We start from the raw sequence: 56,466 nt of genomic DNA on the forward strand, positions 1-56,466 counted from the left end.
TCGGCAGGTGGTTGATGCCCGCACGGATCAGCGCATCGGGCGGCTGCATATTCACCACCTCGGCCGAGCCGGGATAGCCCAAGCAGCCCACGTTGCGGATGAACAGAATGCAGGTCTCGTCAATCTCCAGCGACGGGTCATTGATCCGGTCGTGGTAATCCTCGGGGCCTTCGAACACGATGGCCCGCGCCTCGTAAATCCCTTCGCGCCCGGGTTCGGACAGGAACCGCTTTTGGAAGTCCTCCGAGATCACGGACGTCTTCATCAAGGCGCTGTCGAACAGGTTCCCGGACAAGACCTTGAAGCCCGCGTTGGGGCGCATCGGCGCGTCATAGGTCTTGATCACATCGGTATCGACGCTCTCGACCCCGGCCAAATTCGCGCCCATGGTGTTGCCCGTGGCGGTCATCGCTTGGGTGTGCAGGCGCCCGGCCTTCATCAGCTCGCCCATGACCGCCGGCACGCCGCCCGCGCGGAAAAAGCTCTCGCCCAGGTACTCGCCCGCCGGCTGCATGTTCACCATCAGCGGCACGTCATAGCCAACGGTTTCCCAATCCTTGACGTTCAGATCCACCCCCGCGTGCCGGGCAATCGCCTGCAAATGCGGCGGGGCATTGGTGCTGCCGCCAATCGCGGCGTTCACCACAATCGCGTTCTCAAAAGCCTCGCGCGTCAGGATATCCGACGGCTTGAGGTCATCATACACCATCTGCACGATGTGCTTGCCGGTCTCATAGGCCATGGCCATGCGCTCGCGGAAGGGCGCGGGGATCGCCGCGTTGCCGGTCAGCGACATCCCCAAGGCCTCGGCCATGGCGTTCATCGTCGAGGCCGTCCCCATCGAGTTGCAATGCCCCAAGGACGGCGCCGAGGAACACACCCGGCCCATGAACTCTTCGTAGTCGATCTTGCCCTCGGACAGCAGACGGCGGCTCTCCCAGATGATGGTACCGCTGCCCGCGCGCTTGCCCTTCCACCAGCCGTCCAGCATCGGGCCGCCGTTCAGCGCAATCGCCGGGATGTCCACCGTGGCCGCGCCCATGAGCATCGCAGGCGTGGTCTTGTCACAGCCGGTGGTCAGCACAACCCCGTCGATGGGATAGCCGTGCAGCACCTCGACCAGACCCAGATAGGCAAGGTTGCGATCCAGCGCCGCCGTGGGCCGTTTGCCTGTCTCTTGGATCGGATGCACCGGGAATTCCATGGGAATACCGCCCGCCGCGCGGATGCCCGCCTTGATCCGGTCCATCAGGAACACGTGGATCTTGTTGCAAGGGGCCAGATCGCTGCCGGTCTGGGCGATGCCGATCACCGGCTTGCCCCCTTGCAGCTCTTCGCGGGTGTATTCCTGGTTCTGGTAGCGCTCGACATACAGCGCGGTCATGCCCGGATTATTGGGATTGTCGAACCACTCTTGGCTGCGAAACCGCTTGTGCGCGCGGGTGTCTGACATAGTTTATCTCCTCCATGCGCGCGTTTTCCCGATTCCCGGCCCGCGCGTCGCTTGCTCCATACTCACAAAATGGTATACCAAATGCAAGAGCATCCGATCGAGGAGGATCGGTGCCACCCCGGAGGAGCCATGTTCAAACCCCTTATCGCCGCCCTCGCGGTGGGCCTTGCCGCGCCCGCCAGCGCCGAGGTCGACCTGACCGCCGTCACCGCCTGCATCGACAGCGCCCGCACGGACGGCACCAACCCCAACCTCTGCGTGGACACGGCGCATCAGGACTGTCTGGTGGACAGCGCCGAAGCCCCCGCCGCCGCCACGCTGTGCTTTACCAAGGCGCGCGAGGCATGGTCCCAAGGCATCGCCGCGCGCATGGAGACGATCCGTGCCAATGCGCCGGAAAAACTCGCCGCCCTCGCCGGGATCGAAGTCAAATACGACCTGATCTCCAGCCTGACGCAATGCGACCGCCTCGAAGAACTCGGCCAGCTCCAAGAGGCCGAGGCCGAAACCATCCTGCTCCAGAAAACCCGCTGCACGGCCACCGCCTCGGGGCTGGCCTACACCCGGCTGCTCTGGCGCCTGCCCAACCCCGACACACAGGACAAGTGACATGATCGAAGATCCCGCCAAGCTGACGCTGATCAAGAACGCCCCCCGCCCGACGCAGGCACAGATCGACGCCTTTGCAGGCATCCCCACCGGCTTTGTCTGTGACGCCATGGACGGCATGGGCGCGCTGGCCACGGCAATCTCTCCGCTGACCCCTGCGCAGCACGCCACCGTCCACGGCCCCGCCTTGGTGGCTGACAACGGCCCCGCTGAAATCCTCGCAACGCTGGCCGCCGTCCACATGATCCAACCCGGAGACGTGGTCGTCGCCGCCGTCCAGGGGCACCAAGGCTGCTCGGCCTCGGGCGATCAGCTCATGGGGATGATGGTCAACGCCGGGGCCGCAGGCTTTGTCACCGATGGCCCCATGCGCGACGTCGAAGGCATTGAACTGACCGGCATGAACTGCTGGTGCACAGGCCTCAACCCTGCTTCGCCCTACGCCCACGGCCCCGGCACGGTGGGCGGCGCTGCGGCGGTCGGCGGGCGCATCATCGCCACGGGGGACATGATCATCGCCGACCGCAACGGCGTGGTGGTCGTGCCTTACGCGCGCATCGACGAGGTGATCGCCAAGCTCGAAGACGTCAAAAAGGCCGAGATCGACCTCGAAACCAAGGTCAAATCCGGCTTCAAGACCCCGCTCGACCTCGACGCCATGCTGGCAGACGGCACCGCCAAAGCCATTGGCTAAACCCAAAAGGCCCCCGCGCCAATCCAGACGCCGGGGGCCTATTTCTCTACCGCCTTCTTCTCTTTAAAAATATCCCGGGGGAGCCGCTCTGCGGCGGGGGCAGAGCCCCCTAACCCCCGACCGGCTCACGACCCCTTGCGCACCTCATCCTCCAGATCGACGCCATTCAACCGCCCCACGTGATCCGACAACCACGGCACGTAGTCCTCACCATGTCCAATCGCCTCCACATGGGTGAAATACTGCCGCGTCGCCGCCCCGATCAGCGACAAAGCCCCCGCCTCCGCCGCCATGGCATTGGCATAGCGCACATCCTTGGACGCATTGGTAATCGTGAACTTATGCGCGTCCTTGTTCCGCCCGACGGTATACTCCATGAACGTATCAAAGAACCCGTTGCCAAGACGGCTCGACCCGATGACCTTTTGCACGGTCTGGGGCGAAATCCCCACTTTCGCGCCCAAAACCGTCGCCTCGGCATAAAGCGCCGCATAGGACATGGCGATCATATTCATCAGTAGCTTCATCTTGTGCCCGGCGCCCACGCCGCCCACGTGGTTGATATTGCCCGCCCAGCACGCGATCACCGGCAAGACCTTGGCAAAGACCGCGTCCTCGGCCCCAACCATCGCATCCAAAGTGCCTTCCTCGGCCTCCTTCGGGGTCCGCCCCAAGGGCGCATCCACCATATGCGCGCACTTCTCTCCCAAAGCCTGCGCCAGCCGCGCGGTCGAGGTCGGATCGGCGGTCGAAGTATCCACCACGATCAGCCCTTCGCGCGCCCCGGCCAGGATCCCGTCCTCGCCGCCCATCACCGCCTCGATCAGAGGCGAGTTCGACAGGCACAGATGGATGATATCGCACTGCTCGGCCATCTCGCGCGGGGTCTGCACCTCGGTCGCCCCACGCGCCACCAAATCCTCCACCGGCGCGCGATTTCGGTTGCCCTTGATGACCAAGGGATACCCCCCCTCAAGGATATTCTTCGCCATGCCGTGGCCCATCAGACCCACGCCGATAAAGCCGATCACCGGTGTGTCACTCATTGTCTCTCCTCCCCTCATGTGCCGGTCCTCCCCGGCGATAAGCCCTTACAGACTGGTGGAAATCCCCCCGTCCACGAACAGCGTATGCCCGTTGACAAAGCTCGCCGCGTCCGACGACAGGAACACGCAAGCGCCCACCAACTCTTCGACCTTGCCCCAGCGCCCCGCAGGCGTGCGCTTTTCCAGCCAAGCGCTGAACTCTGGATCCTCGACCAAAGCCTTGTTCAACGGCGTGTCGAAATACCCCGGCGCAATGGCGTTGCAGTTGAGACCATGCTTGGCCCAATCGGTGGCCATCCCCTTGGTCAGGTTGCCCACAGCGCCCTTGGACGCGGTATAAGGCGCAATCCCCGGACGCGCCAAAGCGGTCTGCACCGAGGCGATATTGACGATCTTGCCCGCCCCGCGCGCGATCATGTGGCGCGCAACGGCCTGGCCCACGTAGAACACCGAGTTCACATTGGTGCGCATCAGACGGTCAAAGGCGTCTGCGGGGAAATCCTCCAAAGGCGTGCGATGCTGCATCCCCGCGTTGTTCACCAGAATGTCGATGGCCCCATGGCTGGACTCAAAACCGTCGATGGCAGCCCGCACCCCGTCTGCGTCCGTCACGTCAAACACGAGTTCCTCGACCTCAAAGCCCTCAGCGCGCAGACCTGCCGCCGCCTCGGCCAATCGCTCCGCGTTGCGGGCATTCAAAACAACCCGCGCCCCAGCCTGCGCCAAGCCGCGCGCCAAGGCATAGCCGATTCCCATGGACGAGCCGGTCACGAGCGCCCGGCGCCCGGTCAAATCAAACAATGTCATCTATCCTCCCTGCCCCACTTCGCCCCCGCGCGGACCAAAACTCTTTCAAGAGTTTTGCAAATTCCTTGCGAAGGAATTTGGCACCGCGCGGGGCAAGCGGGGCGTTGACATTCTGCGGTCAAAGCCGTTTCATCGCAAATGGTATACCATTTCGGGCGCGATGCAAGCGCACCCGGCGGGAGGAACACACTCATGTCACGCGATCCGGCAGGCGGCCCATGCTGACCTTTGCCGCTGCCGTTCTGTTTTTGCTGATCACCCCCGGCCCCGGCGTTCTGTCGACGGCCGGTCTGGGCGCGGCCTACGGCTTTCGCCCCAGCCTGGCTTACGTCGCCGGCCTGTTCATCGGCACCAACCTCGTGGCTCTCGCGGTGATCTCGGGCGTGGCGGCGATTGTGCTGTCGGTGCCGGTCATCCGCACCGTTTTGATGGCCGCCTCCACCGCCTACCTGCTGTATCTCGCCGTCCGCATCGCCTTTGCCGGGGCGCGTATCGCCTTTGTCGAGGCCAAGGCCCCGCCCGCGCTCCTTGCCGGGATTGCGCTCCAGGCGATCAACCCCAAGGCCTACGCCGTCAACACAACCCTCTTCGCAGGCTTCCCCTTTTCGGGCAGCATCCTCGTCGAGACCCTCGCCAAATTGCTGATCGTCAACGCCTTTTGGGTCCCGATCCACCTTGGATGGCTCTGGGCCGGGGCCAGCCTGCACCGCCTGAACCTCTCTGCCACCGCGCAAAGACGTATCAACTTTCTCATGGCTGCTTCCATGCTTCTGGTCGTGGCCCTAGCCCTTTACTCAGGACTGACATCCCATGCCGCATGACGCCGCCATTGCCGAATTGCACAGCCTTTTGGGCGACCGCCTCGTGACCTCTGACGCCGAGCGCACCCTGCACGGCCAGAACGAGACCTACTACCCCAACACGCCCCCCGACGCCGTCGCCTACCCCGAGACGACGCAAGAGGTCAGCGAGATCGTCAAGATCTGCGCACGGCACAACTGCCCAATCACGCCCTATGGCGCGGCCTCGTCGCTCGAAGGCCAGCATCTGGCGCTGCATGGCGGGATCAGCCTCGACATGGCGCGGATGAACACCGTCCTGCGCGTCAGCCCCGAGGACCTCAACTGCACCGTGCAGCCCGGCATCACCCGCATCCGCCTGAACGAAGAGCTGCGCTCCACCGGGTTGTTCTTTCCCGTCGATCCCGGCGCGGATGCCTCTATTGGCGGAATGGCGGCGACGCGGGCGTCGGGCACAACGGCGGTGCGCTACGGCACAATGCGAGAGAATATCCTTGCGCTCGAGGCGGTTATGGCCGACGGTACGATCATCCGCACCGGCACGCAGGCGCGCAAATCCTCGACCGGCTATGACCTGACGCACCTGCTGATCGGCTCCGAAGGCACTTTGGGCATCATCACGGAACTCACGCTGAAACTGCAAGGCCAGCCAGAAACGGTCAGCGCCGCCACCTGCCGCTTTGACACCGTCGAAGACGCGGTGAACTGCGTGATCCTGACCATCCAGAGCGGCCTGCCCATGGCGCGGATCGAACTGCTCGACCACATGATGGTACGCGGCTTCAACGCCTACGCCAAGGCCGGGCTGCCCGAGGTGCCGCACCTGTTCCTCGAATTCCACGGCTCGCCCGCCAGCGTCGCCGAGCAGGTCGAAAGCTTTGCGGCCATCGCCGAGGAATTCGGTGCCACCGGCTGGCAAACCGCCACCAAGGCCGAAGACCGCACCGCCCTGTGGAAGATGCGCCACAGCGCCCATTACGCCAGCGCGGCGCTGGGCAGCGGCGGGCATATCTGGCCGACGGATGTCTGCGTGCCGATCTCGCAACTGGCCGAAGCGGTCACCCAAGCGCAAGAGGACGCGGTGCGGCTGGGGCTGACCTCGACCATCGTGGGGCATGTGGGGGATGGCAACTTTCACGCCGGGCTGTCGGTGGACCCGGAGAATGCCGACGAAATGGCCCGCGCGCATGAGTTCACCCACGCGCTGGGCGAGACGGCTCTGCGCCTTGGCGGGACGGTCAGCGGTGAGCATGGCATTGGCATCGGCAAGCAGAGCTTCATGGCGCAGGAACATGGGCCCGCCGTCGCCTTTATGCGCGCGATCAAACAGGCGCTGGACCCGCAGGGCATCCTCAACCCCGGCAAAATGCTGCCCTCCGCAGACCTCGCAGCCGCCGCCGAATAACACGACATTAACAGGGCGCGGGGACCAAATTCCTTAAACAAGGAATTTGCAAAAACCTTGCAAGGTTTTTGACCAACGCCCGCCGACAGGACAGGACACACTATGCGACCGCTGAGCAACCCCACCCCAAACGCCACACTTGTTGGCCGTGTCGACCGCCCCGGCGTCGGCCCCTGCCTCGTGACCTTGCGCGGCGACGACATCTTCGACATCACCTCGGCTCAGGCCCCCACATTGCGTGATCTGCTGGAACTCGACGCCCCCGCCGCCTATGTGCGCGCCGCCACCGGGACCAAAATCGGCACGCTTAGCGATCTGGGCCAGTCACTCACCCTGCTGCCGCCCCCCGATCTGCAAGCCATCAAGGCCTCGGGCGTCACCTTTGCCGAATCCATGGTCGAGCGCGTCATCGAAGAGCAAGCCGCAGGCGATGCCGACCGCGCCGACGCCATCCGGCAAAAGGTCACCTCGGTCATTGGCGACAGCCTCTCCGGCATCGAACCGGGCAGCGCCAAGGCCATGGAGGTCAAGCGCGTCCTGCAAGCCGAAGGGCTGTGGTCCGCCTACCTCGAGGTCGGCATTGGCCCCGACGCCGAGGTGTTCACCAAGTGTCAGCCCATGGCCTCGGTCGGCTATGGCGCCGACGTGGGTCTGCATCCGATCAGCACTTGGAACAACCCCGAGCCGGAAATCGTCCTCGCCATCAACTCGCGCGGCGAGATCCTCGGGGCGACGCTTGGCAACGATGTCAACCTGCGCGACGTCGAGGGGCGCTCGGCCCTCTTGCTGGGCAAGGCCAAGGACAACAACGCCTCTTGCGCCATCGGCCCCTTCCTGCGGCTCTTTGACGACAGCTACAGCATGGCCGACGTGGAAACCGCCGAGCTGACGCTGACCGTCGAGGGCCTCGACGGGTTCACCCTCAACGGCCATTCTTCGATGACCAAGATCAGCCGCCGCCCCGCCGATATCGTCGCGCAAACCATTGGCGCGCATCACCAATATCCTGATGGGTTCTTCTTGTTCCTCGGCACGCTCTTTGCCCCGATCCAGGACCGCGACGCGCCGGGCCAGGGCTTTACCCACAAGATCGGCGACGTGGTCACCATCGCCGAGCCCAAGCTCGGCGCGCTGGTCAACACCGTCAAACTCTCCACCGACTGCGCGCCTTGGACCTTTGGCACCGCCGCCCTGATGCGCAACCTCGCTGGGCGGGGGCTGCTATGAAGTTTCTCAGCATGGGCGAGATCATGGTGGAAATGGCCCCGGCGGACGCGGGCCTCTTTCGCATGGGCTTTGCCGGGGACACCTTCAACACCGCGTGGTACGCCCGCCGCCTGCTGCCCGCCGCGTGGGACGTGGCCTATGGCACGGTGATCGGCACCGACGCCGTGTCCGATGACATGGCCACCTTCATCGAAGCCCAAGGCGTCACCCCCGCCCTGCGCCGCGACCCGTCCCGCACCGTCGGCCTCTACATGATCCAGACCCAGAACGGCGAGCGCAGCTTTTCCTACTGGCGCGGGCAGTCGGCGGCGAAAACTCTCGCCGATGAGCCCGCGTGGCTGGACGATCTGCTGGCAGACCGCGACATCATCCACTTCTCCGGGATCACGCTGGCGATCCTAGCGCCCCACGCCCGCCAAACCCTTTGCGATGCCCTGAAACGCGCCCGCCAGAACGGCGCGCATGTCAGCTTTGACACCAACCTGCGTCCCCGCCTGTGGGAAGACGCGCAAACCATGGCCGCTGGCCTGACCCTCGGCGCCAGCACCGCCGACACCGTCCTGCCCAGCTTTGACGAGGAACAACTGGCCTTTGGCGACAGCCACCCCGACGACACCATCCGCCGCTACGCGGACCTCGGGGCCACCACCGTTGCCGTCAAGAACGGCGCGAACATCTGCCACCTGTGGTCCAGCGCCGAAGGCGACGCCCGCTACGATCCCCCCGCGGTTGCGCAGGTGATCGACAGCACCGCCGCGGGCGACAGCTTTGCCGCCGGGTTCCTTTGCGCCCGCGCCCAAGAGGCCAGCGTGCTGGACGCCGCCAAACAGGCCGCCACCCTCGCCGGCGCGGTCATCCAACACAAAGGCGCGCTCGCGCCGCAAATCTTCGAGGGAGGAACCCAATGAAAGTCCTGATCATCGGCGGAGGCGGCCTGATCGGCCAAAAGCTCGCCAAATCGCTTGCGGGGCGCGGCACACTGCGCGGACAACCCATTTCTGAACTGGTGCTCGCCGACGTGATCGACGCGACAACCGTCGACGCGCCCTTTGCCGTGACCACCAAGACTTGCGACATCTCCGACCCCGCCTCGGTGGCCACGATCATCGACGAGAGCACAGACGTGATCTACCTGCTCGCCGCGGTCGTCTCGGCCCACGCCGAAGAGGACTTCGACTTCGGCTACAAGATCAACGTCGACGGCACCCGCAACGTGCTGGAACGCTGCCGCACGCTGGGCACCAAGCCCGTGGTGGTCTTTACCTCGTCAATCGCGGTCTTCGGCGGCGAAGTCCCCCAGCCCTTCACCGACGACAGCGCGCTCAACCCGCAAATCTCCTACGGCGTGCAAAAGGCCATCGGGGAAATGCTGCTGAACGACTACACGCGCAAAGGCTTTGTCCAGGGGCGCGGCTTCCGCCTGCCGACCATCTCTGTCCGCCCCGGCAAACCCAACCGCGCCGCCTCGGGCTTTATGTCGTCGATCTTCCGCGAACCGCTCCAAGGCCTGCCCGCCAACTGCCCGGTGGACCGCGACTTCCCCCACTTCTACCTAAGCCCTAGGAAATGCGTGGAAAACCTCATCAAAGGCGCAGAACTGGACCAAGCCGACCTTGGCCCGCGTCCCTCGATGACCATGCCGGGCCGCGTCTGGACCATCGGCCAGATGATCGACGCCATGACCGCCGTCGCCGGGCCTGAACCGGCCAAGCTCATCACCTGGAACCCCCAGCCGGAAATCGAACACATCCTCGACGGCTGGCGCATGGACATTCGCCCGGAAAAGGCGGCAAAACTCGGCCTGACCGCCGATGACAGCTTCGAAGATAACATCCGCATCTTCCTCGAAGACGACATCGACGCCTAAACCCCAATCCCCCGGGCTTTCTTCTCTTTGAAAATATCCCGGGGGGAACGCGCAGCGTGGGGGGCAGCGCCCCCCTTTCCCGACCCCAAAAGGCCCAACATGACCGATTTCGCCATCTACCCCAGCCTCAAAGGCAAAACCGTCTTCATCACCGGCGGCGCGTCGGGCATCGGCGCCGAGATCACCCGCGCCTTCGCCGCCCAGGGCGCGCGCACCGGTTTTGTCGACTTCGACGAAACCGCAGCACAGACCCTGCTTGATACCACCGAGGGCGACATCGCCTTTGCCCCCTGCGACCTGCGCGACATCGACGCGCTGCGCGCCGCCTTTGACTGCCTCGAATCCAAACTCGGCCCCGCCACGGTGCTGGTCAACAACGCCGCCCGCGACGACCGCCACGACTGGCGCGACGTAACCCCCGAGTATTGGGACGAGCGCATGAACACCAACCTGCGGCACATGTTCTTTGCCACCCAAAAGGTCGCCCCCGGCATGATCGACGCGGGCGGCGGGTCGATCATCAACATGGGGTCCAACAGCTGGATGGAGGCGGTCGGCAACATGCCCGCCTACACCACCGCCAAGGCCGCCGTGCACGGCATGACCCGCACCCTCGCCCGCGATCTCGGCAAAGACCGCATCCGCGTCAACACCGTGGTCCCCGGCTGGGTGATGACCGAACGCCAAAAACAGCTCTGGGCCACCCCCGAAGCGCTCGCCGACCATGTCAAAGGCCAGTGCCTGCCCGACCTGATCGAGCCGGTCTACCTCGCACGGATGGTGCTTTTCCTTGCCTCCGACGACAGCGCCATGTGCACCGCGAACAACTACATGGTCACCGCAGGCTCGATCTAAACCCAGCCCCACAAACAAAAAAGCGCCGCCCCGGTTCCCCCGCGGGCGGCGCTTTCACTTTCAAAACCGGCTCAGTTCACCGGCGTGACCAGATCCTTGCCGGACAGGAAATTCGCGATGTTCTCCAGCTGCAACTCGGCCATGGCGCGGCGCGTCTCCACCGAGCCAGAGCCTTGGTGCGGCTGCAACACCACGTTGTCCAGCGCGGTAAAACGCGGGTCGATGTTCGGCTCGTTCAGGAACACGTCCAGACCCGCACCGGCGATCCGCCCCTGCTCCAAGGCATCCAGCAAAGCGCCTTCGTCCACCGTCGTCCCGCGTGAGATGTTGATGATCACACCGCGCGGCCCCAGCGCGTCGATGGCGGCTTTGGACACGTGGCCCACGGTCTCGGCCCCGCCGACCAGCGCAATGATCAGCACGTCCACGGCCGCCGCCATGGCCACCACGTCAGAATGATACGTCCAGCCCGGCGTCTCTTTTTCCGAACGCGAGGTATAGTGGATGTCCATCTTGAACGCCGCGCAACGGTCGGCAATCTCGCGCCCGATGCGGCCCAGACCGACGATGCCCACGGACGCGCCCGTCACCTTGCGGTTCAGCGGGATCTCGCCCTGCTTGGCCCAATCGCCGCTGCGCACATGCGCCTCGCCGCGCATCATGGTGCGGAACTGCGCGATCAGCATCCCGATGGCGATATCGGCCACATCGTCGTTCAGCACGTTGGGCGTGTTGGTCACCTTGACGCCGCGCGCCGAGGCCGCAGCCACGTCGATGGCATCATAGCCGACACCGTAGTTCGCCACCACGCCGAGGCTCGGGAACAGGTCCATTGCCTCGCCGCCAAAGGGCTTGTGTCCCTTGTAGGCGATCGCCTTGATGCCCGCGCGGGTGGCCTCATCAAGGCTCGCCATGTCGTCGGGTCCATCCACATAGGCGCTGGGATAGGCGGTCTCCAGACGCGCGCGCTCATCTTCCTTAAAGCTCGCGCCGCAGATCAAAAGTTCGGTCATGTCAGTCCCTTTCACAGCAGGCCGCGAATGCGCCGCAGCGCTTCCACGATGTTTTCGGTGGAGTTGGCGTAGGAGAACCGCAGGTAGCCTTCGCCGTATTTGCCAAAGGACGTCCCCGCGACGGTCGCCACCCCGGCTTCGTCCAGAAAGCGGTTCTGCGCCTCCATCGCGCTTAGGCCCGTGCCCGAGATATTCGGGAAGGCATAGAACGCCCCGGCGCAATCGGTGCAGGTGACACCGGGCAGATCGTTGAGCCCTTCGACGATCACCTGACGGCGCTTGTCGAACTCGGCCAGCATGGCGGTCACCGCGTCCTGCGGGCCGTCCAAAGCGGCAATCCCGGCATATTGCGTCGCCGCATTCACACACGAATGGTCGTTGATGCACAGGCGCGTGACGTGATCGACACAAGAGTCCGGCCAGACCGCATAGCCAAGGCGCCAGCCGGTCATGGCATAGGTCTTGGACCAGCCATCCAGCACGATCAGACGGTCGCGGATTTCCGGGTATTGCAGCAGGCTGACATGCTCGCGCCCACCGTACAGCATGTTGGAGTAGATCTCGTCCGACATCAGGGCGACGTTCGGATGCGCCTCTAGGCCTTTGACAAGCTTGTCGATTTCCTCGCGCGGGGTGACGCCTCCGGTGGGGTTCGCGGGCGAGTTGATGATGATCAGGCTGGTGCGTTCCGTGATCTGGCCCAGCACCTCTTCGGCAGAAAAGGCAAAGCCGTTTTCCTCTTTCAAGGCGATCGGCACGGGGGTCGCGCCGCTGTACTTGATCGCGGATTCATAGATCGGGAAGCCGGGGTTGGGGTACATGATTTCCGCGCCGGGCTGGCCGAACATCAGGCAGGCAAAGAACATGGTGGGCTTGCCGCCGGGCTGGATCACCACGTTGTCCGGGTTCACCTCGACGCCATGACGGCGGTGCAGATCGGCGGCGACGCTCTCGCGCAGCTTGGGCAAGCCGTTGGCGGGGGTGTAGCCGTGGTGGCCATCGCGCAAAGCCTTGATCCCCGCCTCGACGATATGCTCGGGCGTCTGGAAATCGGGCTGGCCGATGCCAAGGTTGATGATGTCGCGGCCTTCGGCGGCCAACTTGCCCGCGCGCGCCAGAACGACAAACGCGCTTTCCGTGCCGAGCCGGGACAGGCTGTCGGCGAATTTCAATTGTGTCATGTGGTCCTCCCGTTGCGCCTCCGCGCAGCTTCGGGATTTGGTATACCAAATTTAAGGCAAAGATAAAGCGTCCAGTTGACCGCGCCCAAAAGAAACCCCGCCACACTCGGACCAGTGCGGCGGGGCCAATAGATCGGGCCTGCGGGACGGTGGGCGGGGCGCCTTTCGGCAAAGCCGAAACAGCGCCGGACAGCGGCCCCCTCAGCTTAGACCATAGGCGACCTGCGCCTCGGCCACGCCCATGCGCGCCTCGACCGTCGCCAGCCAGAACCGGCCCGCCTCGGCCAGATCGCCGCCCTGCGCCACCAGACGCTCGGCCAGATAGGCGCTGACCGCACACCAACCGGCGCGCAGATAGCCATCGGCGGCGGCCATCACCTTGGACATGTCCTGCCCGTCGATCTGATCGGTCAGCGCCTCCAGCCGCTCCAGCACGCGCAAGGCGACCCCCGCCTCAGAGGCCCTCACGCGATCCGCAAACAGTTTCAAGCCCTTACGCTCATCGTTCAGCACCCGCCGGATCAGGAAATCCTGCCCCTGCATCCCCGTCGTGCCTTCGTAGATCGTCAGGATACGCGCATCGCGGTAATACCGCTCGGCGGGCCACTCACGGGTGTACCCGGCCCCGCCCAGCACCTGGATCGCCCCCGAGGCGCTCTCGCTCGCGCCCTCGCCGCAAAAGGTCTTGGCCAGCGGCAGCAGGAACGCCGCATAGGTGGTCATGTCTGCATCACCCGCCTTGCCCGCCTGAACGGACACGGACGCCTCGAACATCAGCGCCGTGGCAATCGCCGCCTGTGCGTCCAACGCCAGCAGCTGCCGCTGCACATCTGGGTGCTGGATGATCGGCACGGGCGACGCTTTGGGCGATCCGCCCTGCTTGCGATCCTGCGCATAGCTGCGGGCCAGACGCGCGCATTCCTGCGCAAGGCCCGCCCCCTGCCCGCCCACCTGCAAGCGCATCAGCTCGATCATGGTGAACAACTGCGACAGCCCGCGCCCCGGCTCGCCAATCAGCGTGCCCTTGGCGCCTTCGAACCGCAAAACGCAGGTGGGAGAGCCCGCAAGCCCCAGCTTTTCCTCGATCCGCTCGACAAAGATGCCCTCATCGTTGGGCACAAGAAACAGCGACAGCCCGCGCGTCCCCTCTTCCAGCGTGCCGGTGCGCGCAAGGCACAGGTGCCCGATGCGCGCGGCCATGTCGTGGTCACCAAAGCTGATCCAGCACTTGGTCCCGGAAATCGCATAGCTGCCGTCGTCGTTCAGCGTGGCCTTGGTGCGGATGCGGCCCACGTCGGACCCGGCGTCCGGTTCCGAGATGCAGATGGTGATCGTCCACGCCCCCTCGGCCACCTTGGGGCACCACTCGGCGGCCAATTCCGGCGCGCGCTCGGCCAGCAGGTGCGAGCCCGCCCGAGACGACCCCGACGCCATCAGGAACGGCTGCGCCGCGCCCTCGAACGGCATGTTCGCCGCCAACACCAGCGGGATCGGCAGGCCCATCCCCCCAAAGTCAGGGTCCATATCCGCCAGGATCCAGCCGTTCTCGGCCAGCGTCTGATAGGCCTCTTTATAGCCCTCGGGCGTGATCACCCGGCCATTTTCCACCCGGCAGTGCTGTGCGTCGGCGGTATCGCCAACGGGTTTGAGCACCTCTTCGGCCAGCTTGGTGGCCTCTTCCATGATCTGCGCCACGGCCATCTCATCCAAACCTGCCGCGTCCCGCTGCGCGGCCCATCCCGGCGTTGCGTTCAAGATATCCAGGATCATGCTGTTCACTCCGTCCCCAGTTCGATAACGCGCGGGTCGTCCGACCACAGGCTGTCCACCAGATCGGCCCGGTGGCGCAGCACGGCGCGTTGGTTGATAGAGCCCTTGTCCGTGACCTCGCCCTTGTCAAAGTCCAGCGGCGCGGCCAGATAGATCACCCGCTTGATGCGCGTGGCCGACCCGGTGGCGGCTTCGGCGTGGCGGTGCAGCGCCTCGGCGGTGGCGTGGCGGACCTTTTCATCGGCCAGCAGCGCTTCGCCGTCCAGATCGGCCCCCGCGATCTCGCGCAGGCGGGTCCAGTTCGGCGTGATCAGCGCGCCCAGTTCCTGATGCCCTTCGCCCGCGATCACCGCGTCAGAGGCCAGCCCGCCCAGATCGTCGGTCAGACGCGCGCGCAGCGGCCCCACGGCGACCCAAGTCCCCGAGGCCAGTTTAAAGTTCTCGGCCAAGCGCCCGTCGAACACGAACCCCTTAGAGGCATCCCCTTCGACCGCGAATTTCAGCGCATCGCCAAAGCAATAAAAGCCCTCTTCGTCAAAGGCTTCGGCGGACAGGTTCGGGTTGCGCCAGTACCCCGGCGTGATCGAGGGCGACTTGACCCGCGCCTCTAGCTTATCCCCTTGCGGCACCAGTTTCAGCGTCACGCCGTGCGCCGGAATGCCGAGGTTCCCAGAGGTCTCCTGCCGCTCGGTGCACATCAGGCAGAACGGCCCGGTTTCCGTCGCGCCAAAGCCGGTGGTGACCAACACGCCGCCCTCGCGGGCCTGTTCCGCCACGCGCGTCAGACGATCCCAAACGGACTGCGGCATCCCGGCGCCTGCGTACATCAACATCTGCATCTTGCTAAAGAAGTTGTCGCGCAGCGGCTTGTCGGTTTCAAAGGCGTCCAGCAGCATTTGATAGCCCAGCGGCACGTTGAAATACCACGTCGGCTGCACGCTGTGCAGGTTCTCGATGGTGCGACCAATGCCGCCGGGCGTGGGCTTGCCATCATCGATGTAATAGCTGCCGCCATTCATCAGAACCATGTTGAACACCTTGTTCCCCGAAGCGGTGTGGTTCCACGGCGCCCAGTCACAGACAACCGGCGGCGTGTCCTGCATAAAGGCAAAGCATTGGCGCACGATCTGCTGGTTCGAACAAATCATCGCTTGGGTCTGGATCACCGCCTTGGGGCTGCCGGTGGTGCCGGAAGTGAACAGGAACTTGGCCACCGTCTCGCCGGTGATCGCATGATACGCCGCCTGCATGGCGTCCGTATGCGGGGTCTCGCGCAGGGCGTCAAAGGACAAGGTCTGACGGCCTTCGACGCTGCCCGAAACGGACACAACCGGCACATCAGCGCCGAATACCGCATTGATTCCGGGGGCAAATTTGTCGGCCTTGTCGGCAAAGATCATGCCCGGCGTCAGCTGGTCCGCGATGTCGCGCAGCTTGGTGTATTCGCCGCCCGACAGCGTGTAGGCCGGGGCAAGCGCGGCGCTGGGGACGCCCACATGCTGCGCGCCCAAGGCCATCAAAGCGTGCGCCACCGAATTGCCCGAGAGGATCAACAAGGGACGCTCGGCGGACAGCCCATGCTGCAACAGGGCCGAGCCGATGCTTTGCACCGCGGCGGCGGCCTGCGCATAGGTGATTTCGGCCCAGCCCTCCCCCTGACGTTCCGCGATCCAAACCGCGTCGGGGGTGACTTCGGCCCAATGCAGCAGGCGTTCGGTCATGGCGCGCGGCCACTCGGCCACGGGTTCATCTTGCCAAACCAGGATTGACCCATCCGCGCGGGTTTCCTGCCGGACGCTGGGCGTCCAGAAGCGTACAGTGTCCATCGATTTCCTCCCATCGGTCCGGCAAATCGGGGCCGGATTTCCCTTTACGTTGACTCGAATCGAAAATATTGTCTACTAGGAAACTAATTCAGCGCAGAAGACCGCAGACAGGTCCGCGCAAATGGGAGGAATTCGATGTCTGGAACCGACACAGCGGCGGGCGCCGATCTTGTGACCTATGAGCTGCGCGGTGACGTCGCGCTGATCGGCCTGAACCGTCCGGTCAAGCGCAACGCCATTTCCGACCGTTTTGTCGAGGCGATCTTTGACGCGGTGGTCAAGGCCCAGCGCGAAGCCAAGGCAGGCGTGATCTTTGGCCATGGCGCGCATTTCTGCGCCGGTCTGGACCTGTCCGAGCATTCCGAAAAGCCGCTGTTCGAGGCGGTTCAGGGCTCGCGCCGCTGGCACGCTGTGTTTGACCAGATCGAGCGTGGCACCATCCCGTGGGTGGCCGCCATCACCGGCGCTGCCGTGGGCGGCGGGTTTGAACTGGCCGCGTCGGTGCAACTGCGCGTTGCAGACGAAAAGGCGTTCTTTGCCCTCCCCGAAGGCCAGCGCGGCATTTTTGTCGGCGGCGGCGGCTCGGTCCGGATTTCCCGCCTGATCGGCCCTGCGCGCATGGGCGACATGATGCTGACCGGCCGCTCTGTCAGCGCGGCGGACATGGAACGCTGGGGCGGCGTGTCCTACGTGGTCCCCGAAGGTGAGGCGCTGGACAAGGCGCTGGAACTGGCCGCCCGCACCGCCCAGAATGCTCAGTTCACCAACTACGCGATCATCAACGCCCTGCCGCGCATTGCCGATATGTCCTCTGAGGACGGATTGTTCGCGGAATCCATGGTGGCCAGCCTTGCGACCATGACCGACGACGCCAAGGAACGCCTGCGCGCCTTCCTTGAAAAGCGCGCGGAAAAGGTGCAGGCGCCGGAATGACCGGGCCTACGGTCACCGAAGAGGTCAAGCTGGGCCCCATGGCGGACTCGCTGGGGTTCCTGCTGCGCCTGTCACAGCTGGAATCCTTTCGCGATTTCTATACCGGGATGGAAGACCTCGGGATGCGTCCCGGCGAGTTTTCCGTGCTGATGCTGATCGGCGAGAACCCCGGCATCCGCCAAGGCGTCCTGGCCCGCAAGCTGATGATCAAGCGCGCCCATATGACCAAGATGGTGCAGGCGATGGAAGCGGACGGCCTTGTGACCCGCACCGTCCCGCCTGAGGACAAACGTTCGATTGAGCTGCGTCTGTCGGAACAGGGCGCGGCGCGTCTGGCCCATATGCGCGGCCCCTTCGAGGAACACGAGAGCCGCAACCTCAGCCGCCTGAGCGACGCCGAACTGGACACGCTCAAGCGCCTTCTCAAGACATATCTGGACGTGCGCGAATAATTGCGCGACATGTCTGCGACCCATAAGGGAGAGCCTAGATGAACATCGACGATCTCGTCGCAATCGACTTTCACACCCACGCCGAAGAGCCCTGCTGCGGCCCGCGTGACGACGGCTATGACGAATTTCAGGCCGGCATGGCCAAGTATTTCCGCAACCCGGCGGGCAAGGACGGGATGCTGCCGAGCGTGCAGGACACCGCCAACTACTTCCGCGAGCGCAAGATCGGCGCGGTGATCTTTCCGGTCGACGCCGAGCGCGAGACGGGCTTTCGCCGCTACTCCAACGAAGAGGTCGCAGGCATCTGCGCCGAAAACAGCGACATCCTGATCCCCTTTGCCTCGGTCGATCCGCACAAGGGCAAGGCGGGCGCGCGCGAAGTGCGCCGCCTCGTGCGCGAGTTCGGCGTCAAGGGCTTCAAGTTCCACCCGACCATGCAGGGCTTTTTCCCCAATGACCGCGAGGCGTGCTACACCGTGCTCGAAGCCTGCGCCGAAGAGGGCGTGATCACCCTGTTCCACACCGGCCAGACCGGCGTCGGCAGCGGCATGAAGGGCGGCATGGGGATGCGGCTGAAGTATTCCAACCCGATGCACCTGGATGACGTGGCGGTGGATTTCCCCGACATGCCCATCGTCATGGCGCACCCGTCCTTTCCGTGGACCGAAGAGGGGCTGGCCGTGGCGCAGCACAAGCCGAACGTCTACTACGACATGTCCGGCTGGTCGCCCAAGTACTTCCCCGAAATCTTCATCAAATACGCCAACTCGATCCTCAAGAAAAAGATGCTCTTCGGGTCGGACTGGCCTGCCATCACGCCGGATCGCTGGCTGGCGGATTTCGAGACAATCGGGATCAAGGAAGAGGTCAAGCCTCTGATCCTCAAGGAAAACGCGCGACGCATCTTGAAAATGTAAGCGGTGGCGGCGGGGGAAACCTCGCCGCGATTGCATTTGGAAAGGGAAGGACACATGAGCCGAGTGATCATCGCAGGCGGCGGGATTGGCGGGCTGAGCGCGGCCCTGACACTGCACCAGATCGGGGTGGATTGCACCGTCTACGAGGCCGTGCCAGAGCTGAAGCCGCTGGGCGTGGGCATCAACCTGCAACCCAACGCGGTGCGCGAATTGTTCGATCTGGGGATCGGCGCGGAACAGATGGACCAGGTGGGCATCGCCGCGCGCGAGTGGGCGCTTGTGGGCCTGAACGGCAACGACATCTACGCCGAGCCGCGCGGCCTTGAGGCGGGGTACAACTGGCCGCAATACGCCGTGCATCGCGGGCAGTTCCACATGCTGCTGCACTCGGAATTCACCGCGCGCGCCGGCGATGCCGCCTTTGTCACCGGCCACAAGGCGACGGGCTATCGCAACAACGCGGACGGCACGGTGACGGTGCTGCTGGACGGCCCCGATGGCCTGACCGAGGACACCGCCGATCTGCTGATCGTGGCCGAGGGCATTCATTCGGCCTGCCGCGCGCAGATGCACCCGGACCAGCCGCCGATCCACTGGGGCGGCGCGTTGATGTGGCGCGGCGTGACGCGGGCGAAACCGATCCGCACCGGGTCGAGCTTTGTCGGCCTTGGCACGCACCGTCACCGCATGGTGATCTATCCCATCTCTGCCCCCGACGAGAACGGCGAGAGCCTGATCAACTGGATCGCCGAGTGGACCCTGGACGACACCACCGGCTGGGAGAAATCCGGCTGGTTCCGCCCGGTCGAGATCGACGAATTTGTGCAGCATTTCGAAGGCTTCACCTACGACTGGCTCGACGTGCCGGACATGCTCCGCAACGCCGAGGTCGCCTATGAGAACCCGATGATCGACCGCGATCCGGTTTCGACTTGGGTCGATGGGCGCGTGGCCTTGATGGGCGATGCGGCGCACGCCATGTACCCGACGGGGTCGAACGGCGCATCGCAGGCGGTGATCGACGCGCGCACCCTTGGCCAGTGCCTGCTGGAACACGGCGTCACGCCAGACGCCTTGGCCGCCTATGACGCGCGCCTGTGCGGGCCGGTCTCCGAGCTGATCCTGCGCAACCGGGGCGCTGGCCCCTTTGGCCTGCTGAACATGGTGGATGAACGCTGCGGCGGCGCATTCGACAACATCGACGACGTCATCCCCGCCGAGGAACGCGCCGAGTTCATGGCCAAGTACAAGGCGGCGGCGGGCTTTGCCATTGAGGCGCTGAACGCCGCGCCGGACATGATCGCCGCCGGGGCGACGGTGAAGGAACCCGCCGAGGCCTGAGACCGGCCCCACCCGTGGACACTATAGAGGCCGGGGAGTGTGACGCTCCTCGGCCTTTTGAATTTCAAAAAGGTTTGGGCAGGCTCATCTAATAATTGATTGTCGGCTTTGAGCCCTTTTCGGACATCCCTCAAGAGCCTATCCAGTGCAAATGACCGCGAACCGATCCATCTTCACGCATCGCATTCCCATGCCTGCATCGGACGCCCGCCAAGTCCAGGGCACCGAATTCTTTCCCTACTGGAGCTTTACCAAAACGGTTATCGCGATCTGTGCCTTGCGGATGGCTCAGGAGGGCAGGATCGATCTGGACAGGATGCTGACGGGTTACGACTTCTCGTTGCGCCAGCTTTTATGCCATACTTCGGGCCTTCCGGATTACTTTTCGCTCCCCGACTACACAAAGGCGGTTGCCGCAAACGAAGAGCCTTGGCCCGCCGCGCAAGTGTGGCAAGCGGCAATGGCGCAGGGCAGGCTCTTTGCCCCTGGCAAGGGGTGGTCCTATTCCAATGTTGGCTACATGCTGGCGCGCCATGTGATCGAAGATGCGGCCCAGCAATCATTCTCATGTCTCGTACAGCAGATGATCTGCGGCCCTCTTGGCCTAAAGAGCGTCCAACTCGCGATCACGCGGCACGATTTTGACCGCATCCATTGGCCGGGCGCAGCAGAGTATCACCCGGGCTGGGTTTACCACGGCTGTCTTACGGGCACCGCCGCTGATGCGGCGATGATTTTGCACGCCCTCTTCATGGGCGAGTTGCTCAATGAGGCCAAGCTTTGTGAAATGCGGGTCCGTTATCCCCTCGGCGGGGCAATTGAGGGCCGGCCATGGACAGAATGCGGCTACGCCGTCGGCCTTATGAGCGGGCGATGCGCAGAGGTCGGTCGCGTCATCGGCCATTCCGGCGCAGGGCCGTTCAGCGTCAACGCGGTTTACCACTTCCCCGATTTGCCAAGCCCCATCACTGTCGCCAGCTTCACAGATGGAGGGAACGAGGGCGTCGCGGAATTTGCGGCTGTCCAAGCGGCACTGCGGGACTGACAGCTTTGCCTGCGCAGCAGTCCAACTTAGGATAGGCGCAGCGGACGCACGCCGCGTTGGGCGCAATCGGCTGGGTCGTGGCGCAGCAGATGTCGAGGCGGAAGTCCTGCGGCGAGGTCCGAGGATCGCTGTGAAAGACGTTGAAGGTGGCCGCCTGCGCGGGTGGCAGTCCGTTGGCCTTGCGCCAGCCGATAAAGCGCTGGACGCTTGCGCCGACGCTGGCCGGGGCCCCTCGGTGCGTCAGGACGGCCACGGGGGTTTCGGGAAAGTCGATGATCTGCACCTCGCTGGGGTCAAAGGCGGGCATGGGCTGTCCTTGCGCTGCGGGCTTGGTCGTAGCATGGCGCGACGCGTCAGGTTTGGGAACCCATTGCGTTGGCTGTGCGTTTTCAAACCATGTTTGATTTCATCACCAACGTTATGTCCGCCCTTGGGGCCTTTGGGGTGGCGAGCCTCATGTTCCTCGAGAATGTCTTTCCGCCCATTCCGTCCGAGCTGATTATGCCCTTGGCCGGGTTCAATGCGGCGCGCGGGGCGCAGACCCTGTGGATCGTGATCCTTGCCGGGACGGTGGGGTCGCTCGCGGGGGCGATTTTCTGGTACTGGCTGGGGCGCCGCTTGGGGGCGCGGCGGGTGCGCGAGATGGCGCAGCGGCATGGGCGCTGGCTGACCATGACGCCCGAGGACGTGGACCGCGCGAACGACTGGTTCCACCGCCATGGCCGCGCGGCGGTGGTTCTGGGTCGGCTGGTGCCGACGGTGCGGACCTTGATTTCGGTGCCTGCGGGGGTGGCCTGTATGCCGGTCTGGGAGTTTGCTTTGTGGTCAACCGTGGGGACGGCGATCTGGACAGCGCTGCTGACCTTGGCGGGGTATGTGCTGGAGTCGCAGTATGAGCTGGTGTCGGAGTGGCTCAACCCGGTGTCAACGGTTTTGGTGGTCGGGTTTGTGTTGGTTTATGTCTACCGGGTTGTGACCTTTGGCCGGCGGATGCGCGCGAATGAAGGGTGAGAGGGGGCGCTGCCCGTCTCACCAAAGGTAAGCCACTTAAGGCTGAAGGGGGCGCTGCCCCCGCCGCATTTCATGCGACTCCCCCGGGATATTTTTAAAGAGAAGAAGACCAGAGCGTCAGAGGCCCACGTCAGAGAAGGCGCGGAACAGTTTGTCGGTCAGTTCCTGCGCCTGGTCGTCGGTCAGGATGAACGGGGGGGCGAGGAGGATGTGGTTGCCCTGTTTGCCGTCGATGGTGCCGCCGCCGGGGTAACAGATGAGACCTTGGGCAAAGGCGGCCTTTTTGATCTGGGCGTCGATCTTCAGGGCCGGGTCCATGGGCGCTTTGGTTTTGCGGTCGCGGACCAGTTCGAGGCCGAGGAACAGCCCCCTGCCCCGGATGTCGCCGACGTTGGGGTGGTCTTTGAATTTTTCGGTCAGGAGGCTGCGCAGCGTGTCGCCTTTGGCCGTGACCCCGTCCACCAGTTTGTCGTTGATCAATCGGTCGAGGACCGCGCCCGCAGCGGCTGTGGCGACCGGGTGGCCGATGTAGGTGTGGCCGTGCTGGAAGAAGCCCGAGCCGTTGGCGATGGCGTCATGGATCGTCTTGGTGCACAGCATCGCGCCCACCGGCTGGTAGCCCGCGCCGAGCCCTTTGGCGATGGTGACGATGTCCGGGGCGACGCCGTCTTGGGTGCAGGCAAAGAGCGTGCCGGTGCGCCCCATACCGCACATGACTTCGTCGAGGATCAAGAGGATGCCGTGGCGGGTGCAGATTTCGCGGATGCGTTTGAAGTAGTTGGCCACGGGCGGGACCGCGCCGAGGGTGGCGCCCACGACCGGTTCGGCCACGAAGGCGAGGATGGTTTCGGCGCCGTGCTTAGCGATTTCGGCCTCGAGTTCGGCGATCAGGCGGTCGCAGTAGTCGGCGGTCGTCTCCTCCGCGCCTTGGTCGCGGTAGGCGTAGCAGGGGGCGACGTGGCTGACCTCCATCAACAGGGGTGAGAATTGCGCACGCCGCCAGGCGTTGCCGCCCGTGGCCAGCGCGCCAAGGGTGTTGCCGTGATAGCTTTGCCGCCGGGCGATGATGCGGGCGCGCTGGGGCTGGCCGATTTCGAGGTAGTATTGCCGGGCGAGCTTCAGCGCCGCTTCGACGGCTTCGGAGCCGCCGGAGACAAAGTAGACGCGGTCGAGCCCTTCTGGAGCATGGGCGATCAGGCGGTCGGCGAGGTTTTCGGCGGGATCAGAGGTGAAGAACCCGGTGTGGGCAAAGGCGAGTTTGTCGAGCTGCGCGTGGATTGCTGCGCGCACATGGGCGTCCGAGTGCCCAAGACAGGACACCGCCGCCCCGCCAGAGCCGTCGAGGTAGGCTTTGCCGTTGGTGTCATAAAGGTAGGCCCCCTCGCCATGAGAGGCGACAGGGGGATGGGCGACAGAGGAACGGGCAAAGACATGGGTCACGGCAGGGGCTTTCCGCTAGGGTGATTTGGGTTCAGGTCAATTCCTTGCCACACGGTCAAAATTTCTTTCTACTGCGGGCACCGACTCATTGTGTCGTAAAAGACCACTCTGGGCATGATGACGCAAAACGTGAAAATCAGGGAGTAACAAATGAAGCATTACGTATTGGGCGCTGCCGCCGCATTGGGGATGGCCTTTGGTGGGGCCGCCTCTGCACAGGAATTCATCTCGATCGGCACCGGCGGTGTGACGGGCGTGTACTACCCCACGGGCGGCGCAATCTGCCGCCTGGTGAACAAGTCCCGCAAGGAACACGGCATCCGCTGCGCGGTGGAATCGACCGGCGGGTCCGTCTACAACATCAACACCATCAAGGCCGGTGAGCTGGAATTCGGCGTGGCGCAGTCCGACTGGCAGTACCACGCGTTCAACGGCACGTCCAAGTTCGCGGACAACCCCTTCCCCGAGGTGCGGGCGGTGTTCTCTGTCCACCCCGAGCCGTTCACCCTGCTGGCCCGTGCCGATGCCGAGATCGAGTCCTTTGAGGATCTCAAGGGCAAGCGCGTGAACGTGGGCAACCCCGGCTCTGGCCAGCGCGCCACCATGGAAGTGGTGATGGACGCGTTCGGCATTGCCATGGAAGACTTTGCGCTGGCGACGGAGTACAAAGGCTCTGAGATGGCCAAGCAGCTGTGCGACGGCAACATCGACGCGATGATCTACACCATCGGTCACCCGGCGGCGGCGATCAAAGAGGCGACCACTACCTGTGACGTCAAGCTGATCGACGTGGTGGGCGAGCCGATCGACAAGCTGGTGGCGGACAACCCCTACTACCGCGTGGCGACGATCCCGGCGGGCATGTACGCGGGCAACGACGCGGACACCACGACCTTTGGCGTGGGCGCGACCTTTGTGACCTCGGCCAATGTGTCCGATGACGTGGTCTATGTGGTGTCCAAGTCGGTGATGGAAAACATCGACGACTTCAAGCAGCTGCACCCGGCCTTTGCCAACCTTGACCCGGCACAGATGGTCAAGGACGGCCTGTCGGCACCGCTGCACCCCGGTGCGGAACGTGCCTACAAAGAACTGGGTCTGATGGAGTGATCCACGGCCTGCGGCGGCGGGGGGACTCGCCGCCGTTTCCTTGTCGCGGGGACCAAATTCCTTGCAAGGAATTTGCAAAACTCTTGAGGAAGAGTTTTGGCCCGCGCGTGAGGAGAGCGATAGATTTCCTCGGACAGCTGCCCGTTTGACGGGCGCAACCGCGGGTTTGCGGCCTCATGCCCCCCGCGTTCCGATCGCAAAGCTTGCGCCGCCGGGTGGGCCGGGCGCAGCCTTTTGTCAAACAACACTTTAGGGGGTAAGGCGATGGTAGATCAGCCTTCAGTGGATCGTACAGCCGACGACATGGTCGCAGAGGCCGACACCGGCGCGCGCAATCCGTCCATCGCGTGGCAGGCAAAGCTGATTTTCGGCACCTGCATCGTCTGGTCCTTGTTCCAGCTCTACATCGCCAGCCGCGTGCCGGGGATGGTGGCGCAGGCCACGGGCATGAACATCTTTGCCAATATCGTCGCCCAGGCGCGCTACGTGCACCTCGCCTTTGCCATCGCCCTTGCGACCATGGCCTTTCCCCTGACGCCCAGCGCGCCCAAGGATCGCATTCCGTGGTATGACTGGGCCTTGATGTTGCTGGGCATTTCCGCCTGCCTCTACCTGGTCGTCTTTCGGTTCGAGATCGCCGACCGCCCCGGTCTGTGGACCACCACCGACATCACCATGTCCGCCATCGGGATGCTTGTCCTGATGGTCGCGGTCTACCGCTCGCTGGGCCTGCCGCTGGTGATCATTGCCAGCGCCTTTATCGCCTTTGCCTTTTTCGGCGGCTACTCGGAGTGGGCGCGCAATATCACCAACTATGGCGGCGCCTCCCTGTCCAAAGCCTTGGGCCACTACTGGATGCAGACCGAGGGCGTCTTTGGCGTCGCTTTGGGTGTCTCCACCACCATGATCTTTTTGTTCGTGCTGTTTGGCGCGCTGCTGGATCGCGCGGGGGGCGGCAACTGGTTCATCAAGGTCGCCATTGCGCTTTTGGGCGCGCTGCGCGGCGGGCCTGCCAAGGCGTCGGTCCTGTCCTCCATGCTGACCGGCATGATCTCTGGCTCGTCCATCGCCAACACCGTGACCACCGGCACCTTTACCATCCCGCTGATGAAGCGCATCGGCTTTCCCGCCGAAAAGGCCGGCGCGGTCGAGGTTGCCTCTTCGACCAACGGCCAGCTGACGCCGCCGGTCATGGGGGCTGCGGCCTTTTTGATGGTGGAATACGTCAATATTCCCTACATCGACGTGGTCAAACACGCCTTTTTGCCAGCGGTCATCAGCTATATCGCGCTGCTTTATATCGTCCATCTGGAAAGCCTGAAAATGGGCCTCAAGGGGCTGGACAAGCCGGGGCGCAAGATCGGCGTTCTGATGATCCTGATCCTCTTCCTGTCGGGCTTTATCTTCCTTGGCGTTCTGGCCTTTGCCATGGTCGGCCTGCGCGCCCTGCTGGACCCGGTCATGGGCGAAAGCGTCTACGCCTCGGTCGCCATTGTCGCGGTGCTGTATGTTCTGCTGCTGAAGATCGCGGCGGGCCTGCCGGAAATCCCCGAGGACAACGACGCAGACGGTGCCCCCACAGCGCCCCGTCTGACGCCGACGCTGATCTCGGGGCTGTACTTCGCCATTCCGATCTTTATCCTCGTGTGGAACCTGATGGTGCGCACCGAGGGGCTGGAACGTCTGTCCCCTGCCCTCTCGGCCTTTTGGGCGACGATCTTTATGATCATCATCGCGCTGACCCATCGCCCGATCAAAGCCATGTTCCGTGGCCATGACGTGGGCCTTGAGGCACGCGCAGGCTGGGCCGACTTTGTCGCGGGCCTTGTGCTGGGCGCGCGTAATATGATTGGCATCGGCGTAGCGACAGGGGCTGCGGGCATCATCGTCGGCACCATCAGCCTGACCGGCGCGCATCAGGTCATCGGCCAGGTGATCGAGGTGATCTCTGGCGGGAACCTGATCATCCTGCTGATCCTCGTGGCGATCCTGTCGCTGATCCTTGGGATGGGTCTGCCGACCACGGCGAACTATATCGTGGTGTCCTCGCTCATGGCCCCGGTGATCGTCAGCGTTGGCGCGCAGGCGGGGCTGATCGTGCCGCTGATCGCCGTGCATATGTTCGTGTTCTACTTTGGCATTCTGGCCGATGACACGCCGCCCGTGGGCCTTGCCGCCTATGCCGCAGCCGCCATCAGCCGGGGCGATCCGATCAAGACCGGTATCCAAGGCTTTGCCTATGACATCCGCACCGCGCTGCTGCCGTTCCTGTTCATCTTCAACACTGATCTGCTGTTGATCGACGTCGGCCTCTTCAAGGCGGTGTTCATCTTCTTTGTGGCACTTTTGGCGATGCTTCTGTTTGCCGCCGCCACCCAAGGCTACTTCATCGCCAAGTCCCGCAAATGGGAAAGCGCGGCGCTGCTGCTGATTGCGTTCATGCTGTTCCGGCCCGGGTTCTTCCTGGATCAGGTGTCCGAAAAATATGAGACCGCAACCGGCCCCGCCGCGCTGGAATTGATGGCCGATGTGCCGCAGGGCCAAGACGTGCGCATCACGGTCCAAGGCCCGGATTTCGACACCTTCGAGGTGCGGCCCGTGACCATCGTTCTGCCCTCTGCGGGGGCCGAAACGCTCAGCGCGCAGGGTCTGGCGACCTTTGAAGAGGACGGTGTGCTCAAGCTTGAAGAGCCCTTTGGCGGGCCGGACCTTATCGCCCCGGTCAGCGGGCAGGAGTTCGACTATTACGCCGACGATCCGGTGGTCGTGACGTCGGTTCAGGTCGAGCGCGATCGCCTGCCCAAGGAGCTGTTCTTTATCCCGGCGTTGCTGCTGCTGGCGGGGGTCGTGATGATCCAGCGCCCGCGCGCCACCCAGCCTGCGTTCTAAAGGAGTTGAGAGATGTTCAAGAAAATCCTTCTGGCCGTCGATCTGAACGACACCGCGGGGGCGTTGCGTGCGGCGCAAAAGGGCGGCGAGCTGGCAAAGATGTGCGGGGCAGAGCTGCATGTGACGACGGTGCTGCCCGAGATGGGGTTCAACCTTGTGGGCTCTGCCTTTGGGCCGGAGTTTTCCAAGCGCGTGCGCGACGAGACCTATGAGGCGTTGCAGGCCTGGGCGTCCGAGGCTTTGGCCGGGGCGCCGGAGCCGCACATCCACGCCACCCAAGGCACGGTTTATGACCAGATCATCCGGCTGGCGGACCGCATAGACGCCGATGTTATTGTGGTGGGCGCGCATCGGCCCGAGCTGCGCGACTACCTTGTGGGGCCGAACGCGGCGCGGGTGGTGCGCCATGCCAATCAGGCGGTGTTGGTGATCCGCTAGGGCGGCGTGTGAGGGGCGCTGCGCGTGTCACCGGAGGGGAGCCCCTTTAGGGTGTAAGGGGGGCGCTGCCCCCCACCGCAGAGCGGTTCCCCCCGGGATATTTTTAAAGAGAAGAAGACCAAGGGCGCTTGGGGTTTTTCGGATGTTTGCTCTGACGAAGGAAGAGACATGGGGTTTTTGATTGATCCGCCGCAGGTCGCGTCGGTGGCTGTGGCTGGGGTAGAGGATCGTCTGCCGGTGCGGCGGATTTTCTGCGTGGGGCGCAACTATGCCGCCCATGCGCGCGAGATGGGCCGTGACCCGGATCGCGAGCCGCCGTTCTTTTTCACCAAGCCTGCGGATGCGGTGGTGGATAGTGGGCAGGAGGTGCCTTATCCGCCGCTGACCGAGGACCTGCATTACGAGGCCGAGATGGTGGTTTACATCGGGCTGGGCGGGTCGAAGATCTCAAAGGAAGAGGCCTTGGGGCATGTCTGGGGCTACGGCGTCGGCAATGACCTGACGCGGCGGGATTTGCAGATGGCGGCGCGCGAGTTGGGGCGGCCTTGGGATTGGGGCAAGGCCTTTGACAATTCGGCGGTGATTGGGCCGATCCACCATGTGTCCGAGGTGGGGCATCCTTCCGCCGGGTCGATCAAGTTGACGGTGAATGGCGAGGTCCGGCAGGACGCCGATCTGGCAGAGTTGATCTGGTCGGTGCCCGAGGTGATTTCCATCCTGTCGCACGCGGTGACGCTAAAGCCCGGCGATCTGGTGATGACCGGGACGCCGGCGGGGGTTGGGGCGCTGAGCGTCGGTGATGTGTGTTGTGCCAGCGTCGAGGGGTTGAGCAATTGCGAGGTGACGATTGGGCCTCGCGCTTAGTGCATATGGCTGGGACTAACGCCTGAAGCGGTTCGGATCGTAAGGGGCGAGGTCTGCGTTTGTCGGCTGCCCCGCGATCAGGCCTGCCACCCAGCGGCCCGTCTTTGGCCCGCCGGTCAGGCCGATGTGGTGGTGGCCGAAGGCGGTGAAGACGCCTGTCTTGCCGATTTCCCCCACCAGCGGCAGGCTGTCCGAGGGCGCGGGGCGGTGGCCCATCCATGGCTCTTCGCTTTGCCATGTCAGGCCCGGAAAGGCGCGACGCGCCTGGCGGCGGAGCAATTCCAGCGGGGCGCGGCTGGCCGAGGCGCGCAGGCCGCCGAACTCGACGATCCCCGCAAGGCGCAGGCCCTCCGCCATGGGGGTCGCGACGAACTTGCCGCTTTCGACCATGACCGGCACCTTGGGGCCACCGGACACGCCGCGCAGCATCAGGTGGTAGCCGCGCTCTGACTCCATAGGCACGCGCAGGCCAAGGCGGCGCGCCAGCGGGCCGGACCAGACCCCAGCGGAAAGGACGGCGGCGTCACAGGGGAGTGTGCCTTGGGAGGTCAGGACCTCAGTGATTTGGCCCGCCTCTAGCGTGACGTCCTGCACCTCGGTCTGCATCACCGTTCCGCCCATGGCCGCGAAATCCGCAGCCAGAGCGGCAACATAGCCGCCGGGGTCGAGGATATGGCCATGCCCGCCCAGCACCCCGAGGCAGCGAATGGCGGAGCCAAGCGTGGGTTCATAAGCGCGCAAAGCGTCGCCCTCGAGCAGCTTTGGCTCGAACCCCGCCGAACGGCGCAAATCCCACGTGTAGCGGTCGGCCTGAAACGCCGCGCGGCTGGCGTAGGCAAAGGTGTAATCGCTGGGGGCAATGAACCGCCGCGAGGGCAAACCTTCGGTCAGGGCCAGGTGCTGATCCAGCGTATCGCCGATCACCGGCAGCAGCGCCGCCGCGATCCGCCGCGTGTCGCGGTCATTGGCGTGGGCCGCATAGCGCAGCAGCCACGGCACCATGCGCGGCAAGTATCCCCAGCGCATGAAAAGCGGAAAGTCGCTGTCCAGCAGCATCCCCGGCGCCTTGGTCATCAGCCCCGGCGTGGTCAGCGGCACCACCGCGCTGGCGGCCAAGACCCCTGCATTGCCAAAGGACGCCCCCTGCCCCGGTAAGCCCTTGTCCACCAAGGTTACATCCGCGCCCATCCGCCGCAGCCAGATCGCCGCCGAGACGCCGTTGATGCCTGCTCCGATCACGATGACCTTGCGCATCGGTCCCTTCCTCTTTCCTTTGCACGTCATCCTGCATAGGTTCAGCGCAACGGCAATCTGGAAAACGCGCGCATGAGCACCGCAGACATGGACCCGCAGATCGGCGGATTGGGGGATCAGGCTTGGGCCGACGTGCTCGAAGCCATGGACCGCACCTATGCCGAGCTGGTCGACTACCAAGAGCAGCTGGAAACCCGCAACGCCGAGCTGACGACGCTGCGCAATTTCCTGTCCTCGATCATGGTCTCGATCAGCGACTACCTCGTGGTGGCCGACCGCGAAGGCCATATCGCCGATGCCAGCGGATCGTTCTGCGCGGTGCTGGGCCTAGAGGTCGAGGATCTGTCGGGCCGCGCCATCCGCGACTTCGTGGCCGAAGATCACCGCGCCCAGCTGATGCAGGCCGTGCGCGAGGCCATCGCCAGCCGCGCAGAAGTCACCGTGGCGGTGGACGTGATCGGCCTGCACGGGCGCGACCCGGTGGAATTCCGCATCGCCCCGCGTCTGGACCGGCGGCGCAAGGCCACCGGTGTCGTCCTGACGGGCCGTCCCTTGGGCGAACTGATGCGCGCCTATGCCGAGCTGAACCGCAGTCACGAGGAACTCAAAGCCGCCCAAGGTCAGCTGGTGCGCAACGAAAAGCTGGCCTCGCTGGGGCGTCTGCTGGCCGGGGTCGCGCATGAGTTGAACAACCCCATCAGCTTTGTCTACGCCAACACCCATACGCTGGAAAAATACCTTGGCCGGTTCGAAAGCTACTTTGACCGGGTGCAGGCCGGCGCCTCGCGCGAGGAACTGGTGGCCCTGCGCCAGGAGCTGAAGCTCGACCGCAACCTCAAGAACTTTGGTCAGGCGATCAAGGGCGCGCGTGACGGGGCCGAGCGGGTGCGCGACATCGTCGAAGACCTGCGCCGCCTGTCCGCCGATGGCTCTGGCGAGGTGACGCGCTTTGATCTGGCCGAGATCGCCCGCGTCGCCGCCAACTGGATCGAACGCGGCACCAAGGCGGCGCTGGACATCACCTATTCCGGCGAGGACCGCCTAGAGGTCATGGGCCGCCCCGGCCACATCCAGCAGGTCCTGATGAACCTGATCCAGAACGCCGTGGACGCCATGGACGGGCAGGACACCCGCACGATCTGCATCCACTGTTCCTATGACGGCGACTGCGCCGTGCTGGAGCTGTGCGACAGCGGCCCCGGCATCGACGACGACACCGCGCGGGCGATCTTTGACCCGTTTTTCACAACCAAGGACGTGGGCAAGGGCACCGGCCTTGGCCTGTCGATTTCCTACAAGATCATCGAAGAGCACGGCGGCAAGCTGGAACTGCTGACCAAGCGCGGCCCGGGCGCGTGCTTTCAAATCCGCCTGCCAAGGGGAGAGGCGCGATGAATATGCTTTGGCTGCAATCTGCGGGCTGCGGCGGCTGCACCATGTCGCTGCTCTGTGCCGAGGATCCCAACGTGATGGACCTGCTGGACGGTGCTGGGATCGACCTGCTTTGGCACCCGTCGATTTCGGAAATGACCGGCGCGCCGGTGCGGCGACTGTTAGAGGCGATCGAGGCCGGGGAACAGCCGCTGGACGTACTGTGTATCGAAGGGTCCATCCTGCGCGGCCCAAACGGCACCGGGCGCTATCACATGCTGGCGGGCACGGGTCGGTCCATGCTGGACTGGGTGCAATCGCTCGCCCCGCGCGCCCAGCACGTGGTCGCCGTGGGCACCTGCGCGACCTTTGGCGGCGTCACCTCGACCGGCGAGAACCCCGCCGACGCGGTGGGCGTGCAATATGACGGTGGGCACAAAGGCGGCGCGCTGAACGCCGAGTTCACCAGCCGTTCGGGCCTGCCGGTCATCAACGTCGCGGGCTGCCCGACGCACCCCGACTGGGTCACCGAAACGCTGCTGATGCTGGCCGATGGCGCTTTGGGGACCGGCGATCTGGATGGCTTTGCCCGGCCCCGGTTCTACGCCGATCACCTCGTGCACCACGCCTGCCCCAAAAATGAGTTTTACGAATACAAGGCCAGCGCCACCGAGCTGTCGGAAATGGGCTGCATGATGGAAAACCTTGGCTGTATCGGCACGCAGGCGGTGGGCGATTGCAACATCCGGTCGTGGAACGGCGAAGGGTCGTGCACCCGCGCGGGATACCCCTGCATCAACTGCACCGCCCCCGAATTCGAAGAGCCGGGCCATGGCTTTACCGAAACGCCGAAATTCGCGGGCATCCCCATCGGCCTGCCCACCGACATGCCAAAGGCGTGGTTCATGGCGCTCGCCTCGCTGTCGAAAAAGGCCACCCCCAAGCGGATCGAGATCAACGCAACCGCGGACCGCATCGAAATCCCCCCGACCCTGAGGCGCCCCAAATCATGAGCGAAACGCAACTGTTGGTTGGCCCCTTCAACCGGGTCGAAGGCGATCTGGAGGTCCGTCTTGACGTCTCCGAAGGTCAGGTTCAGGCCGCTTACGTGAACTCTCCGCTGTTTCGCGGATTTGAACGGATGTTGCTGGGCAAAGGCCCGCTGGACGCGCTGACGATCACCCCGCGCATCTGCGGCATCTGCTCGATCTCGCAAAGCGCGGCGGCGGCCTTTGCCTTGGCGGATGCGGCGGGGGGCTTGCCTGCGCCCATGGGCGCGCGGGTGGCGGCTTTGCTCCATATGGTGGAAAACCAGTCCGACCATATGACCCATTTCAACCTGTTCTTCATGCCCGATTTCGCCCGCCCCGGCTATGCGGGCCGTGCGTGGCACGACCGCGTGGTGGATCGCTTTACTGCTGTCAAAGGCGCAGGCCTGCACGCCGCCGTGGATGCCCGCGCGCGGCTGCTGCACATCGTCGGGATGCTGGGCGGCAAGTGGCCCCACACCCTCGCGATCCAGCCCGGCGGCGTGACCCGCGCGCCCTCGTCCCGCGACAAGATCCGCATCAAGGCCAGCCTCACCGCCTTTCGCAAATACCTCGAAGGGCAGATGTTCGGCGCGCCCTTGGAAACCTTTGCCGAACTGGCGACCCTCGACCAGCTGAACGCATGGGAGACGGGGGACATCGGCCTGTTCAACGAGGTCAGCCAAGACCTGCGGCTCGACCAATCGGGCATCGGCGCAGGCCGCTATCTCAGCTTTGGCGCCTACCCCGGCCCCGACGGGCATGTGTTCAAACGCGGCACCTTGGCGGGTGAAACGCCCCACCCGCTGGACGAAACCGCCATCACCGAAGACGTCTCGCACGCGTGGATGCTGGGCGGCACCCAAGCGCCGCTAAACGGCCAGACCCTGCCCGATGAGGCCATGCGCGAGGACGCCTACAGCTGGTGCAAAGCCCCGCGTCTGGACGGCCTCGGGTACGAGACCGGCGCACTGGCGCGGCAAGCCATCGACGGGCATCCCTTGGCACTGGCCCTCGCGGCCGAGGCGTCGGTGCGCGCCCGCGTCATGGGGCGGCTGTTGGAACTGGCCCGCGCGCATATCGCCGCCGAAAGCCTACTGGACCGGATCATCCCGTCCGAGCCGTTTATGGCCCATATTGACCTGCCGCGCGACGGCACCGGCGTTGGCCTCGTCGAGGCGGCTCGCGGCGCTTTGGGCCACTGGCTGCGGATCGAAGACGGGCAGATCGCGAACTACCAGATCATCGCGCCGACCACGTGGAACTTCAGCCCCCGCGACGCGCAGGGCGTGCCGGGACCGCTCGAAGCCGCCCTTGTCGGGGCCGAGGTCCGGGAGGGCGAAGACGCCCCGCTTAGCGTGCAGCACATCGTGCGCAGCTTTGACCCCTGCATGGTCTGTACGGTCCATTGACGGGGCGTCTGATCCGTGTGCGCGGGCAGGTCCAAGGCGTCGGCTTTCGCCCCTTCGTCTGGCAATTGGCGCAGCGGTTTGGCCTGACGGGTGAAGTTCTGAACGACCCCGAAGGCGTGTTGATCCGCGCCTTTGGCCCCGATCTGGACGGCTTTATGCAGGCGTTGCGGGCCGAGGCCCCGCCGCTGGCGCGCGTCGATGCACTCGAGGCCTTTCCGCTGGATACCCTCGCGCCGGAGGCCTTCACCATCGCCGCCTCGCAAGGCACCGGGGCCGAGACGCGCGTGACCCCCGATGCCGCCACCTGCCCCGATTGTCTGGCCGAAATCCGCGATGCGGGTGAGCGGCGGCATGGCTATGCCTTTGCCAATTGCACCCACTGCGGGCCGCGCTTCACCATCCTGCAAGGGCTGCCCTACGACCGCGCGCAGACCACCATGGCGCCCTTTGAAATGTGCGCCGCCTGCCAAGCCGAGTATGACAACCCCGCCGACCGCCGCTTTCACGCGCAGCCCGTGGCCTGTGCGGCCTGCGGGCCCAAGGTCTGGCTAGAGGCGGACGGCGCGGAAACGGAAGCTTGGCTGCCCGAGGCCGCGCGCCGCCTGCAAGCCGGAGAAATCCTTGCGATCAAGGGCTTGGGCGGGTTCCATCTGGCGGTGAATGCCTTGGACGCAGACGCCGTGGCGCTTCTGCGCACCCGCAAACGCAGGCCGTCCAAGCCGCTGGCGCTGATGGCGCGGATGGAGGACCTGCGCCGCTACGCCCAAGTCACCGACGCCGCCGAAGCCCTGCTGCGCGACCCCGCCGCGCCCATCGTTCTGCTGGACAAAGGCCCCGAACCCCTGCCCCAAGACCTCGCCCCCGGAATGACCCAGCTGGGCTGGATGCTGCCGTATACGCCGCTGCACCACCTGCTGATGGACGCCCTCCAAGGCCCGCTCGTCATGACCTCTGGCAACCTCAGCGGCGAGCCGCAGGTCATCACAAACGCCGAGGCACGCGAGAAACTGACCGCCTTTGCCGACGCCTTTGTCATGCACAACCGCGACATCGCCCGCCGTCTGGACGACAGTGTCGAGCGCGCCGCCCCGCCCATGGTCCTGCGCCGCGCGCGCGGGCGGGTGCCGGGGACGCTGCCCCTGCCGCCGGGGTTCGCCGACACGCAGGTCGTGGCCTACGGCGGGCAGATGAAGGGCGCGATTTGCCTTGTGAAAAACGGTCAGGCGCTGCTGGGCCACCACCTTGGCGAGCTGGACGAGCCGCTGACGTGGGACGCGTTTCTGAATGCCGACCGCGACTATGCGGCGCTGTTCGACCATGCCCCCAGCGCCGTCGCGGTGGACCTGCACCCGGACTTTCGCCCCTCGCGCCACGGGGCCGAACGGGCCGAGCGCGAAGGGCTGCACCTGACCCAAGTGCAGCACCATCACGCGCATCTGGCGTCCTGTCTGGCTGAAAACCTCTGGCCTTTGGACGGCGGCAAGGTGGCGGGGATCATCCTTGATGGCACCGGGCTGGGCGCGGACAATACCGTCTGGGGCGGAGAGGTTTTGCTGGGCGATTACCACGGCTTCGAGCGCAAGGCATGGCTCGCCCCGGCCCCCTTGGTCGGGGGTGACATGGCCGCAAAGGAGCCGTGGCGCAACGCGCTGGTGCGCTTGGATCAGGCGGGGTGCGAGGACCGCGCCGACAGCCTGTTCCCGGACCAGCCGCGCGCGATGCTGCGCATGGCCGCCGCCAAGGGGCTGAACGCCCCGGCCTGTTCCAGCGTGGGGCGGCTGTTCGATGCGGTGGCCGCGCTGCTGCTGACCCTGCAAGGCCCGCAATCCTACGAGGGCGAGGCCGCCATGCAGCTTGAGGCACTGGCCACCCGCAGCCCGCAGTCCGAGGCCCTTGGCAAGACGTGGTCCGACACCGCAGGCTTTGGCACCCGCCCCGCGATCGGCACCGACGCGCTGTTCTACAATATCGCCGACGGGCTGGCGCGCGGCGGGCATACGCCCGGTCAGATGGCCTTTGCCTTTCACCAATGGGTGGCAAGTCACTTTGCGGCCAAGGCGCGCGCGCTGGTGACCTCTGGCCAAGCGCAGGCCGTGGCCCTGTCGGGGGGCTGTTTCCAGAACGCGCTGCTGCTGGAGCTGACCACCAAGGCACTGGGGGATGTGCCTGTCCTGACCCATCGCACCACCCCTGCCGGAGACGGCGGGCTGGCCCTGGGCCAAGCGGTCATCGCTGCGGCGCAGCATCAGGCCCACCGGTAAGACACCTTCCAGAGCGGCCGGCAGGGCGGTTACCACCCATCCGGCTGCACCTGCAACACCCCCCGTCAATCCTTTGTTAACCTTCTGTGAAACCGGGCTTTTTTCAAGATGCCTGAAAGATGCGCATTTCTTTGGAACCGCGCCGCCACCCATGGGAAACCGATAATCAGCGGGAGGTGTATGCAATCGCATTCCATCCCGAATCGTGGATCACGGGAGGACCAATGAGCCAGATCGAAACCTTTTATGACGTGATGCGTCGGCAGGGGATTACCCGCCGCAGCTTCATGAAGTACTGCTCGCTCACCGCAGCAGCCCTGGGCCTGAGCCCCGCCATGGTGCCGAAAATCGCGCACGCCATGGAAACCAAACCGCGCACGCCAGTCATCTGGGTCCACGGCCTGGAATGCACCTGCTGCTCGGAGTCCTTCATCCGCTCGGCGCACCCGCTGGCCAAGGACGTGGTCCTGTCGATGATCTCTCTCGACTATGACGACACCCTGATGGCCGCCGCTGGCACCGCCGCCGAAGCCGCCTTCGAAGAGACCATCGAAAAGTACAAGGGCAACTACATCCTCGCGGTCGAGGGCAACCCGCCCCTGAACGAGGACGGCATGTTCTGCATCACCGGCGGCAAGCCCTTTGTGGAAAAGCTGCGCCACGCGGCCAAGGACGCCAAGGCGATCATCAGCTGGGGTGCCTGTGCATCCTACGGCTGTGTGCAGGCCGCCAAGCCGAACCCGACGCAGGCCACCCCGGTCCACAAGGTCATCAAGGACAAGCCGATCATCAAGGTTCCGGGCTGCCCGCCCATCGCCGAAGTCATGACCGGTGTGATCACCTACATGCTGACCTTTGACCGTATGCCGGAACTCGACCGTCAGGGTCGCCCGGCGATGTTCTACTCGCAGCGGATCCACGACAAATGCTACCGCCGTCCGCACTTTGACGCCGGGCAATTCGTCGAAGCCTGGGACGATGAGAACGCGCGCAAGGGCTATTGCCTGTACAAGATGGGCTGCAAAGGCCCGACCACCTACAACGCATGTTCCACCGTGCGCTGGAACGAAGGCGTGTCCTTCCCGATCCAATCGGGCCACGGCTGTATCGGCTGTTCCGAAGATGGCTTCTGGGATCAGGGCAGCTTCTATGATCGCGTGACCGATCTGACCCAATTCGGGGTCGAGGCCAATGCCGACAAGGTTGGCCTTGCCGCTGCCGGTGTCGTGGGCGCAGGCGTCGCTGCCCACGCCGCCGTCAGTGCTCTGAAGGCCGCACAGAAAAAGACTCAATCGAGCAAGGAGGAGGTGTAAACCATGGTCGTTCAGACACCTAACGGGTTCAACCTCGACAACAGCGGCAAACGGATCGTCGTCGATCCCGTCACCCGGATCGAAGGCCACATGCGCTGCGAAGTGAACGTGGACGACGAAGGCGTGATCCGCAACGCCGTGTCCACCGGCACCATGTGGCGTGGCCTCGAAGTGATCGTCAAGGGCCGTGACCCGCGCGACGCCTGGGCCTTTGTGGAACGCATCTGCGGCGTTTGCACCGGCACGCACGCGCTGACCTCGGTCCGCGCTGTGGAAGACGCGCTGGGGATTGAAATCCCCGACAACGCGAACTCCATCCGCAACATCATGCAGCTGAACCTGGAAATTCACGACCACGTCGTGCACTTCTACCACCTGCACGCGCTGGATTGGGTCAACCCGATCAACGCGCTCAAAGCGGACCCCAAGGCGACGTCCGAGTTGCAACAGATGGTGGGTCCGAACCACCCGCTGTCCTCGCCCGGCTACTTCCGCGACGTGCAGAACCGCCTGAAAAAGTTCGTTGAATCCGGCCAGCTGGGCCTGTTCAAGAACGGCTACTGGGACAACCCCGCCTACAAACTGCCGCCCGAGGCGGACCTGATGGCGACGACCCACTACCTCGAAGCGCTCGATCTGCAAAAAGAGATCGTCAAGGTTCACACCATCTTTGGTGGTAAGAACCCGCACCCGAACTGGCTGGTGGGCGGCGTGCCCTGCCCGATCAACGTCCACGGCACCGGTGCCGTTGGCGCGATCAACATGGAACGCCTCAACCTTGTCTCGTCGATCATCGACAAGTGCATCGAGTTCAACAAGAACGTCTACCTGCCCGACGTCAAAGCCATTGGCGGCTTCTACAAGAACTGGCTGTATGGGGGCGGTCTGTCCTCGCAGGCGTGCCTTGCCTATGGCGACATCCCCGAGAACCCCAACGATTTCTCGCCCGAGCAGCTGCACCTGCCGCGCGGCGCGATCATCAATGGCGATCTGTCGACCGTGCACGATGTGGACGTCCGCGACCCCGAGCAGGTTCAGGAATTCGTCGACCACAGCTGGTACACCTACGGCGAGCCGGGCAAAGGTCTGCACCCGTGGGATGGCGTCACCGAGCCCAACTACGAGCTGGGTCCGAACGCCGTTGGCACCAAGACCAACATCAAGCAGCTCGACGAAGAGGGCAAGTACAGCTGGATCAAGGCCCCCCGCTGGCGCGGTCACGCGATGGAAGTGGGCCCGCTGGCGCGCTACGTCGTCGGCTACGCCAAGGGTCACGAGGACATCAAGGATCAGGTCGACGGCCTGCTGCGCGACATGGACCTGCCGGTCGAGGCGCTGTTCTCGACGCTGGGCCGCACCGCGGCGCGCGCCTTGGAATCCGAGTACTGTGGTCGCCTGCAAAAGCACTTCTTCGACAAGCTGGTCACCAACATCAAGAACGGGGATGAGACCACGGCGAACATCGAAAAGTGGGATCCCTCGACCTGGCCCAAGGAAGCCAAGGGCGTTGGCATGACCGAAGCGCCGCGCGGCGCTCTGGGTCACTGGATCAAGATCAAGGACGGCCGGATCGAGAACTACCAGTGTGTGGTTCCCACGACCTGGAACGGCTCTCCGCGTGACACCGCGGGCAACATCGGCGCGTTCGAAGCGTCGCTGATGAACACCCCGATGGAACGCCCCGAGGAGCCGGTCGAAATCCTGCGCACCCTGCACAGCTTTGACCCCTGCCTTGCCTGTTCCACGCACGTCATGTCGCCGGACGGCGAAGAGCTGACCGAAGTCAAGGTCCGCTAACCAACCCCGGGAGGAGTATCCAAATGAAACGACTTGCAGGTCTTACCGCGATCTTCGCCTCCCCTGCCATGGCCCACACGGGCCATGATGCAGGGCTGACCGGGGCCGCTCACTACGCCTTTTCGCCGGTGCACGGCCTTGGCGTGATCGTTCTGGCAGGCGTTGTTGCCTTTGCACTGCGCCGGGTTGACCGGAGGAAGGGCAATGAGTGATCGCGTAAGCGACGGACAACAAATTCACTCGGCCAATCCGGGGGTGCAGCCTTTGCCCACCTCCAAGCTGACCGGGGACGCGACCGAGCAGGATCTCGAAAGCATCCGCAAGCGCACGTCGGTCTATGTCTACGAGGCGCCCGTGCGCCTGTGGCACTGGACCAACGCGCTGGCGATTTTCATCCTGTGCATCACCGGCTGGTTCATCGGCAATCCCTTTCCGTCGATGCAGATCGGTGAGGCCACCCATCAGTTCATCTTTGGCTACACGCGCTTTGCGCATTTTGCAGCCGGTTGGGTGCTGACGGTGGGCTTTATCGGCCGCATCTACTGGGCGTTCTTTGGCAACCACCACTCGAAACAACTGTTCTACATTCCGATCTTTAACAAGCATTGGTGGGCGGAACTGCTGTTCGAGATCCGGTGGTACCTGTTCATGGAAAGCGAGCCCAAAAAGTACGTGGGCCACAACCCGCTGGCGCAATTGGCGATGTTCATGTTCATGACCGTTGGTCTGACCTTTATGATCATCACCGGCCTTGCGCTCTATGCCGAAGGTCTGGGCGCGGACAGCACCCTGCACGCCATGTTCGGCTGGGTTCTGACCCTGGGCGGCAACAGCCAGATCATCCACTCGGTCCATCACCTTGGCATGTGGTTCATCGTGATCTTCATGATCATCCACATCTACGTGGCGATCCGCGAAGACATCATGTCCCGCCAGTCCATCGTCTCGACCATGATCTCTGGTCACCGCACGTTCAAGGATGACCGCGCGGACTAAAGCGCCAAAGTGCTAAGGCACTTACCGGAATCACTGAAAACAGGAAGGCGGGCTGCGGCTCGCCTTTCTTTTTTGCGTATTTACTTTCCACTGTTAAGACAAATCGGATAGAAACCTTACAGTATACATCCGCGCACCGCCCAAAAACGCCTCCAACCGCCTGAAAGTTAACAGAAATTTAAAAAGGCATCTCAGAGGCGTTTTTCTGTTTTGGGGGCAAATCGTCTGGCATCTTGGCATCCAACGGACAAACCGAAAGGCGGGTAACCACCCGCATGACAGTTAAAGGGAGGAAGCTATGCAGCCAAAAGTGCTGATCATGGGCATCGGGAATGTGCTGTGGGCCGACGAAGGCTTTGGCGTGCGCTGCGTTGAACGGCTGGCCGAAGCATGGGCCTTTGACGACAATGTACAGCTTTTGGATGGGGGCACGCAGGGGCTGTACCTGCTGCCCTTCCTCGAAGAGGCCGACGTGCTGCTGGTGTTCGATGCGGTCGACTACGGCCTGCCCGCCGGGACGCTCAAGATCGTCAAGGATGACGAGGTTCCGGCCTTTATGGGCGCGAAAAAGATGTCGCTGCACCAGACCGGCTTTCAGGACGTGATCGCCACCGCGCAACTGATGAACCAATGCCCCGAGCGTCTGATCCTGATCGGCTGCCAGCCCGAAGAGCTCGAGGATTACGGCGGCGGTCTGCGCGCCGTGGTGCAGCGCCAGATCGACCCGGCGATCGAGGTCGCCCTGCACGAGCTGAAACAGCTTGGTGTCGCCTACCGCCCCGGCAAGGGCGACGAGACCGATCTGGCCCACGAGTCGATCCGCCACACCGCCTACGAAGAGGGCCGCCCCTCCGCCGAAGAGGCCTGCCGCACCGGCGACGACCGCTTTTTCCCGCAGGCGTCCTAAGCCATGTGCGTCGGACAGCCCGTTCAGATCCTCAGCGTCGATGGCATCGCCGCCACCGCGCTGGAGGATGGCCGAGAGGTCTTGATCGATCTGTCGCTGACCGGCCCGGTCGAACCCGGCCAATGGGTGCTGACCTTTCTGGGCTGCGCCCGCGAAGTGATCAGCGCCGATGAGGCCGACAAGATCTCCAAGGCGCTGCACGGTCTGCGCAGCCTTATGACCGGCGGCGAGCTGGGCAAAGCCTTTGCCGATCTCGACGAGGCCACGCCGCAACTGCCCCCCCACCTTCAGGCCGCGCTGGATGCGGGCCACTCCACCGGATGAGAGGACACCCATGAGCCATCCCCTGATTACCCGCCTTAACACCGAATTCGGCTGGCCGATGCTGGACACCTCTGGCGATCTGACCGCCTTTGTCGAGCAGCCCGGCGCCCACGCCCTGTTTGTGCCGGGCGACCCCAAGCGCAACCTCGAAAGCGCCGATGTCGCCGTCATCCTGCCCGAGCTGAAACAAGCCTTTCAGGGCAAGTTTGACGCCGCCGTGGTGGGCGACGCCGTTGAAACCGAACTGCGCGAGCGCACCAAGGTTCTCAAAACCCCCAGCGTGATCTTTTACCGCGACGGTGAATTGATCGGCGGCATCCCCAAGGTCCGCGACTGGGACGATTACATGGCGCGGATCGCCCAGATCCTCGCAAAGCCGCCCGTCGCGGCGGAATAAGATTTAGGGAGGGAAACTCAAATGGTCAGCAACTTCATGATGCCGCCGACAGGCTACGGCCCCGGCTCTCAGTCCCCCGGCGAAGACGGCAAGGAACTGGAATACATGCCGATGCCGCAGGACATGCGGTCTTATTCGCCGCATATCCCCGAGGTGGAATTCGACGAAAGCCTCAAGCCCGGTCTCGACCTTTTGCGCGAGATTGCGCAGGCCTCATTGGCATCCGGTCAGGGTGCGGACAACGCCACCTTTGACCTGTCGGGTCTGGACAAGGCCAACCGCGACCTGATCACAGAGACCATGGGCTCTGGCGAGGTGGCGATCAAGATGCAGGGCGTTCCCGCCGTGGCCGCGCAGGAAAGCGTCTTTGCCGGCGTCTGGATGCTCAAGGGCGCAAGCATCGACAAGATCGAGGTCGGCTCGGCCCCGCGCATGGCCTATGAGCGTGCCTTTAACGCGCGCCGTGCGGGCAACCCCGACGCGCCCAAAAGCCCGCAGGTGGTCAACGCGCCGCCGCTGCTGGTCGAACTGCAAGACAAATCCGCCGCCTACGGCCCGGACGCCGAGCTGCACGTCATCAACCTGACCCTGCTGCCGCACACCGAAGCCGATCTGGCATGGCTCGACGCGACGCTGGGCACCGGCGCGGTCGACATCCTGTCGCGCGGCTACGGCAACTGCCGCATCACCGCCACCGCCACGCCGTTTGTCTGGCGCGTGCAGTTCTTCAACTCGATGGACACGCTGATTTTGGACACCTTCGAAGTCACCACCATGCCCGAAGTGGCCCTTGCCGCAGCCGAAGACCTGACCGACAGTGGCGAGCGCATCATCGAAGTGATCGAGGCGATCCGATGAGCGGGTTCGAAGGCTCTTTCCTCGGCGCGAATGACAAGATCAGCCCGCGCGCGATCATGGAGTGCAAGATCTGCTGGACGCCCTACGATCCGGCCGAAGGCGACGACACGCGCTCGATCCTGCCGGGCACGCCGTTCATCGCGCTGCCCGACGACTGGGGCTGCCCGAACTGCGACGCGCCCAAGGAACAGTTCCTTGTCTCCGAAGATCCCGGCAGCGACGAGATGCGCGAAGCCGCTGAAATCGGGGCGAAAACCAACGCTCTGGTGACCGACTTTACCGAAGTCTGGCACGCCAAGATGCGCGACGTGCCGCTGGTCAACAAGCTGCTGCACGTGCAGGCGGTGGGCTGGCGCATGTATCAGGGCCGCCCGCTTGGCGTCTTGATCTCGCCGTGGTTCATGAACCTGATCCAGCTGCCCGCCGAGGGCGAGGATTGGTCCGACCTGCGCGCCGGTGAAAAAGAGATTATCTCTTTTGAATCGGGGGATTATGAGTTCATCCACAACACCCGGGAAATGGTGGGCGGCTACAAGGCCTGCTCGCTCTTCTCGCCGATGAATGACTTCAAAACGCAGGCGCAGGCCGTGGACGTGGCCAATGCGGTGATGGTGGCCCTCTTCCAGGAGGAACACCGCGCCGAGACCGACCGCTCCGCCGACATCCGCGCCGCCCGCGAAGAGGAGCTCGCCGCTGTGGCCGCCGCCGAGGAAGCCGCCGAAGCAGAGGCTGAAGAGGCCCAAGCCGCCGCCGAAGAGGTCCCCGAATTGCCCGAAGCCCCCACCCGCCGTCAGGTTCTGACCGCTGGATTGGCAAGCGAGGCCTGAGATGCTCGACCGACCGGATATCTCCCTGCGCGCCATCGCCCCCACTCCCCTTCCTGTGGGTGATCTGGTGCGTGGGAAACCGGCCGAGCACGTGGCAGACCTGGTGCCGCGTCTCTTCAACCTGTGCCGTGCGGCGCAGATTGTCGGGGTCCGCATGGCGCTGGGTCTGCCCATCCCGGACGGGGTTGACCTGTCCGCCGACATTCGCCGCGAGCACGTCATGCGGCTGGCCGTGATGCTGCCCTCTCGCCTTGGGTTGGACCGCATCGGCTTGCCCATCGACTGGTCCGCCAGCCAGACAGAGGCGCTGATCGGGCCGGACGGCTTTCCCGCCACGCCCGAGGCCTTTGACCGTTATCTGGACAGCGACACCGGCATCGCGCCGCTTTTGCGCACCATCGCCAGCCGCTTTGCCCCGGGTGAAGCCTGCACCAATGCCCTGCCGACGGCGCAAGGCGGCACCACGCTGAACGGCGCCGCACAGGAAAACAGCGTCGCCATGCGGCACCTGGACCACCCGGTGATGGTCTGGATCGAAGACACCTACGGGCGCGGCCCCCTGTGGCGCACCGCCGCCCGCGCGATTGATTTGCAAGCCGCCGAAGAGGGCCGCCTGCCCGCGCCGGAATTGCTCGCCCCCGGCTGCGCCATTGTCCCGGCGGCGCGCGGCAGCTACGCCATCGAGGCGCGCACAGACAACCGGGGCCGCGTTCTGGCCCTGCGGCGGGTGACGCCCACCGATCACCTGCTGGCACAGGGCGGGATCATGGACCAAAGCCTTGCGTCCCTGCCCCGCGCCAAACATGATCAGGCGCTGCTGTTGGTCGATATCCTCGACCCCTGCACGCCGCTGAAACTAGAGGAGCCGACCCATGCATGAGATGTCGATCTGCGAAGGCATCCGCACCGTGATCGAGGATCACACCCGCGGCCATGATGTCAAAGGCGTCAAATGCGTGCGCGTGGAAATCGGCCAATTCGCGGGGGTCGAAAAGCCCGCGCTGGAATTTGCATTCGAGGTCGTCATGCGCGGCAGCGTCGCCGAGGGCGCGCAGCTGATCATGATCGACCTGCCCGGAAAGGCCATGTGCTACGACTGTATGCACGAGGTCGAAATCCCCGAACGGCTTGCGCCCTGCCCCGATTGCGGCGGCGGCAAACTGATGCCAACCGGCGGGGAAGAAATGAGAATCAAGGATTTGGAGGTCATCTGATGTGTACGGTTTGCGGCTGCGGAGACAGCAAGCTCGAAGGGCATTCCCACTCTCACGATCACGGTCATTCGCACGCGCATGATCACGATCATCACCACCATCATGACCACGATCACCACCATCATGATCACAGCCACGACCACAGCCATGACCACAGCCACGATCACCACCATCACCACGGCGGCGATCTGCACTATGGCAAAGGCCCGGCGGGTGTCGCCGTTCCCGGCATGTCGCAGGACCGCCTGATCGAGATCGAGACCGACATTCTGGCCAAGAACGACCGCTACGCCGACGCCAACCGCGCCAAGCTGAACGCGCAAGGCATCTTTGCCATCAACCTCGTGTCGTCCCCCGGATCGGGCAAGACCACCCTTCTGTGCAAGACCATCGAACGCCTCGGCAGCCACCCTCTGGCCGTCATCGAGGGCGACCAGCAGACCGCCAACGACGCCGAGCGCATCCGCGCCACCGGAGCCAAGGCCATTCAGGTCAACACCGGCAAGGGCTGCCATCTGGACGGCCACATGGTCGGCCACGCGATGGAGCACCTCGGGCTCGAAGCAGGCTCTTTCCTGTTCATCGAGAACGTCGGCAACCTTGTGTGTCCTGCGGGCTTTGACCTTGGCGAAGACTGCAAGGTCGCGATCCTGTCCGTCACCGAGGGCGAGGACAAGCCCTTGAAATACCCCGATATGTTCACCGCCTCGCGGCTCGCGCTGCTGAACAAGGTCGACCTTGCGCCGCATTGCGACGTGGACCTTGACCTGTATGAGAAAAACCTGCGCCGCGTGAATCCCGGCATCGAGGTGATCCGCGTCAGCGCCCGCACCGGCGAGGGCATGGACAACTGGCTCAACTGGCTGCAAGGCGCATTGGCCCGCAAGGCCGGCAAGGCGGCGGCGGAATAATGACCGACACGCTGCCCACCATCCTGCTGGTCGACGACGAGGAACACTCGCTCGCGTCCATGCGCATGGCGCTCGAGGACGATTTCGACTGTCTGACGGCGGCGAATGCCGATGAGGCCGCCGCCCTGATGGAAGAAAACTACGTTCAGGTGATCTTTTGCGATCAGCGGATGCCGGGGCGGACGGGCGTGGAGTTCCTGACCGAGGTGCGTGACCGCTGGCCGGAAACGGTGCGGATCATCATCACCGGTTACACCGAAAGCAGCGATATGATCGCCGCCATCAACGAGGCCGGGATCTACCAGTTCCTGACCAAGCCGTGGCACCCCGATCACCTGCTGATGACCGCCAAGAACGCCACCGATCTGTTTGCGCTGAACCGCGATCACGAGCGGCTGAGCTTGGAAATGCGGTATCTGTCGCGCTCGGTGGAATCCAAGCTAGAGGAACAGCGCAAAGCCCTGCGCGAGGGTTTGGGCTTTGAGAACGTGCTGCGCGGGCCGAACTCGCCGCTAGAGCCGGTGATCGCGCAGGCCCGCCAGTTCGCCAGCTTTGACGTGCCGGTCCTGATCTTTGGGGAGAATGGCACCGGCAAGGCGGCGCTGGCGCGGGCGATGCACTATAGCTCCCTTCGGTCGGACCGCCCGTTTCAGGAACTCAACTGCACCGGCGTGTCGGACGAGCTGCTGGAGCTGGAGTTGTTCGGCGCGCGGCGCGGTGCCCTGCCGGGGCTGTCCGCCAACAAGATCGGCCTGCTGCAAAAGGCCGACCGCGGCACGCTGTTCCTGAACGGGGTGGCGGACCTGTCGCCGCAGATGCAGCTGGCGCTGGTGCGGGTCGCGACCGAAGGCTCGTTCCGCCCGCTTGGCAGCGTCGAAAGCCAGCGCGTCAACGTCCGCCTGCTCGCGGGCAGCGTTCACGACCTGCGCAAGGACGTGGCCGAGGGGCGGTTCCGCTCGGACCTGTACTACGCGCTTGCCCGCGCGACGCTGGCCGTCCCGCCCCTGCGCGAACGGCGCAGCGATGTGCCGGTCCTGGCGCAGAACCTGCTGTTCACCGCCGCAAGCGAGCACGGCAAGCCGGTGCATGGCCTGTCCGAGGACGCGGTGAGGTTCCTTGAGGCCTACGACTGGCCCGGCAACCTGCGCGAGATGGAAAACGAAATGGTGCGGATGCTGATCTTTTCGCAGGACGCCATCCTTGGCCCCGAGCTGATCTCGCGCCACATCCTGCAAGCCGCGCCCTGCACCGAACGGGGCGACGAGGCCGAAGAGGCCGTGCTGGCCGGGACCGGCACGCTCAAGGATCGGGTCGAGCGGATCGAGATGCGCATCCTGCGCGAGACGCTCACGCGGCTGAAGTGGAACAAGAGCCGCGCCGCCAACGAATTGGGCCTGTCCCGCGTTGGCCTGCGCGCCAAGATCGACCGTTACGGGCTGGAAGAGCCGGGGCGCGTCACCCAATCAGAGGAGGACTAAGGGATGTGTCTGGGAATTCCGGGACAGATCGTCGAGATCACCGACGCGGCCCGCATGATGGCCATGGCCGAAGTGTCCGGCGTCCGGCGTGAGGTCAACGTCGCCTGCATCGCGGGGGCTGATCTGAACGAAGCGGTGGGCAAATGGGCCCTGATCCACGTGGGCTTTGCCATGTCCGAGATCGACGAGGCCGAGGCGGCTGAAACCCTCGAGGCGCTGCGCCATTTGGGCGAGGCCCAGGAAGAGCTGGAGGCAATGGCCGCAGGACAGGCCGCGCTGGAGGACGCGCGATGAAATACGCCGAGGAATTCCGCGACCCCAAGGCCGCCAAGGCTTTGCTGGCCCGCATTCAGGACGTGGTGACCGAAATCGGCGCCACCAAGGACAAGCCGGTCCACATCATGGAGGTCTGCGGCGGGCACACCCACGCGATCTTTCGCTATGGCTTGGACAAGCTGACCCCCGAGGGGCTGGAGTTCATCCACGGCCCCGGCTGCCCGGTCTGCGTTCTGCCCATGAGCCGCGTTGACGAATGCGTCGAATTGGCAGAGCAAGAGGGCGTGATTTTCTGCACCTTTGGCGACGCCATGCGCGTGCCGGGCACCCGCAAGAGCCTGATGCAGGCCAAGGCCGACGGCTGCGACATCCGCATGGTCTACTCGCCCTTGGACGCTTTGGAGCTGGCGCGGCGCAACCCGGACCGACAGGTGGTGTTCTTTGGGCTGGGCTTCGAGACAACGACGCCCTCGACCGCGCTGAGCATACAGCAAGCGGCGCGCGAGGGGCTGGAAAACTTCAGCGTGTTCTGCAACCACATCGTGGTGCCGCCGCCGATCAAGGCTTTGCTCGACGATCCGCATATGGTCTTGGACGGGTTTGTCGGGCCGGGGCATGTGTCCATGGTGATCGGCATCCATCCTTATGATTTCATTGCGCAGGATTACGGCAAGCCAATTGTCGTGGCGGGGTTCGAGCCTTTGGACCTGTTGCAGTCGGTGCTGATGGTGCTGGAGCAGATCCGCGACGGCCGCGCCGAGGTGGAAAACCAATACGCGCGCATCGTGCCCGAGCATGGCAACCCGGTGTCGCTGGCGGCGATCGAGGACGTCTACGAGATGCGCCCGAGCTTTGAGTGGCGCGGTCTGGGAGAGATCGACAGCAGCGGTCTGCGTATTCGCGAGAAATACGCCGCCTACGACGCCGAAGCCAAGTTCGGCATCGGTTACGGCGCGGGCGCGCGGGTGGTGAAAGAGCCCGAAGGCTGCGCCTGCGGCGCGGTGATGACGGGCCGGATGAAGCCGGTGCAATGCCCTCAGTTCGGTCTGGGGTGCACGCCCGAGATGCCCTTGGGCGCGTTGATGGTGTCCTCCGAGGGAGCTTGTGCGGCGTACTATCAATACGGCGGCGCGCGGGCGGCGGAACCTGCGGAATAAGCGGTTTCGTCCCGGCTGCGCCGGGCCGACCGGCGCGCCCCTAGCGGGGCGCGTTACAGGACCGAGGCGCGCCCGTGCCGGGCGCGAAGAGGGGGCGCTGCCCCGTCGCACAGAAGGTGCGCATCTAAACAGGAAGGGGGCGCTGCCCCCCTGCCCTGAAGGGCATTCCCCCCGGGATATTTGAAAAGAGAAGAAGACGAGATGGCGCTGAGAGATGAACGGGTGACGCTGGCCCATGGTGGCGGCGGCAAGGCGATGCGGGACTTGATCGAGGAGGTCTTTACCTCTGTGTTTCAGCCCGACGCCATGGAGGATCAGGCGCGTTTGGTGTCGGAAGCTTTGTGCGAGCCGGGGGCGCGTTTGGCGATGACCACCGATGGGTTCGTGGTCGATCCCGTCGAGTTTCCCGGCGGCGACATTGGCAAGATCGCGGTCTGCGGGACGGTGAATGACCTTGCGGTGGGCGGGGCGAAGCCTTTGTGGCTGTCGGCGGCGTTTATCATCGAAGAGGGCACAGAGATCGCGCTTTTGCGGCGGATCGTGGCCTCGATGCAGGCGGAGGCCGAGAAGGCGGGCGTGCGCATTGTGACCGGCGATACCAAGGTTGTCGGGCGCGGCTCGGCGGACAAGGTGTTCATCACCACCTCGGGTGTGGGGGTCATTCCGCCGGGGCGGGACATGGCCGCGACCAAGGTGCGGCCCGGCGATGTGGCCATCGTGAATGGCGTGCTTGGGGACCATGGCGCGGCGATCATGGCGGCGCGCGGGGATATGGCCTTGTCCGCCGAGATCCCGTCGGATTGTGCGGGACTTGGGCATTTGATGCAGGCCGTCCTGGCCGCCGCCCCTGATGCGCGGGCCTGCCGGGATGCGACGCGCGGCGGTTTGGCCAGTGCTTTGAACGAGATCGCCGAGGCGGCTGGCGTTGGGATCGAGATCGAAGAGACCGCCTTGCCCCTGCGCCCCGAGGTGAAGGGCGTTTGCGAGATCCTCGGGCTGGACCCGCTGTACCTGGCGAACGAAGGGACGCTGGTGGTGTTTGTGCCGGAGGATCAGGCCGAGGCGGCCTTGGCAGCGATGAAGACCGTGCCCGAGGGCGCGGGCGCGACCGTGATCGGCAAGGCCACAGACGGCCCCAAGGGGCGCGTTACCATGCGCACGCTGTTTGGCGGTGGGCGGATTGTCGACATGCTGGTGGGTGAGCAACTGCCGCGGATTTGCTGAGGGGCGTGGGGGGGCATCAAGGCGGCGCCCGCTTGGGGCCACCTCACCTATGCCCCTCTGGGCCACGGTAATTATGCCCCTCTGGGCCACTATAGTTATGGCCCTCTGGGCCAATATGATTATGGCCCTCTGGGCCAATGAAACACCAGCACCACGCCATCCCCGCCCGCATCGCCTTGGGGATCGCGCGGGGATGGGCCGATCTGGGGGAACACCCGCAGCCAAAGCGTGCCCCCCGGACCTTCGCCAGACAGCTCTGCCGGGCGCTTGCTGCGCGCCACGTCCTGCACCACCTGCGGCAAGGCATCAAAGTCCGGCCCAAGGCCCAGCCGCGCAATATCAAGCCCCTCCGGCGCAGACGCCAGATTGAGCCGCACCGCCAGTTGCGCGCTGACCCGGTGGATCACGCCCTGCGCGCTGACAACCACAAAACCGATGCCGAGGGCATCCAGCACCGCCTCCAGACCATTGGCATACAGACCAATATCTTCGGCCTGCGCCCGGATCGCCGCATTGCTGTGGTTCAACCCGTGATTGTCCCGGTGCAGCGCGCGATTGGCCATCTGCAACTCTTGGTTCGAGGCCAGCAGCTCTTCGCCCGTCGCCTCCAGCCGTTCGGTAACATGCTGCAAGGTCCGCTCTGTCAAGCGCAGATCGCGCTCCAGTTCCTGCACCCGGCGCGACAGGAACAGCGCGTCTTCCGCCTCTGGGGCTGTCTGCGGCGTCGGAACCGGCGTTTGGCCATCGCCAAAGGTCACCGCCACCAGCAGCAAGGGACCAGCCCCAGCGGTATCAAGCGCCTCGAATCGCAGCTGCACCCGTCCCGGTGCGCCCCCCGCCAGTTCCACCTTGAGCACGCGCACAAAAGTTTCAAACGGCCCTTCGCGCAGCTTTTCCAAGGCGACGGTGATGGGGATCTGCAAATCGTCGTGGACCACGTCTTCGACCGTGCGCAGGGACGCGCCGTCGGTCTTGCGCACCAGAACGCTGGCCGCGCCGAACCAGCCCAGAACCTCGCCTTCGGCCGAGATCAGCAGCGACGACGGCGCATAGCGGCGCAGCACCGCGTCAAAGCCGTTCAGAACCACATGATCGCGGTGGGCCAAGCCGATGCCCAGGCGCGGCCTTTGCAGCTTGAGCGGATCGCCCTGCGGGAGATCCTGTTCGGGCAGCGGCACCGGGCGCGGCTGCACATCGCCGCGCTTGCGGAACAGGCGCGCGCCGCGGTCGATCACCTCGAGCGCGTCTTGGTCGCGAATTAGCGTCTCGGACTGGCCCAACAGCAACGCCCCATCCGCGCGCAGCCCAAACAACACCATCGACAGCAGCCGCGCCTGCGGCTCTGGGTTGAGATAGATCAGCAGGTTGCGGCAGGACACCAGATCCAGTTGCAAAAACGGCGGGTCAACCAGCGCGTCGTGGCTTGAAAAGACGATATGCGCGCGCAGGCTCTTGCGCACGGCATATTGCCCGCCAACCCGTTGGAAATACTTGTCCCGCAGGACTTCAGGCACCGTTTCCACCGCGCCCACATCATACAGCCCAACCGACGCGACATCCAAGGACGATTGGCGCAAGTCACTGGCCAGAATGCGAAAATTGGGCGCGCGCCCTGCCGCCTCAAAGCTTTCGGCCAGTTCGATGGCAAGGGTGTAGGCCTCTTCGCCGGTGGCGCAGGCGGGCACCCAGATGCGCAGCGGCTTTTGCCCGTCACAGCTGGCCACCATCGGGTCCAGCACCTTGGTGCGCAGGGTCTGGATCACCTCCGAGTCGCGGTAAAAGCCGGTCACGCCGATCAGCAGATCGTCATACAGCTCGGCCACGGCGGCGGGGTCTGCGGCCAGCGCCTCGGCATAGTCATAAAAGCTGTCGTGGCGGCGCAGGCGCATTCGGCGGGTGATCCGGCGGGCCAGCATGTCGGTCTTGTAGGCGCTGATTTCCATATGGCAGGTCCGCTCCAGCAAACCCAGAATGCGGTCCAGCGCGGCAGAGTCGTCCGGCTCGGCGGTCTCGCCCTCAAAGGCGCGGGCCAGCACCGCCGGCATGCGGCCCGGTTCCAGTACGCCTTGCCCCTTGCGCCGGGCCAATCCCTGCCGGGGGCGTAAAAAGATCGGCGCGCCCGCCTCGCCCAGTTGCTGAAAGCCCAGCACCCCGTCCAGCGGCACCCGGTCAAGGCACACCACCGCCGTGCGCGCCGGGTCACGGCCCAGCAGCGACAACAAAAAGGTGTCCACGAGGTGCATCGGCTTGGTCTCGCCTTCGGGCGCGGGCGACAGGACAAAGGCCTCGTCCGCCAGTTCAACGCACGCATGGCGCGGCGGCAAATAGACCCGCCCGGGCGCCAGCCGCATCCCCGTCGACAGCCACTCCAGGATTGGCCCCCCGGACTTGTGCAGCACCTCCTTGAGCCGGGCCAGCTGCACCAGCGACAAGGGCTTGGTGAACACGATGGCCCAGGTCACCTGCGGCGGCAGCGCGGCAAAAAACGCCAGCAGGGGGTCGACCTCATCGGTGCTGATCCCCAGCGCAACCAGCCGCGGTGCGCCCTGCGGCTTTTGTAAACCACTCACCTTGGACATACCGTCCCTTTCGCTCACCTAACGCAGCGTAATGCACCGTTTGAAAATACAAAGCGTTTTTCGCAGACCGCGACACAACAGAACAGCCCGCCAAAGGCCGGATCAGGCCGCGCCCACCCCAACCTGCGATGCTGCGCCCAGCATGTCGAAAAGCGCCCCCTGCGGGCCGGGGCAGGAAAACAGGTAGCCTTGACCATAGACGCAGCCAATGTCCCGCAGCATCTGCCGCTGCTGCTCTGTCTCGATGCCTTCGGCAATCACCGTCAGGCCGGTCTGCCGCGCAATGTGCAAGATCGCCTCGACGATGACCCGGTCCTTGGGGTTGCTGTCCATCCCGGCGACAAAGCTGCCGTCAATCTTGAGAATATCGATGGGCCAGTCGCGCAGGTGCCGCAGCCCGCCGTAGCCCATGCCAAAGTCGTCCAAGGCCACCTGCGCCCCGCGGCTGCGCAGCTCGGCAAGGGTCTGGAAGATCCGCTGTCGCCCGCAATCGAGCATGGTGGTCTCGGTCACTTCGAACACGATATCGCACCACTCGGCCCCGTGCTGGGCCAGCAGCGCCTGCATGTCAAAGACGAACTCGGGCTTGGTCAGGTCCAGCGCGCAGAGGTTCACCGACAGCTTGGCCCGGCTGCCACTCTGCCGCGCCTGCGCCGCGACCTCCAGCGCCTGCCCCACCACCGTTTCCGTCAGTATGTTGGCAAAGCGATAGTCGCTCAGGATCGTGGCAAAGTCTTCGGGCGTGCGGATGCCCCCTGCCCCGTCTTCCCAGCGGGCGAGCACCTCGAAATAGGCGGGCTGGCCCGTGTCCAGATCCACGATCGGCTGAAAGAACGGCACCACGCGCCCCTGATCGATCGCATCCAGAAACAGCTGCCCCATGGCGCGGCTGTTAAAGGTCTGGTGGCGCGACGGGTCAAAGATCCGGTAGGCACTGCGCCCCGAGCGCTTGGCCGCGTACAGCCCCGCATCCGCCAGCTCGAACAGCGCGCGAAAGCTTTTGGCCTGCGACGGGAACAGCGCCGCGCCCATAGAAATCCGCCCCAGATCGGGCTTGTCCAGCGTCGCCGCCGCGCGCATCACCGCATTGCGGCAAAACACCAGGATCTCGGACAAGTGGGCCGCCTCATCCCCCGGCAGGTCCAGACACACGGCGAATTCATCGCCGCCAATGCGGCCCACGATGGCGCCCTGCGGCATGGCGTGAATGATGCTTTCAGCCACCAGTTTCAGATAGCGGTCGCCGAACTGGTGGCCATACAGGTCGTTCACCAGCTTGAAATGGTCCACGTCGATCACCACCAGCGCCGCCGGCTCATCGGTGGTGCGCAGCCGCTCGCAGGCCTTTGTCTCAAAGGACGTGGCGTTTTCCAGCCCCGTAAGCCTGTCGATCCGGGCCAGCTTTGTCAGCCGCGCGTTGCGCCGCTCCAGCACCATCAGATCGAATTCGGTGAAGAACCGGGTAAAGAGGCTGTCCAGCAGCGCCTCGCCCGCCTTCATCAGCGCCATCGCCGCAGGTTCCGCCGCGGCCCTGTCGGGTTTGCGATACATCAGGCCGACCACCGCCATGATCCGCCCGTCCCCGTTGGCCAGCGCGATGGTCAAAATCTCCAGACCGTCGGCGGTGGCCCGGTGCCACATCCAGGTAGGCCCGCCGCCCTGAATGGCCTCGAACTGCGCCATCGCGGCGGTTATCAACTCTGGGCTTTGCGCTGCGGCCTCGCCCGGTGCGGGGTCCGGCCACATGCCTTGGATCGGCGTCTCGCTGCGGGTGAACGTCTGGCACAGGCACACATGCAGCGCCTCGGCCCCCAGCCCCGACACGGCCGCCTGACCAAAGGACGACAAAAAGCGGCGGAACTCTTGTATGGGTTCCCCGTCTTCCTCGATCAGAGCCTTGCTCCATAGTCTTGTCATTGACACTCTCCCGACGCAGAGCTCGGAGATCGCTACACGTGCATTAAGACGTCCAACGCCGGGAATGGCCCTGACGCTTGGTAAAAAACCTTTAATCAAAATGCTTAACGAAGCGTTAAAGAGCGGGCTAAAGTTTTAAGATCACAGGCGCAGACCGCCCCTTCGCCGCCCAATTAAGCAGGACCCCGATGCCATAACCCAAGGTCAAGACCATCAACGCCCTCGCGCGCGGGCTGGACGTGCTGACGCTGCTGCAAAGCTCGGGTCAGATGACGCTGGGCGATCTGCACCGGCGCACGGGCATTCCAAAGGCGTCGCTGCTGCGCATCCTCAAAACCCTGCGGGCGCGCGGCATGGTCTGGCAGCGCATGGCCGACGGCGCCTATGTGGCGTCCTACTCGCTGGCGGAACTGGCCGGGCACATGGACCGCGAACAGGCGCTGGCCGAGGTCGCCTCGCCCATCCTTGAACGCCTGTCGGACCGGATCAAATGGCCCTCGGTGCTGGCCGTGCCGCGCCTGACCCACATGGAGGTGATCGAAACCAACGCCCCGCGCGCCTATATCTAGAGTATCCCGCTGGGGCCGGTGGGCTTTCGCATCAACATGCTGCGCTCGGCCTCTGGGCGGGCCTATCTGGCGTTTTGTCAGGACACGATCCGCGACGCCATTCTGGATCGCCTGCGCCAAAGCGGCCATAAGGGCGACCGTCAGGCGCATAGCCCCGACTACGTGGCGCGCTGTGTCAGTGATGCCCGCGCGCAGGGCTTTGCCTTTCGCGACCCGGATTTTGGCGGCGACTTTAACGAGCCGCGTAGCGCGGTGGATGACGCGCGCGACTCGCTCGCCGTGCCGATCCGTCTGGCCGAACACGTCCCCGCCGCGCTGAATGTCACCTGGTCGCGCAAGGTGTTCCGCCGCGATTTGGCCCGCGCGCAGTTTGCCAGCGCCGTTCAGGACGCCGCCGCAGACATCGCGCAGGCCATGAACGCCGGCTAAAGGGCGGCGCATCGGCCATTCCTCGCGCACCGTCTATTCCCAGAATTGATAGAGATCATTTGCCGCTTGTATCGGCTATGCACATGCTGCCACCATCGCGTGCACCCGCACAAGGAGACCAGACCATGAAAAAACTTATTGCCGCGGCGGCCGCCGTATCAACCTTTGCAGCCGCGGGCTGCGTGCGCCCGGACAGCGATCTGGAAAGCGCCCTGGTGGGGGCCGCCATCGGCTGCGCCGCCGGTGAAGTCCTTGTCGAAGGCCGCTGCGTCGAAGGCGCGATCGTCGGCGCAGGCGTCGGCGTTCTGACCAACTGACCCCTCGGCGCAAAGCGCGCCCTCGTGTCCGCTTTGCGCCCCCTTCCCCGCTGCCAAGGCGCGTTTGCCACTTTCTTGGGCAGCTTTTCGCAAGCGGCGAAAAAATCCGCGCCCCTTAAATTTTACCAATTGATAAATTTTTGAACCGTGGCACAGTGATCCCCGTGACAACCCACGGAGACGCCATGACCAGCCCAGCTACGCCCGGCATCGCAGCCGGCCGGCTCGCCCCCGACACCCTGGCCGAGAACTTTGCCGACCTGCACGCGCCCTATGATGCGCACGAGGCCCGCGTGGCCGCCGATCGGTGCTATTTCTGCCACGATGCGCCCTGCGTGACCGCCTGCCCCACCGACATCGACATCCCGCTGTTCATCCGCCAGATCTCGACCGGGATGCCCGAAGCGGCGGCCCAGACGATCTTTGAACAGAACATCCTCGGCGGCATGTGTGCCCGCGTCTGCCCGACGGAAACGCTGTGCGAACAGGTCTGCGTGCGCGAAACCGCCGAAGGCAAGCCGGTCGAGATCGGCCGCCTCCAGCGTCACGCCACCGACACCGCCATGGCGCGCCAAAGCCACCCCTTCACCCGTGCCGCTGAGACGGGCAAACGTGTGGCTGTCGTCGGCGCTGGCCCTGCGGGTCTGGCCTGCGCCC

The 56,466-nt window shown here is 64.6% G+C and carries 54 protein-coding genes (2 of these 54 cut by a window edge); 42 read left to right on the forward strand and 12 right to left on the reverse strand.

The window, feature by feature from the left end; translation table 11 throughout:
- Positions 1-1,453 carry the 5' portion of an IlvD/Edd family dehydratase gene (locus B9A11_RS00765; RefSeq protein ID WP_058246242.1) on the reverse strand. 329 nt of this gene lie to the left of the window's left edge, so the window shows 1,453 of its 1,782 coding nt (coding positions 1-1,453); the start codon lies at positions 1,451-1,453; its stop codon lies beyond the left edge, outside the window.
- A gap of 129 nt (positions 1,454-1,582) precedes the next feature.
- Between B9A11_RS00765 and B9A11_RS00770 the strand changes: the two genes are divergently transcribed.
- Both B9A11_RS00770 and B9A11_RS00775 read left to right on the forward strand, forming a co-directional pair.
- Positions 1,583-2,062 carry a hypothetical protein gene (locus B9A11_RS00770; RefSeq protein WP_058246241.1) on the forward strand — a complete coding sequence of 160 codons (480 nt, stop codon included), beginning with the start codon at positions 1,583-1,585 and terminating at the stop codon, positions 2,060-2,062.
- 1 nt (position 2,063) lies between these two features.
- Positions 2,064-2,756, forward strand: coding sequence for an RraA family protein (locus B9A11_RS00775; protein WP_058246240.1), 693 nt, complete (start codon positions 2,064-2,066; stop codon positions 2,754-2,756).
- Between the two features lie 125 nt (positions 2,757-2,881).
- Here B9A11_RS00775 and B9A11_RS00780 read toward each other — a convergent pair whose 3' ends face one another.
- Together B9A11_RS00780 and B9A11_RS00785 are read right to left on the reverse strand one after the other, a co-directional pair.
- On the reverse strand, positions 2,882-3,802 hold the full coding sequence (locus B9A11_RS00780; RefSeq protein WP_058246239.1) for an NAD(P)-dependent oxidoreductase: 921 nt from the start codon (positions 3,800-3,802) through the stop codon (positions 2,882-2,884).
- Positions 3,803-3,847: 45 nt separating this feature from the next.
- Entirely contained in the window at positions 3,848-4,609 is a 762-nt protein-coding gene (locus tag B9A11_RS00785; RefSeq protein WP_058246238.1) for an SDR family oxidoreductase, read from the reverse strand.
- A 218-nt stretch (positions 4,610-4,827) separates the two neighbouring features.
- Here B9A11_RS00785 and B9A11_RS00790 point away from each other — a divergent pair, with 218 nt between their 5' ends.
- The 6 genes from B9A11_RS00790 to B9A11_RS00815 all read left to right on the forward strand — a co-directional run bounded on the left by B9A11_RS00790 (position 4,828) and on the right by B9A11_RS00815 (position 10,763).
- Complete coding sequence (locus tag B9A11_RS00790) at positions 4,828-5,430, forward strand: LysE family translocator (protein ID WP_058246237.1); 603 nt, start codon at positions 4,828-4,830, stop codon at positions 5,428-5,430.
- The gene (locus B9A11_RS00795) at positions 5,420-6,814 is read left to right on the forward strand and encodes an FAD-binding oxidoreductase (protein WP_058246236.1); all 1,395 of its coding nucleotides are present in this window, start codon (positions 5,420-5,422) and stop codon (positions 6,812-6,814) included. Before B9A11_RS00790 ends, B9A11_RS00795 begins: the two co-directional genes overlap by 11 nt.
- A gap of 102 nt (positions 6,815-6,916) precedes the next feature.
- Positions 6,917-8,041 (forward strand): fumarylacetoacetate hydrolase family protein, encoded by a 1,125-nt coding sequence (locus B9A11_RS00800; protein ID WP_058246235.1) that lies wholly within the window; start codon positions 6,917-6,919, stop codon positions 8,039-8,041.
- Entirely contained in the window at positions 8,038-8,949 is a 912-nt protein-coding gene (locus B9A11_RS00805; RefSeq protein ID WP_058246234.1) for a sugar kinase, read from the forward strand. The genes B9A11_RS00800 and B9A11_RS00805 overlap by 4 nt, the downstream gene beginning before the upstream one ends.
- Complete coding sequence (gene denD / locus B9A11_RS00810; RefSeq protein ID WP_058246233.1) at positions 8,946-9,908, forward strand: D-erythronate dehydrogenase; 963 nt, start codon at positions 8,946-8,948, stop codon at positions 9,906-9,908. The genes B9A11_RS00805 and denD overlap by 4 nt, the downstream gene beginning before the upstream one ends.
- A 99-nt stretch (positions 9,909-10,007) precedes the next feature.
- A complete protein-coding gene (locus tag B9A11_RS00815; RefSeq protein WP_058246232.1) occupies positions 10,008-10,763 on the forward strand; it encodes an SDR family NAD(P)-dependent oxidoreductase in 756 nt (251 codons plus the stop codon).
- Positions 10,764-10,834: 71 nt separating this feature from the next.
- Here the strand turns inward: B9A11_RS00815 and B9A11_RS00820 are convergent, their stop codons facing one another.
- The 4 genes from B9A11_RS00820 to B9A11_RS00835 form a co-directional block, all read right to left on the reverse strand.
- Positions 10,835-11,776 carry a 2-hydroxyacid dehydrogenase gene (locus tag B9A11_RS00820; protein WP_058246231.1) on the reverse strand — a complete coding sequence of 314 codons (942 nt, stop codon included), beginning with the start codon at positions 11,774-11,776 and terminating at the stop codon, positions 10,835-10,837.
- A gap of 11 nt (positions 11,777-11,787) precedes the next feature.
- Positions 11,788-12,957: a pyridoxal phosphate-dependent aminotransferase gene (locus B9A11_RS00825; RefSeq protein WP_058246230.1), complete on the reverse strand. Its 1,170-nt coding sequence runs from the start codon at positions 12,955-12,957 to the stop codon at positions 11,788-11,790.
- A gap of 201 nt (positions 12,958-13,158) precedes the next feature.
- Positions 13,159-14,727, reverse strand: coding sequence for an acyl-CoA dehydrogenase family protein (locus B9A11_RS00830; protein WP_058246229.1), 1,569 nt, complete (start codon positions 14,725-14,727; stop codon positions 13,159-13,161).
- 5 nt (positions 14,728-14,732) lie between these two features.
- Positions 14,733-16,553, reverse strand: coding sequence for a feruloyl-CoA synthase (locus tag B9A11_RS00835; protein ID WP_058246228.1), 1,821 nt, complete (start codon positions 16,551-16,553; stop codon positions 14,733-14,735).
- A gap of 135 nt (positions 16,554-16,688) precedes the next feature.
- Here B9A11_RS00835 and B9A11_RS00840 point away from each other — a divergent pair, with 135 nt between their 5' ends.
- The 5 genes from B9A11_RS00840 to B9A11_RS00860 all read left to right on the forward strand — a co-directional run bounded on the left by B9A11_RS00840 (position 16,689) and on the right by B9A11_RS00860 (position 21,241).
- On the forward strand, positions 16,689-17,486 hold the full coding sequence (locus B9A11_RS00840) for a crotonase/enoyl-CoA hydratase family protein (protein ID WP_058246227.1): 798 nt from the start codon (positions 16,689-16,691) through the stop codon (positions 17,484-17,486).
- Positions 17,483-17,938: a MarR family winged helix-turn-helix transcriptional regulator gene (locus B9A11_RS00845; RefSeq protein WP_058246226.1), complete on the forward strand. Its 456-nt coding sequence runs from the start codon at positions 17,483-17,485 to the stop codon at positions 17,936-17,938. Before B9A11_RS00840 ends, B9A11_RS00845 begins: the two co-directional genes overlap by 4 nt.
- A gap of 38 nt (positions 17,939-17,976) precedes the next feature.
- Positions 17,977-18,855: an amidohydrolase family protein gene (locus tag B9A11_RS00850; protein ID WP_058246225.1), complete on the forward strand. Its 879-nt coding sequence runs from the start codon at positions 17,977-17,979 to the stop codon at positions 18,853-18,855.
- 54 nt (positions 18,856-18,909) lie between these two features.
- A complete protein-coding gene (locus B9A11_RS00855) occupies positions 18,910-20,196 on the forward strand; it encodes a flavin-dependent oxidoreductase (protein WP_058246224.1) in 1,287 nt (428 codons plus the stop codon).
- Positions 20,197-20,347: 151 nt separating this feature from the next.
- A complete protein-coding gene (locus B9A11_RS00860) occupies positions 20,348-21,241 on the forward strand; it encodes a serine hydrolase domain-containing protein (RefSeq protein ID WP_058246223.1) in 894 nt (297 codons plus the stop codon).
- Here the strand turns inward: B9A11_RS00860 and B9A11_RS00865 are convergent.
- A complete protein-coding gene (locus B9A11_RS00865; RefSeq protein ID WP_058246222.1) occupies positions 21,177-21,548 on the reverse strand; it encodes an AraC family transcriptional regulator in 372 nt (123 codons plus the stop codon). The two genes, B9A11_RS00860 and B9A11_RS00865, sit on opposite strands and share 65 nt — an antisense overlap.
- Before the next feature lie 89 nt (positions 21,549-21,637).
- Here B9A11_RS00865 and B9A11_RS00870 point away from each other — a divergent pair, with 89 nt between their 5' ends.
- Positions 21,638-22,252: a DedA family protein gene (locus B9A11_RS00870; RefSeq protein ID WP_058246221.1), complete on the forward strand. Its 615-nt coding sequence runs from the start codon at positions 21,638-21,640 to the stop codon at positions 22,250-22,252.
- Positions 22,253-22,369: 117 nt separating this feature from the next.
- Here B9A11_RS00870 and B9A11_RS00875 read toward each other — a convergent pair whose 3' ends face one another.
- Complete coding sequence (locus B9A11_RS00875) at positions 22,370-23,692, reverse strand: aspartate aminotransferase family protein (protein WP_058246220.1); 1,323 nt, start codon at positions 23,690-23,692, stop codon at positions 22,370-22,372.
- A gap of 150 nt (positions 23,693-23,842) precedes the next feature.
- Between B9A11_RS00875 and B9A11_RS00880 the strand changes: the two genes are divergently transcribed.
- The 4 genes from B9A11_RS00880 to B9A11_RS00895 all read left to right on the forward strand — a co-directional run bounded on the left by B9A11_RS00880 (position 23,843) and on the right by B9A11_RS00895 (position 28,993).
- Entirely contained in the window at positions 23,843-24,802 is a 960-nt protein-coding gene (locus tag B9A11_RS00880) for a TAXI family TRAP transporter solute-binding subunit (protein ID WP_058246219.1), read from the forward strand.
- Between the two features lie 264 nt (positions 24,803-25,066).
- Positions 25,067-27,691: a TRAP transporter permease gene (locus B9A11_RS00885; RefSeq protein ID WP_058246218.1), complete on the forward strand. Its 2,625-nt coding sequence runs from the start codon at positions 25,067-25,069 to the stop codon at positions 27,689-27,691.
- 12 nt (positions 27,692-27,703) lie between these two features.
- The gene (locus tag B9A11_RS00890; RefSeq protein ID WP_058246217.1) at positions 27,704-28,129 is read left to right on the forward strand and encodes a universal stress protein; all 426 of its coding nucleotides are present in this window, start codon (positions 27,704-27,706) and stop codon (positions 28,127-28,129) included.
- Between the two features lie 168 nt (positions 28,130-28,297).
- A complete protein-coding gene (locus B9A11_RS00895) occupies positions 28,298-28,993 on the forward strand; it encodes a fumarylacetoacetate hydrolase family protein (RefSeq protein ID WP_058246216.1) in 696 nt (231 codons plus the stop codon).
- Between the two features lie 15 nt (positions 28,994-29,008).
- Here the strand turns inward: B9A11_RS00895 and B9A11_RS00900 are convergent, their stop codons facing one another.
- The gene (locus tag B9A11_RS00900) at positions 29,009-30,406 is read right to left on the reverse strand and encodes an NAD(P)/FAD-dependent oxidoreductase (protein ID WP_370736524.1); all 1,398 of its coding nucleotides are present in this window, start codon (positions 30,404-30,406) and stop codon (positions 29,009-29,011) included.
- On the opposite strand from B9A11_RS00900, the gene B9A11_RS00905 reads away from it, so the two are divergent.
- The 20 genes from B9A11_RS00905 to hypE all read left to right on the forward strand — a co-directional run bounded on the left by B9A11_RS00905 (position 30,320) and on the right by hypE (position 49,998).
- Positions 30,320-31,642, forward strand: a complete 1,323-nt coding sequence (locus B9A11_RS00905) for a sensor histidine kinase (protein WP_058246214.1) — start codon at positions 30,320-30,322, stop codon at positions 31,640-31,642. The two genes, B9A11_RS00900 and B9A11_RS00905, sit on opposite strands and share 87 nt — an antisense overlap.
- Positions 31,639-32,631, forward strand: a complete 993-nt coding sequence (locus B9A11_RS00910; protein ID WP_058246213.1) for an NADH-quinone oxidoreductase subunit B family protein — start codon at positions 31,639-31,641, stop codon at positions 32,629-32,631. The genes B9A11_RS00905 and B9A11_RS00910 overlap by 4 nt, the downstream gene beginning before the upstream one ends.
- On the forward strand, positions 32,628-34,058 hold the full coding sequence (locus B9A11_RS00915) for a nickel-dependent hydrogenase large subunit (RefSeq protein ID WP_058246212.1): 1,431 nt from the start codon (positions 32,628-32,630) through the stop codon (positions 34,056-34,058). The genes B9A11_RS00910 and B9A11_RS00915 overlap by 4 nt, the downstream gene beginning before the upstream one ends.
- Positions 34,055-36,319 (forward strand): carbamoyltransferase HypF, encoded by a 2,265-nt coding sequence (hypF, locus tag B9A11_RS00920; protein ID WP_058246211.1) that lies wholly within the window; start codon positions 34,055-34,057, stop codon positions 36,317-36,319. Before B9A11_RS00915 ends, hypF begins: the two co-directional genes overlap by 4 nt.
- A 224-nt stretch (positions 36,320-36,543) precedes the next feature.
- Positions 36,544-37,632 carry a hydrogenase small subunit gene (locus tag B9A11_RS00925; protein ID WP_058246210.1) on the forward strand — a complete coding sequence of 363 codons (1,089 nt, stop codon included), beginning with the start codon at positions 36,544-36,546 and terminating at the stop codon, positions 37,630-37,632.
- Positions 37,633-37,635: 3 nt separating this feature from the next.
- Positions 37,636-39,429, forward strand: a complete 1,794-nt coding sequence (locus B9A11_RS00930; protein ID WP_058246209.1) for a nickel-dependent hydrogenase large subunit — start codon at positions 37,636-37,638, stop codon at positions 39,427-39,429.
- A 23-nt stretch (positions 39,430-39,452) separates the two neighbouring features.
- Positions 39,453-39,641 (forward strand): hypothetical protein, encoded by a 189-nt coding sequence (locus tag B9A11_RS00935; RefSeq protein WP_058246208.1) that lies wholly within the window; start codon positions 39,453-39,455, stop codon positions 39,639-39,641.
- Complete coding sequence (cybH, locus tag B9A11_RS00940) at positions 39,634-40,425, forward strand: Ni/Fe-hydrogenase, b-type cytochrome subunit (protein ID WP_058246207.1); 792 nt, start codon at positions 39,634-39,636, stop codon at positions 40,423-40,425. Before B9A11_RS00935 ends, cybH begins: the two co-directional genes overlap by 8 nt.
- Positions 40,426-40,723: 298 nt before the next feature.
- On the forward strand, positions 40,724-41,332 hold the full coding sequence (locus B9A11_RS00945) for a HyaD/HybD family hydrogenase maturation endopeptidase (RefSeq protein WP_058246206.1): 609 nt from the start codon (positions 40,724-40,726) through the stop codon (positions 41,330-41,332).
- A gap of 3 nt (positions 41,333-41,335) precedes the next feature.
- The gene (locus tag B9A11_RS00950) at positions 41,336-41,656 is read left to right on the forward strand and encodes a HypC/HybG/HupF family hydrogenase formation chaperone (protein ID WP_058246205.1); all 321 of its coding nucleotides are present in this window, start codon (positions 41,336-41,338) and stop codon (positions 41,654-41,656) included.
- A 10-nt stretch (positions 41,657-41,666) separates the two neighbouring features.
- Entirely contained in the window at positions 41,667-42,053 is a 387-nt protein-coding gene (locus B9A11_RS00955) for a thioredoxin domain-containing protein (protein ID WP_058246204.1), read from the forward strand.
- A 21-nt stretch (positions 42,054-42,074) separates the two neighbouring features.
- Positions 42,075-42,911: a hydrogenase expression/formation protein gene (locus B9A11_RS00960; RefSeq protein WP_058246203.1), complete on the forward strand. Its 837-nt coding sequence runs from the start codon at positions 42,075-42,077 to the stop codon at positions 42,909-42,911.
- On the forward strand, positions 42,908-43,738 hold the full coding sequence (locus B9A11_RS00965) for a [NiFe]-hydrogenase assembly chaperone HybE (RefSeq protein ID WP_058246202.1): 831 nt from the start codon (positions 42,908-42,910) through the stop codon (positions 43,736-43,738). Before B9A11_RS00960 ends, B9A11_RS00965 begins: the two co-directional genes overlap by 4 nt.
- 1 nt (position 43,739) lies before the next feature.
- Positions 43,740-44,618, forward strand: coding sequence for a hypothetical protein (locus B9A11_RS00970; protein WP_058246201.1), 879 nt, complete (start codon positions 43,740-43,742; stop codon positions 44,616-44,618).
- On the forward strand, positions 44,611-44,952 hold the full coding sequence (gene hypA, locus B9A11_RS00975) for a hydrogenase maturation nickel metallochaperone HypA (protein WP_058246200.1): 342 nt from the start codon (positions 44,611-44,613) through the stop codon (positions 44,950-44,952). Before B9A11_RS00970 ends, hypA begins: the two co-directional genes overlap by 8 nt.
- Positions 44,952-45,863, forward strand: a complete 912-nt coding sequence (gene hypB, locus B9A11_RS00980; protein WP_058246199.1) for a hydrogenase nickel incorporation protein HypB — start codon at positions 44,952-44,954, stop codon at positions 45,861-45,863. Before hypA ends, hypB begins: the two co-directional genes overlap by 1 nt.
- Positions 45,863-47,341 (forward strand): sigma-54-dependent transcriptional regulator, encoded by a 1,479-nt coding sequence (locus B9A11_RS00985; RefSeq protein WP_058246198.1) that lies wholly within the window; start codon positions 45,863-45,865, stop codon positions 47,339-47,341. The genes hypB and B9A11_RS00985 overlap by 1 nt, the downstream gene beginning before the upstream one ends.
- Before the next feature lie 3 nt (positions 47,342-47,344).
- Positions 47,345-47,635, forward strand: a complete 291-nt coding sequence (hypC, locus tag B9A11_RS00990; RefSeq protein ID WP_058246197.1) for a HypC/HybG/HupF family hydrogenase formation chaperone — start codon at positions 47,345-47,347, stop codon at positions 47,633-47,635.
- Positions 47,632-48,774 carry a hydrogenase formation protein HypD gene (hypD, locus tag B9A11_RS00995; protein ID WP_058246196.1) on the forward strand — a complete coding sequence of 381 codons (1,143 nt, stop codon included), beginning with the start codon at positions 47,632-47,634 and terminating at the stop codon, positions 48,772-48,774. The genes hypC and hypD overlap by 4 nt, the downstream gene beginning before the upstream one ends.
- 201 nt (positions 48,775-48,975) lie before the next feature.
- Positions 48,976-49,998: a hydrogenase expression/formation protein HypE gene (gene hypE / locus B9A11_RS01000; RefSeq protein ID WP_058246195.1), complete on the forward strand. Its 1,023-nt coding sequence runs from the start codon at positions 48,976-48,978 to the stop codon at positions 49,996-49,998.
- A 119-nt stretch (positions 49,999-50,117) separates the two neighbouring features.
- Here hypE and B9A11_RS01005 read toward each other — a convergent pair whose 3' ends face one another.
- Together B9A11_RS01005 and B9A11_RS01010 are read right to left on the reverse strand one after the other, a co-directional pair.
- Positions 50,118-52,577 (reverse strand): CheR family methyltransferase, encoded by a 2,460-nt coding sequence (locus B9A11_RS01005; protein ID WP_058246194.1) that lies wholly within the window; start codon positions 52,575-52,577, stop codon positions 50,118-50,120.
- 102 nt (positions 52,578-52,679) lie between these two features.
- On the reverse strand, positions 52,680-54,494 hold the full coding sequence (locus B9A11_RS01010) for a putative bifunctional diguanylate cyclase/phosphodiesterase (protein WP_058246193.1): 1,815 nt from the start codon (positions 54,492-54,494) through the stop codon (positions 52,680-52,682).
- Positions 54,495-54,706: 212 nt separating this feature from the next.
- Between B9A11_RS01010 and B9A11_RS01015 the strand changes: the two genes are divergently transcribed.
- The 4 genes from B9A11_RS01015 to B9A11_RS01030 form a co-directional block, all read left to right on the forward strand.
- The gene (locus B9A11_RS01015; RefSeq protein WP_083499744.1) at positions 54,707-55,063 is read left to right on the forward strand and encodes a helix-turn-helix domain-containing protein; all 357 of its coding nucleotides are present in this window, start codon (positions 54,707-54,709) and stop codon (positions 55,061-55,063) included.
- 18 nt (positions 55,064-55,081) lie between these two features.
- The gene (locus B9A11_RS01020; RefSeq protein WP_058246191.1) at positions 55,082-55,492 is read left to right on the forward strand and encodes an IclR family transcriptional regulator domain-containing protein; all 411 of its coding nucleotides are present in this window, start codon (positions 55,082-55,084) and stop codon (positions 55,490-55,492) included.
- Positions 55,493-55,617: 125 nt separating this feature from the next.
- Complete coding sequence (locus tag B9A11_RS01025; protein WP_058246190.1) at positions 55,618-55,809, forward strand: hypothetical protein; 192 nt, start codon at positions 55,618-55,620, stop codon at positions 55,807-55,809.
- Positions 55,810-55,994: 185 nt separating this feature from the next.
- Positions 55,995-56,466 carry the 5' portion of an NAD(P)-dependent oxidoreductase gene (locus B9A11_RS01030; RefSeq protein WP_058246189.1) on the forward strand. It continues 857 nt past the right edge of the window, so only the first 472 of its 1,329 coding nucleotides appear in the window; its start codon is at positions 55,995-55,997; its stop codon lies off the right edge, out of view.

This window comes from Tropicibacter naphthalenivorans, assembly GCF_900176475.1.
Classification (GTDB): domain Bacteria; phylum Pseudomonadota; class Alphaproteobacteria; order Rhodobacterales; family Rhodobacteraceae; genus Tropicibacter; species Tropicibacter naphthalenivorans.

Excerpts from the sequence above, each read along its gene's own strand:
- B9A11_RS00770 (WP_058246241.1), top strand. The coding sequence starts at position 1,583 with ATGTTCAAACCCCTTATCGCCGCCCTCGCGGTGGGCCTTGCCGCGCCC.
- B9A11_RS00775 (WP_058246240.1), top strand. The coding sequence starts at position 2,064 with ATGATCGAAGATCCCGCCAAGCTGACGCTGATCAAGAACGCCCCCCGC.
- B9A11_RS00780 (WP_058246239.1), bottom strand. The coding sequence starts at position 3,802 with ATGAGTGACACACCGGTGATCGGCTTTATCGGCGTGGGTCTGATGGGC.
- B9A11_RS00785 (WP_058246238.1), bottom strand. The coding sequence starts at position 4,609 with ATGACATTGTTTGATTTGACCGGGCGCCGGGCGCTCGTGACCGGCTCG.
- B9A11_RS00790 (WP_058246237.1), top strand. The coding sequence starts at position 4,828 with ATGCTGACCTTTGCCGCTGCCGTTCTGTTTTTGCTGATCACCCCCGGC.
- B9A11_RS00795 (WP_058246236.1), top strand. The coding sequence starts at position 5,420 with ATGCCGCATGACGCCGCCATTGCCGAATTGCACAGCCTTTTGGGCGAC.
- B9A11_RS00800 (WP_058246235.1), top strand. The coding sequence starts at position 6,917 with ATGCGACCGCTGAGCAACCCCACCCCAAACGCCACACTTGTTGGCCGT.
- B9A11_RS00805 (WP_058246234.1), top strand. The coding sequence starts at position 8,038 with ATGAAGTTTCTCAGCATGGGCGAGATCATGGTGGAAATGGCCCCGGCG.
- denD (WP_058246233.1), top strand. The coding sequence starts at position 8,946 with ATGAAAGTCCTGATCATCGGCGGAGGCGGCCTGATCGGCCAAAAGCTC.
- B9A11_RS00815 (WP_058246232.1), top strand. The coding sequence starts at position 10,008 with ATGACCGATTTCGCCATCTACCCCAGCCTCAAAGGCAAAACCGTCTTC.
- B9A11_RS00820 (WP_058246231.1), bottom strand. The coding sequence starts at position 11,776 with ATGACCGAACTTTTGATCTGCGGCGCGAGCTTTAAGGAAGATGAGCGC.
- B9A11_RS00825 (WP_058246230.1), bottom strand. The coding sequence starts at position 12,957 with ATGACACAATTGAAATTCGCCGACAGCCTGTCCCGGCTCGGCACGGAA.
- B9A11_RS00830 (WP_058246229.1), bottom strand. The coding sequence starts at position 14,727 with ATGATCCTGGATATCTTGAACGCAACGCCGGGATGGGCCGCGCAGCGG.
- B9A11_RS00835 (WP_058246228.1), bottom strand. The coding sequence starts at position 16,553 with ATGGACACTGTACGCTTCTGGACGCCCAGCGTCCGGCAGGAAACCCGC.
- B9A11_RS00840 (WP_058246227.1), top strand. The coding sequence starts at position 16,689 with ATGTCTGGAACCGACACAGCGGCGGGCGCCGATCTTGTGACCTATGAG.
- B9A11_RS00845 (WP_058246226.1), top strand. The coding sequence starts at position 17,483 with ATGACCGGGCCTACGGTCACCGAAGAGGTCAAGCTGGGCCCCATGGCG.
- B9A11_RS00850 (WP_058246225.1), top strand. The coding sequence starts at position 17,977 with ATGAACATCGACGATCTCGTCGCAATCGACTTTCACACCCACGCCGAA.
- B9A11_RS00855 (WP_058246224.1), top strand. The coding sequence starts at position 18,910 with ATGAGCCGAGTGATCATCGCAGGCGGCGGGATTGGCGGGCTGAGCGCG.
- B9A11_RS00860 (WP_058246223.1), top strand. The coding sequence starts at position 20,348 with ATGACCGCGAACCGATCCATCTTCACGCATCGCATTCCCATGCCTGCA.
- B9A11_RS00865 (WP_058246222.1), bottom strand. The coding sequence starts at position 21,548 with ATGCCCGCCTTTGACCCCAGCGAGGTGCAGATCATCGACTTTCCCGAA.
- B9A11_RS00870 (WP_058246221.1), top strand. The coding sequence starts at position 21,638 with ATGTTTGATTTCATCACCAACGTTATGTCCGCCCTTGGGGCCTTTGGG.
- B9A11_RS00880 (WP_058246219.1), top strand. The coding sequence starts at position 23,843 with ATGAAGCATTACGTATTGGGCGCTGCCGCCGCATTGGGGATGGCCTTT.
- B9A11_RS00885 (WP_058246218.1), top strand. The coding sequence starts at position 25,067 with ATGGTAGATCAGCCTTCAGTGGATCGTACAGCCGACGACATGGTCGCA.
- B9A11_RS00890 (WP_058246217.1), top strand. The coding sequence starts at position 27,704 with ATGTTCAAGAAAATCCTTCTGGCCGTCGATCTGAACGACACCGCGGGG.
- B9A11_RS00895 (WP_058246216.1), top strand. The coding sequence starts at position 28,298 with ATGGGGTTTTTGATTGATCCGCCGCAGGTCGCGTCGGTGGCTGTGGCT.
- B9A11_RS00905 (WP_058246214.1), top strand. The coding sequence starts at position 30,320 with ATGAGCACCGCAGACATGGACCCGCAGATCGGCGGATTGGGGGATCAG.
- B9A11_RS00910 (WP_058246213.1), top strand. The coding sequence starts at position 31,639 with ATGAATATGCTTTGGCTGCAATCTGCGGGCTGCGGCGGCTGCACCATG.
- B9A11_RS00915 (WP_058246212.1), top strand. The coding sequence starts at position 32,628 with ATGAGCGAAACGCAACTGTTGGTTGGCCCCTTCAACCGGGTCGAAGGC.
- B9A11_RS00925 (WP_058246210.1), top strand. The coding sequence starts at position 36,544 with ATGAGCCAGATCGAAACCTTTTATGACGTGATGCGTCGGCAGGGGATT.
- B9A11_RS00930 (WP_058246209.1), top strand. The coding sequence starts at position 37,636 with ATGGTCGTTCAGACACCTAACGGGTTCAACCTCGACAACAGCGGCAAA.
- B9A11_RS00935 (WP_058246208.1), top strand. The coding sequence starts at position 39,453 with ATGAAACGACTTGCAGGTCTTACCGCGATCTTCGCCTCCCCTGCCATG.
- cybH (WP_058246207.1), top strand. The coding sequence starts at position 39,634 with ATGAGTGATCGCGTAAGCGACGGACAACAAATTCACTCGGCCAATCCG.
- B9A11_RS00945 (WP_058246206.1), top strand. The coding sequence starts at position 40,724 with ATGCAGCCAAAAGTGCTGATCATGGGCATCGGGAATGTGCTGTGGGCC.
- B9A11_RS00950 (WP_058246205.1), top strand. The coding sequence starts at position 41,336 with ATGTGCGTCGGACAGCCCGTTCAGATCCTCAGCGTCGATGGCATCGCC.
- B9A11_RS00955 (WP_058246204.1), top strand. The coding sequence starts at position 41,667 with ATGAGCCATCCCCTGATTACCCGCCTTAACACCGAATTCGGCTGGCCG.
- B9A11_RS00960 (WP_058246203.1), top strand. The coding sequence starts at position 42,075 with ATGGTCAGCAACTTCATGATGCCGCCGACAGGCTACGGCCCCGGCTCT.
- B9A11_RS00965 (WP_058246202.1), top strand. The coding sequence starts at position 42,908 with ATGAGCGGGTTCGAAGGCTCTTTCCTCGGCGCGAATGACAAGATCAGC.
- B9A11_RS00970 (WP_058246201.1), top strand. The coding sequence starts at position 43,740 with ATGCTCGACCGACCGGATATCTCCCTGCGCGCCATCGCCCCCACTCCC.
- hypA (WP_058246200.1), top strand. The coding sequence starts at position 44,611 with ATGCATGAGATGTCGATCTGCGAAGGCATCCGCACCGTGATCGAGGAT.
- hypB (WP_058246199.1), top strand. The coding sequence starts at position 44,952 with ATGTGTACGGTTTGCGGCTGCGGAGACAGCAAGCTCGAAGGGCATTCC.
- B9A11_RS00985 (WP_058246198.1), top strand. The coding sequence starts at position 45,863 with ATGACCGACACGCTGCCCACCATCCTGCTGGTCGACGACGAGGAACAC.
- hypC (WP_058246197.1), top strand. The coding sequence starts at position 47,345 with ATGTGTCTGGGAATTCCGGGACAGATCGTCGAGATCACCGACGCGGCC.
- hypD (WP_058246196.1), top strand. The coding sequence starts at position 47,632 with ATGAAATACGCCGAGGAATTCCGCGACCCCAAGGCCGCCAAGGCTTTG.
- hypE (WP_058246195.1), top strand. The coding sequence starts at position 48,976 with ATGGCGCTGAGAGATGAACGGGTGACGCTGGCCCATGGTGGCGGCGGC.
- B9A11_RS01005 (WP_058246194.1), bottom strand. The coding sequence starts at position 52,577 with ATGTCCAAGGTGAGTGGTTTACAAAAGCCGCAGGGCGCACCGCGGCTG.
- B9A11_RS01010 (WP_058246193.1), bottom strand. The coding sequence starts at position 54,494 with ATGACAAGACTATGGAGCAAGGCTCTGATCGAGGAAGACGGGGAACCC.
- B9A11_RS01025 (WP_058246190.1), top strand. The coding sequence starts at position 55,618 with ATGAAAAAACTTATTGCCGCGGCGGCCGCCGTATCAACCTTTGCAGCC.